General features: G+C 74.5%; 47 protein-coding genes and 1 pseudogene (1 of these 48 running past the window's edge). 21 read left to right on the forward strand and 27 right to left on the reverse strand.

Features of this window, described 5'->3' with window-relative positions:
- Positions 1–210: 210 nt before the first annotated feature.
- From ACJ6WD_RS25660 to ACJ6WD_RS25700, 9 genes are all read right to left on the reverse strand, one after another.
- A complete protein-coding gene (locus tag ACJ6WD_RS25660) occupies positions 211–834 on the reverse strand; it encodes a TetR/AcrR family transcriptional regulator (protein ID WP_016575243.1) in 624 nt (207 codons plus the stop codon).
- Positions 822–1,571 carry an enoyl-CoA hydratase family protein gene (locus ACJ6WD_RS25665; RefSeq protein ID WP_407616576.1) on the reverse strand — a complete coding sequence of 250 codons (750 nt, stop codon included), beginning with the start codon at positions 1,569–1,571 and terminating at the stop codon, positions 822–824. Before ACJ6WD_RS25665 ends, ACJ6WD_RS25660 begins: the two co-directional genes overlap by 13 nt.
- Positions 1,568–3,184 carry a 4-coumarate--CoA ligase family protein gene (locus ACJ6WD_RS25670; RefSeq protein WP_407616577.1) on the reverse strand — a complete coding sequence of 539 codons (1,617 nt, stop codon included), beginning with the start codon at positions 3,182–3,184 and terminating at the stop codon, positions 1,568–1,570. Before ACJ6WD_RS25670 ends, ACJ6WD_RS25665 begins: the two co-directional genes overlap by 4 nt.
- 116 nt (positions 3,185–3,300) lie before the next feature.
- Complete coding sequence (locus tag ACJ6WD_RS25675) at positions 3,301–4,476, reverse strand: acyl-CoA dehydrogenase family protein (protein WP_407616578.1); 1,176 nt, start codon at positions 4,474–4,476, stop codon at positions 3,301–3,303.
- A 116-nt stretch (positions 4,477–4,592) separates the two neighbouring features.
- A complete protein-coding gene (locus tag ACJ6WD_RS25680) occupies positions 4,593–6,533 on the reverse strand; it encodes a biotin carboxylase N-terminal domain-containing protein (RefSeq protein ID WP_331249239.1) in 1,941 nt (646 codons plus the stop codon).
- Between the two features lie 30 nt (positions 6,534–6,563).
- Positions 6,564–8,162 (reverse strand): acyl-CoA carboxylase subunit beta, encoded by a 1,599-nt coding sequence (locus ACJ6WD_RS25685; protein WP_407616579.1) that lies wholly within the window; start codon positions 8,160–8,162, stop codon positions 6,564–6,566.
- Positions 8,159–9,862 (reverse strand): acyclic terpene utilization AtuA family protein, encoded by a 1,704-nt coding sequence (locus ACJ6WD_RS25690; protein WP_407616580.1) that lies wholly within the window; start codon positions 9,860–9,862, stop codon positions 8,159–8,161. Before ACJ6WD_RS25690 ends, ACJ6WD_RS25685 begins: the two co-directional genes overlap by 4 nt.
- The gene (locus tag ACJ6WD_RS25695; protein ID WP_407616581.1) at positions 9,859–10,662 is read right to left on the reverse strand and encodes a TIGR03084 family metal-binding protein; all 804 of its coding nucleotides are present in this window, start codon (positions 10,660–10,662) and stop codon (positions 9,859–9,861) included. The genes ACJ6WD_RS25690 and ACJ6WD_RS25695 overlap by 4 nt, the downstream gene beginning before the upstream one ends.
- A 269-nt stretch (positions 10,663–10,931) precedes the next feature.
- The gene (locus tag ACJ6WD_RS25700; protein WP_407616582.1) at positions 10,932–11,849 is read right to left on the reverse strand and encodes an EamA family transporter; all 918 of its coding nucleotides are present in this window, start codon (positions 11,847–11,849) and stop codon (positions 10,932–10,934) included.
- Positions 11,850–12,106: 257 nt separating this feature from the next.
- Between ACJ6WD_RS25700 and ACJ6WD_RS25705 the strand changes: the two genes are divergently transcribed.
- Entirely contained in the window at positions 12,107–12,958 is an 852-nt protein-coding gene (locus tag ACJ6WD_RS25705) for a LysR family transcriptional regulator (protein ID WP_331249224.1), read from the forward strand.
- Positions 12,959–13,204: 246 nt separating this feature from the next.
- Entirely contained in the window at positions 13,205–14,983 is a 1,779-nt protein-coding gene (locus ACJ6WD_RS25710; RefSeq protein ID WP_407616583.1) for an FG-GAP repeat domain-containing protein, read from the forward strand.
- On the opposite strand, the gene ACJ6WD_RS25715 is transcribed toward ACJ6WD_RS25710, so the two are convergent.
- Both ACJ6WD_RS25715 and ACJ6WD_RS25720 read right to left on the reverse strand, forming a co-directional pair.
- On the reverse strand, positions 14,965–17,949 hold the full coding sequence (locus ACJ6WD_RS25715) for an FAD-binding and (Fe-S)-binding domain-containing protein (RefSeq protein WP_407616584.1): 2,985 nt from the start codon (positions 17,947–17,949) through the stop codon (positions 14,965–14,967). The genes ACJ6WD_RS25710 and ACJ6WD_RS25715 overlap by 19 nt on opposite strands.
- Positions 17,950–18,170: 221 nt before the next feature.
- The gene (locus tag ACJ6WD_RS25720) at positions 18,171–19,631 is read right to left on the reverse strand and encodes an FAD-binding oxidoreductase (protein ID WP_407616585.1); all 1,461 of its coding nucleotides are present in this window, start codon (positions 19,629–19,631) and stop codon (positions 18,171–18,173) included.
- A gap of 100 nt (positions 19,632–19,731) precedes the next feature.
- Between ACJ6WD_RS25720 and ACJ6WD_RS25725 the strand changes: the two genes are divergently transcribed.
- The gene (locus ACJ6WD_RS25725; RefSeq protein WP_331249228.1) at positions 19,732–20,820 is read left to right on the forward strand and encodes a WYL domain-containing protein; all 1,089 of its coding nucleotides are present in this window, start codon (positions 19,732–19,734) and stop codon (positions 20,818–20,820) included.
- A gap of 143 nt (positions 20,821–20,963) precedes the next feature.
- A complete protein-coding gene (serC, locus tag ACJ6WD_RS25730) occupies positions 20,964–22,082 on the forward strand; it encodes a phosphoserine transaminase (RefSeq protein WP_407616586.1) in 1,119 nt (372 codons plus the stop codon).
- A gap of 91 nt (positions 22,083–22,173) precedes the next feature.
- Here the strand turns inward: serC and ACJ6WD_RS25735 are convergent, their stop codons facing one another.
- On the reverse strand, positions 22,174–22,950 hold the full coding sequence (locus ACJ6WD_RS25735; protein ID WP_407616587.1) for a DUF6333 family protein: 777 nt from the start codon (positions 22,948–22,950) through the stop codon (positions 22,174–22,176).
- Between the two features lie 252 nt (positions 22,951–23,202).
- On the opposite strand from ACJ6WD_RS25735, the gene ACJ6WD_RS25740 reads away from it, so the two are divergent.
- Entirely contained in the window at positions 23,203–23,616 is a 414-nt protein-coding gene (locus tag ACJ6WD_RS25740) for a PPOX class F420-dependent oxidoreductase (protein ID WP_233658569.1), read from the forward strand.
- Positions 23,617–23,649: 33 nt separating this feature from the next.
- Here the strand turns inward: ACJ6WD_RS25740 and ACJ6WD_RS25745 are convergent, their stop codons facing one another.
- Positions 23,650–24,705, reverse strand: a complete 1,056-nt coding sequence (locus ACJ6WD_RS25745) for a hypothetical protein (RefSeq protein ID WP_376445077.1) — start codon at positions 24,703–24,705, stop codon at positions 23,650–23,652.
- A gap of 99 nt (positions 24,706–24,804) precedes the next feature.
- On the opposite strand from ACJ6WD_RS25745, the gene ACJ6WD_RS25750 reads away from it, so the two are divergent.
- On the forward strand, positions 24,805–25,476 hold the full coding sequence (locus ACJ6WD_RS25750) for a GDSL-type esterase/lipase family protein (RefSeq protein WP_233658673.1): 672 nt from the start codon (positions 24,805–24,807) through the stop codon (positions 25,474–25,476).
- 42 nt (positions 25,477–25,518) lie between these two features.
- On the forward strand, positions 25,519–26,547 hold the full coding sequence (locus ACJ6WD_RS25755; RefSeq protein ID WP_407616588.1) for an aldo/keto reductase: 1,029 nt from the start codon (positions 25,519–25,521) through the stop codon (positions 26,545–26,547).
- A gap of 208 nt (positions 26,548–26,755) precedes the next feature.
- Here ACJ6WD_RS25755 and thpR read toward each other — a convergent pair whose 3' ends face one another.
- The 3 genes from thpR to ACJ6WD_RS25770 are packed head-to-tail and all read right to left on the reverse strand — an operon-like array spanning position 26,756 to position 29,319.
- Positions 26,756–27,322: an RNA 2',3'-cyclic phosphodiesterase gene (gene thpR / locus ACJ6WD_RS25760; protein WP_331249231.1), complete on the reverse strand. Its 567-nt coding sequence runs from the start codon at positions 27,320–27,322 to the stop codon at positions 26,756–26,758.
- 44 nt (positions 27,323–27,366) lie between these two features.
- Entirely contained in the window at positions 27,367–28,854 is a 1,488-nt protein-coding gene (locus ACJ6WD_RS25765; RefSeq protein WP_331249232.1) for an MFS transporter, read from the reverse strand.
- A 27-nt stretch (positions 28,855–28,881) separates the two neighbouring features.
- Positions 28,882–29,319 carry a MarR family winged helix-turn-helix transcriptional regulator gene (locus ACJ6WD_RS25770; RefSeq protein WP_016572425.1) on the reverse strand — a complete coding sequence of 146 codons (438 nt, stop codon included), beginning with the start codon at positions 29,317–29,319 and terminating at the stop codon, positions 28,882–28,884.
- Positions 29,320–29,459: 140 nt separating this feature from the next.
- Here ACJ6WD_RS25770 and ACJ6WD_RS25775 point away from each other — a divergent pair, with 140 nt between their 5' ends.
- A complete protein-coding gene (locus ACJ6WD_RS25775) occupies positions 29,460–29,660 on the forward strand; it encodes a hypothetical protein (RefSeq protein WP_078487291.1) in 201 nt (66 codons plus the stop codon).
- A gap of 21 nt (positions 29,661–29,681) precedes the next feature.
- Here the strand turns inward: ACJ6WD_RS25775 and ACJ6WD_RS25780 are convergent, their stop codons facing one another.
- A complete protein-coding gene (locus tag ACJ6WD_RS25780; protein ID WP_233658573.1) occupies positions 29,682–31,154 on the reverse strand; it encodes an NCS2 family permease in 1,473 nt (490 codons plus the stop codon).
- A gap of 271 nt (positions 31,155–31,425) precedes the next feature.
- On the opposite strand from ACJ6WD_RS25780, the gene ACJ6WD_RS25785 reads away from it, so the two are divergent.
- From ACJ6WD_RS25785 to ACJ6WD_RS25795, 3 genes are all read left to right on the forward strand, one after another.
- Entirely contained in the window at positions 31,426–31,707 is a 282-nt protein-coding gene (locus ACJ6WD_RS25785) for a DUF2530 domain-containing protein (protein ID WP_016572422.1), read from the forward strand.
- 188 nt (positions 31,708–31,895) lie between these two features.
- Positions 31,896–34,319 (forward strand): HAD-IC family P-type ATPase, encoded by a 2,424-nt coding sequence (locus ACJ6WD_RS25790; protein ID WP_407616589.1) that lies wholly within the window; start codon positions 31,896–31,898, stop codon positions 34,317–34,319.
- Positions 34,320–34,564: 245 nt separating this feature from the next.
- Entirely contained in the window at positions 34,565–35,776 is a 1,212-nt protein-coding gene (locus tag ACJ6WD_RS25795; RefSeq protein ID WP_407616590.1) for a cytochrome P450, read from the forward strand.
- Positions 35,777–35,882: 106 nt separating this feature from the next.
- Here ACJ6WD_RS25795 and ACJ6WD_RS25800 read toward each other — a convergent pair whose 3' ends face one another.
- From ACJ6WD_RS25800 to ACJ6WD_RS25830, 7 genes are all read right to left on the reverse strand, one after another.
- Positions 35,883–37,181 (reverse strand): cytochrome P450, encoded by a 1,299-nt coding sequence (locus ACJ6WD_RS25800; protein ID WP_374206817.1) that lies wholly within the window; start codon positions 37,179–37,181, stop codon positions 35,883–35,885.
- Entirely contained in the window at positions 37,178–37,834 is a 657-nt protein-coding gene (locus tag ACJ6WD_RS25805) for an ATP/GTP-binding protein (protein WP_233658576.1), read from the reverse strand. Before ACJ6WD_RS25805 ends, ACJ6WD_RS25800 begins: the two co-directional genes overlap by 4 nt.
- Positions 37,815–38,171, reverse strand: a complete 357-nt coding sequence (locus ACJ6WD_RS25810; protein WP_038521057.1) for a DUF742 domain-containing protein — start codon at positions 38,169–38,171, stop codon at positions 37,815–37,817. Before ACJ6WD_RS25810 ends, ACJ6WD_RS25805 begins: the two co-directional genes overlap by 20 nt.
- Positions 38,168–38,581 carry a roadblock/LC7 domain-containing protein gene (locus tag ACJ6WD_RS25815; RefSeq protein ID WP_016572416.1) on the reverse strand — a complete coding sequence of 138 codons (414 nt, stop codon included), beginning with the start codon at positions 38,579–38,581 and terminating at the stop codon, positions 38,168–38,170. Before ACJ6WD_RS25815 ends, ACJ6WD_RS25810 begins: the two co-directional genes overlap by 4 nt.
- Complete coding sequence (locus tag ACJ6WD_RS25820) at positions 38,578–40,170, reverse strand: ATP-binding protein (RefSeq protein WP_233658578.1); 1,593 nt, start codon at positions 40,168–40,170, stop codon at positions 38,578–38,580. The genes ACJ6WD_RS25815 and ACJ6WD_RS25820 overlap by 4 nt, the downstream gene beginning before the upstream one ends.
- A gap of 385 nt (positions 40,171–40,555) precedes the next feature.
- Positions 40,556–43,795: a sacsin N-terminal ATP-binding-like domain-containing protein gene (locus tag ACJ6WD_RS25825; RefSeq protein ID WP_407616630.1), complete on the reverse strand. Its 3,240-nt coding sequence runs from the start codon at positions 43,793–43,795 to the stop codon at positions 40,556–40,558.
- 528 nt (positions 43,796–44,323) lie between these two features.
- Positions 44,324–45,229, reverse strand: coding sequence for a DUF3027 domain-containing protein (locus ACJ6WD_RS25830; RefSeq protein WP_233658579.1), 906 nt, complete (start codon positions 45,227–45,229; stop codon positions 44,324–44,326).
- Between the two features lie 403 nt (positions 45,230–45,632).
- Here ACJ6WD_RS25830 and ACJ6WD_RS25835 point away from each other — a divergent pair, with 403 nt between their 5' ends.
- The 4 genes and pseudogenes from ACJ6WD_RS25835 (at position 45,633) to ACJ6WD_RS25850 (ending at position 49,296) form a co-directional block, all read left to right on the forward strand.
- The gene (locus ACJ6WD_RS25835; RefSeq protein WP_376557827.1) at positions 45,633–47,003 is read left to right on the forward strand and encodes an MFS transporter; all 1,371 of its coding nucleotides are present in this window, start codon (positions 45,633–45,635) and stop codon (positions 47,001–47,003) included.
- Positions 47,004–47,096: 93 nt separating this feature from the next.
- Positions 47,097–47,606 carry a hypothetical protein gene (locus ACJ6WD_RS25840; protein ID WP_016572561.1) on the forward strand — a complete coding sequence of 170 codons (510 nt, stop codon included), beginning with the start codon at positions 47,097–47,099 and terminating at the stop codon, positions 47,604–47,606.
- Positions 47,607–47,658: 52 nt separating this feature from the next.
- A pseudogene (locus tag ACJ6WD_RS25845) lies at positions 47,659–48,366 on the forward strand (futalosine hydrolase); the annotation flags it as partial.
- Between the two features lie 78 nt (positions 48,367–48,444).
- The gene (locus tag ACJ6WD_RS25850; RefSeq protein ID WP_233658582.1) at positions 48,445–49,296 is read left to right on the forward strand and encodes a 1,4-dihydroxy-6-naphthoate synthase; all 852 of its coding nucleotides are present in this window, start codon (positions 48,445–48,447) and stop codon (positions 49,294–49,296) included.
- 10 nt (positions 49,297–49,306) lie between these two features.
- Here ACJ6WD_RS25850 and ACJ6WD_RS25855 read toward each other — a convergent pair whose 3' ends face one another.
- Positions 49,307–49,690 (reverse strand): cold-shock protein, encoded by a 384-nt coding sequence (locus ACJ6WD_RS25855; RefSeq protein ID WP_016575638.1) that lies wholly within the window; start codon positions 49,688–49,690, stop codon positions 49,307–49,309.
- Between the two features lie 205 nt (positions 49,691–49,895).
- Here ACJ6WD_RS25855 and ACJ6WD_RS25860 point away from each other — a divergent pair, with 205 nt between their 5' ends.
- Positions 49,896–50,162 (forward strand): hypothetical protein, encoded by a 267-nt coding sequence (locus ACJ6WD_RS25860; protein WP_331249237.1) that lies wholly within the window; start codon positions 49,896–49,898, stop codon positions 50,160–50,162.
- On the opposite strand, the gene ACJ6WD_RS25865 is transcribed toward ACJ6WD_RS25860, so the two are convergent.
- Positions 50,111–50,785, reverse strand: a complete 675-nt coding sequence (locus ACJ6WD_RS25865; protein WP_331249238.1) for a haloacid dehalogenase-like hydrolase — start codon at positions 50,783–50,785, stop codon at positions 50,111–50,113. The genes ACJ6WD_RS25860 and ACJ6WD_RS25865 overlap by 52 nt on opposite strands.
- Before the next feature lie 148 nt (positions 50,786–50,933).
- On the opposite strand from ACJ6WD_RS25865, the gene ACJ6WD_RS25870 reads away from it, so the two are divergent.
- From ACJ6WD_RS25870 to ACJ6WD_RS25885, 4 genes are all read left to right on the forward strand, one after another.
- Positions 50,934–51,944: an iron ABC transporter permease gene (locus ACJ6WD_RS25870; RefSeq protein WP_016575641.1), complete on the forward strand. Its 1,011-nt coding sequence runs from the start codon at positions 50,934–50,936 to the stop codon at positions 51,942–51,944.
- Positions 51,941–53,038, forward strand: a complete 1,098-nt coding sequence (locus tag ACJ6WD_RS25875) for a FecCD family ABC transporter permease (protein WP_407616591.1) — start codon at positions 51,941–51,943, stop codon at positions 53,036–53,038. The genes ACJ6WD_RS25870 and ACJ6WD_RS25875 overlap by 4 nt, the downstream gene beginning before the upstream one ends.
- Positions 53,039–53,118: 80 nt before the next feature.
- The gene (locus tag ACJ6WD_RS25880; RefSeq protein ID WP_331249243.1) at positions 53,119–53,910 is read left to right on the forward strand and encodes an ABC transporter ATP-binding protein; all 792 of its coding nucleotides are present in this window, start codon (positions 53,119–53,121) and stop codon (positions 53,908–53,910) included.
- Between the two features lie 61 nt (positions 53,911–53,971).
- Complete coding sequence (locus tag ACJ6WD_RS25885; protein WP_407616592.1) at positions 53,972–55,087, forward strand: ABC transporter substrate-binding protein; 1,116 nt, start codon at positions 53,972–53,974, stop codon at positions 55,085–55,087.
- 67 nt (positions 55,088–55,154) lie between these two features.
- Here the strand turns inward: ACJ6WD_RS25885 and ACJ6WD_RS25890 are convergent, their stop codons facing one another.
- Complete coding sequence (locus tag ACJ6WD_RS25890) at positions 55,155–56,351, reverse strand: hypothetical protein (RefSeq protein ID WP_407616593.1); 1,197 nt, start codon at positions 56,349–56,351, stop codon at positions 55,155–55,157.
- A 268-nt stretch (positions 56,352–56,619) separates the two neighbouring features.
- On the opposite strand from ACJ6WD_RS25890, the gene ACJ6WD_RS25895 reads away from it, so the two are divergent.
- Positions 56,620–57,047 carry the start of a helicase-associated domain-containing protein gene (locus tag ACJ6WD_RS25895; RefSeq protein WP_407616594.1) on the forward strand. 2,134 nt of this gene lie beyond the right edge of the window, so 428 of the gene's 2,562 nt are visible here — the first part of the coding sequence; it begins with the start codon at positions 56,620–56,622; its stop codon lies beyond the right edge, outside the window.

A 57,047-nucleotide genomic window follows, 5' to 3' on the forward strand; every position in this document is an offset into this window, starting at 1 on the left:
AGCAGGTGAATCCACCCACGGAGCCGCAGCAACCCACCAACACAAGCCCCCACCACCCGCCAACCCGGCACCGCACCCAACCAGCCCCGCGCAGCGGACAACGCCCCGCGCAGCGGCCCCGCGCCGCAGGCGCACACAGAAACCCCCACGGCGGGACAGCCGACAACGTGGGACGAAGCCCGCCGCAGGCGACAACGTGGGAAGCCGAATTCACCGGCTGAGGAGGGAATCCAAGATCTTCGCCCATTGGGCGACGACGCGGTCCCGGCGTGGGGTGTCGTCGGTCAGGAGGTTGGCGAGGCCGAGGCCGCGGGCCATGTCGAGGAGGCCCTGGACCGTTTCGCGGACGCCGGGGACGGACTCGTCGGCGTCGAGCAGGGCGACTGCGGTGCGGTGGGCCTCGCGGCCCACTCTGGCTTCGAGGGCGGTGACGCGGTCGCGGAGTTGTTCCTCGTCGGAGGCGGCCACCCACAGGTGTAGGGCGGCGCGGAACAGCGGGCCGGTGTAGAGGGCGACGACCTCCTCGACGATGCGCCAGGTGCGGGCGAGGGAGCCGGCCGGCGGCAGGTCGTGTGCCAGTGCCTTGAGCGCGCTCCGGCGTTTCTCGGCGACGTGCTCGACGGCGGCGGTGAACAGGTCTTCGCGGGTGCGGAAGTGGTGTTGGGCGGCGCCTCGGGAGACGCCGGCGCGTTCGGCGACGACGGAGACCGTGCTGCCGCTCCAGCCGCGTTCGGCGAGGCAGGCGACGGCGGCTTCCAGGAGTTTGAGCCGGGTGGCGCGGCTGCGTTCCTGTTGGGGCTCTTTGGGGCGGCGGGCGGGGGTCAGCGCACCCATTCCGGGTCCCGTCGTTCGAGGAAGGCGGTCATGCCTTCGCGGGCTTCGGCGGAGCCGAAGAGGCGGGCGGAGCGTTCGGCGAGTGCGTCGGTGTCGCGGTCGAAGGCGGCCAGGACGGGGGCGGTGACGAGTTTCTTGGATTCGGCGAGGCCCTGGGGGGAGCCCTTGCGCAGTCCGTCCAGGAGGGGTGTCAGGCCGGCGTCGACGTCGTCGGCGGCGAGGGTGACGAGGCCGATCCGGGCTGCTTCGGTGGGGCCGAACTTCTCGCCGGTCAGGTAGTAGCGGGCGGCGGCGCGGGCGTCGAGCCGGGGCAGCAGCGGCAGGGAGATCACGGCGGGGGCGAGGCCGAGCCGTGCCTCGGTGAAGGCGAAGGTGGACTGCGGGCCGGCGACGGCGAGGTCGCAGGCGCCGAGCAGTCCGAGCCCGCCGGCGCGGACGTGGCCGGTGACCCGGGCGACGACGGGTTTGGGCAGTGCGACGAGGGTGCGCAGCAGCCGGGCGAGGGCCAGTGGGCCGTCCTTGGCGTCGCCGGCGGTGGCTTCGGCCAGGTCCGCGCCGGCGCAGAAGGTGCCGCCGGTGTGGGTGAGCACCAGGGCGCGGGCGTCGTCGTCGGCGGCGTCGGCGAGGGCCTGGTGCAGTTCGGTGACCAGGCGGGTGGAGAGCGCGTTGCGGTTGTGGGGGGAGTTGAGGGTGAGGGTGGTGATGCCGCGCTCGTGGGCGCGCTCCACGTACGTCATCGGGGCGTCGAGCTCCTTTCCCTGGCGCGGAGTTCGCGCCGGAGGATCTTTCCGGTGGTGGCGCGCGGCACGCTGTCCAGGAACTCCACGCGGCGCACCTTCTTGTACGGGGCAACTCGCTCAGCAACGTAGGCGATGACCTCGTCCGCGGTGAGCGCGGCCCCTGGTTGGCGGACCACGAACGCCTTGGGGATCTCGTTGCCGTCCGCGTCGGGGACGCCGATGACGGCCGCGTCGGCGACGGCTTCGTGGGCGAGCAGCAGCGCTTCCAGGTCGGCGGGGGCCACCTGGTAGCCCTTGTATTTGATCAACTCCTTGACGCGGTCGACGACGTGGAGCCAGCCGTCGGCGTCGGTGCGGCCGACGTCGCCGGTGTGCAGCCAGCCGTCGGGGTCGATCATCGCGTCGGTGTCGGCGGGGCGTCCCAGGTAGCCGCGCATCACCTGCGGGCCGCGGATGACGATCTCGCCGCTCTGCCCGGGGCCGAGGTCGCGCCCGGTTTCCAGGGAGACGATCCGCAGTTCCGTACTGGGCAGGAGGGTGCCGACCGCTCCCGGTGGCGGGGCGTCCGCGTCGGGCGGTACGACGTGGGTGGCCGGGGAGAGTTCGGTCATGCCGTACGCCTGGAGGACGGTGGGCAGGCCCAGGCGGCGGGCGCAGGCGGCGGCGAGTTCGGCGTCCAGGGGCGCGGCGGCGCAGAGCACGCGCCGCAGGGAGGTCAGGTCGAAGTCGTCGACCATCGGGTGCTTGGCGAGCGCCAGCACGATGGGGGGCGCGGTGTAGACCTCGGTGATGCGGTGCTGCTCGATGGCGGTGAGGAACTGGCGCAGGTCGAAGCGGGGCAGTACGACGACGGTGGCGCCGTTGCGCAGGGGGGCGTTCATCAGGGCGGTGAGCCCGTAGATGTGGAAGAAGGGCAGGACGGCCAGGACGCGGTCCTCGGGGCCGTTGGCCATCACGGGGGCCAGTTGGGCGAGGTTGGTGGCGATGCTGCGGTGGGTGAGCATCACGCCCTTGGGGGCGCCGGTGGTTCCGGAGGAGTACGGGAGCGCGGCCAGGTCGGTGGCGGGGTCGATCTGCGGGGCGGGTTCCGGGTGGTCCTCGGTGGTCAGGTCGAGGATGGAGCGGTGGCCGTCGGCGCGGTCGCAGAGGAGGATCTCGGTGAGGCCGCCGGCCCGTTGGGCGGCGGCCCGGGCGGTGTCCAGCAGGGCCGCCACGGTGACGATCCGGGACGCCCGGGAGTCGGTCAGCTGGCGGGCGAACTCGGCTTCGGTGGCCAGCGGGTGGACGGTGGTGACCGCCGCCCCGCAGCGCGACGCGGCGTAGAACACGACGGGGAAGAGGATCGAGTTGGGGCTGTGCAGGGCCAGTACGTCGCCCTTGCCCAGGCCGGAGGCGGCGAGGGCGGCGGCCAGGCGGCGGCTGAGGTGGTCGAGGGCGGCGTAGTCGAGGGTGTCGCCGGTGAGCGCGTCGACCAGGGCGGGGCGGGCGCCGTGTGCGGCGGCCCCGCCCAGGACGGCGTCGTGGATCGGCACCTCCAGGGGCGCGACGTCGGGGTGTGCGCTGCGGAAGACGTGGGTGGGGTGGGGCGTCTGGGGTGCCTTGCGTGCCATGGGAGGGACCTTCCCTGGGGCGGCGGTGGACGGCGGGGCCGGGCCTTCCTTCCCGTGTGCCGGGCCGGTGGGCGCCGCGCCCGGTGGTCGGGGCCCGGCGCGCACCGTCCGTTCGCTCAGTACGACTTGGGCAGTCCCAGGGACTGGTGCGAGATGAAGTTGAGGATCATCTCCCGGCTGACCGGGGCGATCCGCGCCACCCGGGCGGCGGTGATCAGCGACGCCAGGCCGTACTCCTGGGTGAGGCCGTTGCCGCCGAGGGTGTGCACGGCCTGGTCGACGGTGTGCACCGCGGCTTCGGCGGCCGCGTACTTGGCCATGTTGGCGGCCTCCCCGGCGGCCATGTCGTCGCCCGCGTCGTAGAGCAGGGCCGCCTTGCGCATCATCAGTGCGGCCAGTTCCAGTTCGACGTGGCACTGGGCGAGCGGGTGGGCGAGGGCCTGGTGGGCGCCGATGGGCTCCTTCCAGACCTGGCGGGTGCGGGCGTAGTCGACGGCCTGGGCGAGCGCGTAGCGGCCCATGCCGAGGGCGAACGCGGCGGTCATGATGCGTTCCGGGTTGAGGCCGGCGAACAGTTGCAGCAGGCCGGCGTCCTCGTCGCCCACCAGGGCTTCGGCGGGCAGCCGCACGTCGTCCAGGGTCAGCTCGAACTGCTTCTCGGGCGCGGCGAGTTCCATCGGCACCGGGCTGCGGCCAAAGCCGGGGGCCTCGCGCGGGACGATGAACAGGCAGGGCTTGAGCTTGCCGGTGCGGGCGTCCTCGGTGCGGCCGACGATCAGCGTGGCCTCGGCGATGTCGACGCCGGAGACGAAGATCTTCCGCCCGTTGAGGATCCAGTCGGTGCCGTCCCTGCGGGCGGTGGTGGTGATCCGGTGGGAGTTGGATCCGGCGTCCGGTTCGGTGATGCCGAAGGCCATCTTGCGGCTGCCGTCGGCGAGTCCGGGCAGCCAGCTGCGCTTCTGCTCCTCGGTGCCGAAGCGGGCGATGACCGTGCCGCAGATCGCCGGGGAGACCACCAGCATCAGCAGGGGGCAGCCGGCTGCCCCCAACTCCTCCAGTACGAGGGCGAGTTCGGTGATGCCGGCGCCTCCGCCGCCGTACTCCTCGGGCAGGTTCACCCCGAGGTAGCCGGCCTTGGCGGCGTCCTGCCACAGTTCGTCGGTGTGCTTGCCCGCCGCGACGACGGCGGTGAAGTACTCCCGGCCGTAGCGCTTGGCGAGCGCGGCGACGGCGGCGCGCAGGGCGCGGTGTTCCTCGGACTCGATCACGGAGTTGCTCAGGGCGGTGCGCATGACGGCTCCTGGGGCGGTGTGTGAGTGCCTGCGGTACGGGGTGTGAGTGCCTGCGGTACGGGGTGTGAGTGCCTGCGGTAAGGGGTGCGGTGCGGGCGCCGGTCGTGGGGCCGGCGTCAGTCGGTGACGACGGCGAGCAGGGTGCCGACCTCGACCTGCTGGCCGGTGCGGGCCGGCAGCGCGGTCACGGTGCCGGCCGCCGGTGCGGTGATCTTGTGTTCCATCTTCATGGCCTCCAGCCACAGCAGCGGCTGGCCGGCCGCCACCCGGTCGCCCTCGGCCAGCCCGTCCGCGATCCGCACGACCGTGCCGGGCATCGGGGCGAGCAGCGATCCGGGCTCCGTGCGGGCCGTGGGGTCGGGGAAGCGGGGCAGTGCGGTGAGGGCGCGGGCGCCCAGCGGGGAGTCGACGTGGATCCGGTCGCCGTAGCGGGCGAGGGCGAACGCCCGCCGCACCCCGTCGACCTCCAGCACCACCTCGTCGGCGGCCAGGGCGAGCAGCCGCACGCCCGGGAAGCCCTCGGCGGCGAGCCCGGCGCGGCCGAGCCGGTAGCGGACCCGGTGGGTGCGGTCCCCGCGGGCGTACTCCTTGGTCTGGGGGCCGGCGGGGACGTTGCGGAAGCCCCCGAAGCGGGAGCGGCCGTGCGCGTCGGCGAGCGCGGCGGCCAGCGCGCACAGCCCGTCGTGGGCCGCGTCGTCCGCGCCGGTGGTGGTGAGGGCGTCGAGGTGGCGGTCGTAGAAGCCGGTGTCGAGCCCGGTGGCGGTGGCGAACGCGGGGTGCCGTAGCGAGCGGACCAGCAGGTCGCGGTTGGTGACCGGGCCGTGGATGCGGGCCCGTTCCAGGGCGCCGGCCAGTTTGCGGACCGCCTCGGCGCGGGTGGGCGCCCAGGCGACGACCTTGGCCAGCATCGGGTCGTAGTGGACGCTGACGGTGTCGCCGTCGGTCAGGCCGGAGTCCAGGCGGACGCCGTCCGGTACGCCGATGCGGTGCACGGTGCCGGTCTGCGGCTGCCAGTCGGCCGCCGGGTCCTCCGCGTAGAGCCGGGCCTCGACGGCGTGGCCGTGCGGTGCGGGCAGCGCGGCGGGCAGCGGCTGGCCCTCGGCGACGGCGATCTGGAGGGCGACGAGGTCGAGCCGGTAGATCTCCTCGGTGACCGGGTGTTCCACCTGGAGGCGGGTGTTCATCTCCAGGAAGTGGGCCCGGCCGTCGGCGGCCACCAGGAACTCGACGGTGCCGGCGCCCCGGTAGTCGATGGTCCGGGCGGCCTGGGCGGCGGCCCGGTGCAGGGCGTCGCGGAGCGCGTCGGGCAGTCCGGGGGCCGGCGCCTCCTCGATGACCTTCTGGTGGCGGCGTTGGAGCGAGCAGTCGCGGGTGCCGAGCGTCCAGACGGTGCCGTGCGCGTCGGCGAGCACCTGCACCTCGACGTGCCGCCCGCCCTCGACGTAGGGCTCGACGAACACCTCGCCGTCGCCGAAAGCGGCCGCCGCCTCGGCCCGCGCCGATGCCAACGCCGGTGCCAGCGCGTCGAGTTCCCGCACGATCCGCATGCCGCGCCCGCCGCCGCCGGCCGCCGCCTTCACCAGCAGCGGCAGGTCGGCGGCGGTGGCGGCGGCCGGGTCGAGGGGCGCCAGCAGCGGCACGCCGGCCGCGGCCATCAGTTCCTTGGCGCGGGTCTTGGAGGCCATCGCCTCGATGGCGGCGGGCGGCGGCCCGATCCACACCAGCCCCGCGTCGGTGACCGCGGCGGCGAACGCGGCGCTCTCGGAGAGGAACCCGTACCCGGGGTGGACGGCGTCCGCGCCGGCCGCCAGTGCCGCCTTCACGATCAGCTCGCCGCGCAGGTAGGTGTCAGCGGGCGCCTCGCCGGGCAGCCGGACGGCGGCGTCCGCCTCCCGCACGTGCGCGGCGTCGGCGTCCGCGTCGGAGTGCACGGCGACGGTGGCGACGCCCAGGTCACGGCAGGTGCGGAAGATCCGGCGGGCGATCTCGCCGCGGTTGGCGACGAGGACCGAACGGATCTCGGTGCGGCCGGACTCCCGGGCGTCGCCCCCGGGCACGGTCACGGAATCGTTGCTGGTCACGGAACCTCACATCCGGAAGACGCCGAAGCCGCCCCGCGCGCCCTCGACCGGCGCGGTGTGGACGGCGGACAGGCACAGGCCGAGGACGGTGCGGGTGTCGCGCGGGTCGATGACGCCGTCGTCGTACAGCCGCCCGGACAGGAACATCGGCAGCGATTCGGCTTCGATCTGCTGCTCCACCATGGCGCGCAGCGCCGCGTCGCCGTCGTCGTCGTAGGGCTGGCCCTTCGCGGCGGCGGAGGCCCGCGCCACGATGGAGAGCACCCCGGCGAGCTGTTGCGGGCCCATCACCGCCGATTTGGCGCTCGGCCAGGCGAACAGGAACCGCGGGTCGTACGCCGGCCCGCACATCCCGTAGTGCCCGGCCCCGTACGACGCGCCCATCAGGACCGACAGGTGCGGTACCCGCGAGTTCGACACCGCGTTGATCATCATCGCGCCGTGCTTGATGATGCCGCCCTGCTCGTACTCCTTGCCGACCATGTAGCCGGTGGTGTTGTGCAGGAAGAGCAACGGGACGTCCCGCTGGTTGGCCAACTGGATGAACTGCGCGGCCTTCTGGCTCTCCGCGCTGAACAGCACCCCCTGCGCGTTGGCGAGGATCCCCACCGGGTAGCCGTGCAGCCGTGCCCAGCCGGTGGTCAGGCTCGTCCCGTACAGCGGCTTGAACTCGTCGAAGTCCGAGCCGTCCACGATCCGGGCGATCACCTCGCGCGGGTCGAACGGTGCCTTGAGGTCGCCCGGGACGATCCCCAGCAGCTCCTCCTCGTCGTACTTCGGCGGCTCGGCCGGGCCCGGATCGGCGTGCGCCTTGCGCCAGTTGAGTCGGGCCACCACTCGGCGGGCCTGCCGCAGCGCATCGGGCTCGTCCAGCGCGAAGTGGTCCGCCAGTCCCGACGTGCGGGCGTGCATCTCCGCGCCGCCCAGCGACTCGTCGTCGCTCTCCTCGCCGGTGGCCATCTTCACCAGCGGCGGCCCGCCGAGGAAGACCTTGGCCCGCTCCTTGACCATGATCACGTGGTCCGACATGCCGGGGACGTACGCGCCGCCGGCCGTCGAATTGCCGAAGACCACCGCCACCGTCGGGATGCCGGCCGCGGACAGCCGCGTCAGGTCCTTGAAGAGCGCCCCGCCCGGGATGAAGATCTCCTTCTGGCTCGGCAGGTCGGCCCCGCCGGACTCCACCAGGCTGACCACCGGCAGCCGGTTGGCGCTGGCGACCTCGTTGGCCCGCAGCGCCTTCTTGAGCGTCCACGGGTTGCTCGCCCCGCCGCGCACCGTCGGGTCGTTGGCGGTGATCAGGCACTCCACGCCCTCGATCACGCCGATCCCGGTGACCAGCGACGCGCCCACCGCGTAGTCGCTGCCCCAGCCGGCGAGCGGCGACAGTTCCAAAAAGGGCGTGTCCGGGTCCACCAGCAGCTCGATCCGCTCGCGGGCCAGCAGCTTGCCGCGCGCGCGGTGCCGGGCGACGTACTTCTCGCCGCCGCCGGCGAGCGCCTTGTCGTGCTCCCCGGCCACCTCGTCCAGCTTCCCCAGCATCGCCGCCCGCCGCTCGGCGTACTCCGCGCCGGCGGTGTCGAGCGCGGTCCTCAGGACGGTCACAGCAGAACCTCCGGTATCCGAACGTGACGGGAGCGCAGCCACTCCCCCAGCGCCTTGGCCTGCGGGTCGAACCGGGCCTGCGACGCGACGCCGTCCCCCAGCAGCCCCTCGACGGTGAAGTTCAGCGCCCGCAGTCGCGGCAGCACCTCCCGCCGCACCTCCAACTCGCCGATTTCCGGGAGGAGTTCACGCAGTCGTCGCACGGTCAGTTCGTGCGCCAGCCACCGCCATCCGTCGTCCGTGCGGGCCCACACCCCGACGTTGGCCGATCCGCCCTTGTCGCCGCTGCGGGCCCCGGCGACGCGCCCCAGCGGAGCCTTCCGGGTCGGGCCCGCGGGCAGCGGCTCGGGGAGTTCCTCCGGCACGGCGGCCGGCTCCGCGGCCCGCGCCGGTGCGGGCGCCACCGCCACCCGCTCCCCGTCCGGCAACACCGCCACCTGCGCCACGTCCGCTGCCGCCACGTACGCGGCCTCGAACACGCCGTACGGGGCGCCCTTCCCCGGCGGCGCCGTCACATGGAAACCGGGGTAGCTGGCGAGCGCCAGCTCGATCGCCGCCCCGCTCACGGCCCGCCCGACGGCCTCCGCGTCCGGGTCCCGCACCACCAGCCGCAGCAGCGCGCTGGCCTCCTCCTGGACGGCCGCGTCGGCGTGATCGGTCCGGGCCAGCGACCAGCTGACCTCCCGCGGCCGGCGGCCGGCACGGTCCAACGCCGCCTCCAGCTGGCCCCGTACCAGCGCCGCCTTGGCCTCCACGTCGAGGCCGGTGAGCACGAACACCACCTCGTTGCGCCAGCCGCCCAGCCGGGTCAGCCCGACCTTCAGCGTCGCCGGCGGCGCCTCGCCCCGCACCCCGCCGATCCGCACCCGGTCCGGCCCGTCCGCCGTCAGCCGCACGGTGTCCAGCCGCGCCGTCACGTCCGGCCCCAAGTAGCGGACGCCCGCCGTCTCATAGAGCAGCTGGGCGGTCACCGTGCCCGTGGTGACCGCGCCGCCGGTCCCCGGGTGCTTGGTGATCACGGCACTGCCGTCGGCGTGGATCTCGGCCAGCGGGAAGCCGGGCCGCCGCAGGTCCCCCAGCTCCTCGAAGAACGCGTAGTTGCCGCCCGTCGCCTGCGTCCCGCACTCCAGCACATGCCCCGCGACGACCGCGCCCGCCAGCCGGTCGTGGTCGTCCGCCGCCCAGCCGAAGTGCGCCGCGGCCGGCCCGCTGACCAGCGCCGCGTCCGTCACCCGGCCGGTGACGACGACGTCCGCGCCGCCCCGCAGGCACGCCGCGATGCCCGCCCCGCCCAGGTAGGCGTTGGCGGTGAGCACGCCCTCGCCCCACCCCCGCCCCAGGAGGTCGTCGCCCTCGACGTGCGCGACCCGCACCGGGACGCCGACCCGCGCACTCAACTCCCGCACGGCCTGGGCGAGTCCGGCCGGATTCAGCCCGCCGGCGTTCGTCACGATCCGCACGCCGCGCTCGACGGCGAGCCCCAGCCCCTCCTCCAACTGCCGCAGGAAGGTCTTGGCGTACCCCAGCCGCGGGTCCTTCAGCCGGTCCCGGCCCAGGATCAGCATCGTCAGCTCGGCCAGATAGTCCCCGGTCAGCACGTCCAGCCGCCCGCCGGTCAGCATCTCCCGCACGGCCTCGAACCGGTCGCCGTAGAACCCCGACGCGTTCCCGATCCGCAGCGGCTCCGCGCCCGCCGTCACCGCCGTACCCCGCCCGGCGCCCGTCCCGGTCCGGCCGGCCCGGCGAAGGACTGCGCGATGCCCAACCACCGTTCGGCGTCCGGCCCCACCGCCACCAGCGAGACGTCGTCGCGGTGCACCCGCTGCGTCACCAGCAGGCAGAACTCCAGCGCCGTCCCACTCACCCGCTGGGCGGCCCCCGGCGGCCCGAACGTCCACTCCTCGCCACCGGGCCCGACCAGCTCGACCCGGAACTCCTCGGCCGGCGGCGTCAGCCCGTGCACCGCGTACGCGTAGCCGCGGGCCCGTACCCCGATCCGGGCGACGTGCCGCAGCCGCGCGGTCGGCACCCGCCGCACCCCCAGCGCATCGGCCACGTCCTGTCCGTGCGCCCAGGTCTCCATCAACCGCCCGGTCGCCACCGACGCCACGCTCATCGGCGGCCCGTACCAGGGCAGCTTGGCGCCCGCCGGCTGCGCCGCCAGCACCGCCAGCAGCTCCGTCCGGCTCGCCCGCCAGCGTGCCAGCAGCTCGGCGGGCGCCAGCCGGGCGCCGCGTTCGGCCGCCTCGTCCACGAACGTCTCCGGCGACGCCATCGCCGCCGCCACCTCGCGCCCGAACGCCTCGGGGTCCACCGCCGACTGCACGGCCCGCTCGTCCGTCCACAGCAGGTGCGCGATCTGGTGGGCGATGCTCCACCCGGCGGCCGGGGTCGCCCGCCCCCACTGGGCCGGCGGCAGCTCCGCCACCAGCCCGTCCACTTCCTCGCCCTCGGCCCGCAGGTCCGCCAGGACCTCCCGAACCTCCCGCGGATCGGCCATCGCGCGCTCTCCTCATCCACGCCGGTCGCCCATGTCCCTTACGGGCAGGGCGGGTTGACAGCTGCGGTGATGCGAGAACCGAGCGTGGCAGCGCGACCAGAAACAATCAAGCACGCATGCATGATTTTCTGCCACGTCACGCCGACGCACCCGTGCCACGCCGACGCCCCGCGCGCACCGCGTCCACCGCGCTGCCGCCCGACGACCCCCGGGCGAACCGGCCGACGACCCCGCCGACACCCCTGAGGCCGGCTACGCGACCGGCGCCCTCACCGCCGTGCCCCGCTCAACACCGCCCCCGCACTGGCCACCACGACCAGGCCGATGGCCAGCAACTCCACCCACCCCAACGCCTGGCCCAGCACCAGGAACCCGGCCGTGGCGGCCGCCGCCGGCTCCAGGCTCATCATCACCGCGAAGCCCGACGCCGGCAGCTTCCGCAGCGCCAGCAGCTCCAGGGTGTACGGCAGCACCGACGACATCAGCGCCACGGCCGCCCCCAGGCCCACCGTCACCGGGTTCAGCAGCGCGCCGCCCGCGCTGGCCACCCCGAGCGGCAGGCTCAGCACCGCCGCGACCGTCATCGCCAGCGCCAACCCGTCCGCCTGCGGGAACCGCTGCCCGGTCCGCGCCGACAGCAGGATGTACGCGGCCCACAGCCCACCGGCCGCCAGCGCGCACCCGGCACCGACCAGGTTCAGCCCGTCGAAACCCGCCCGGCCCAGCAACACCACGCCGCCCAGCGCCAGCGTCGCCCACAGCACGCTCAGCAAACGCCGCGACGTCGCCACCGACAGGATCAGCGGGCCCAGGAATTCCAGGGTGACCGCGGCGCCCAGCGGAATCCGGTCGATCGCCTGGTAGAAGAGCGAGTTCATGCCGGCCAGCGCGACACCGAAGGCGACGATCGTCGCCCAGTCGCCCCGCCCGTAGCCCCGCACCTTCGGCCGGCACGCGACCAGCAGCACCAGCGCCGCCACCACCAGCCGCAGCGTGACCACGCCCAGCGCCCCGGCCCGCGGGAACAGCAGCACCGCCACCGACGACCCGAACTGCAGCGAGACGATGCCGCCGATGACCAGCCCCACCGACACCAGCCGGCTGCGGGCCCGCGCCGCGCCCGGCCCGGCCGCACCGCGCGCCGCGGCCGCCGCCTCGGCCGACAGCACCTCCGGCGAGGGCGGCACGGGCCGGGGTATCCCCCCGCCCGACGCCTCGACGGCGGAGCCGACGGGCGAGGCGGGGGCCGGGCGGGAGCCGTCGGAACCGGCGGAACCAGCGGAACCAGCGGAACCAGCGGAACCAGCGGAACCAGCGGACGAGGGCAAGCCGTCGAAGTCGCCGGAGCCGGCGGGCGACGCGGGAGAAGCATTCACCCTCCCACGCTACGACCCGCGTTCGCGCACGTGAAATGCGATTTCGCCGGTTGTTATGCTCCGCACGCATGAGCATCGAGCTGCGTCATTTCCGCTGCTTCCTCGCCGTCGCCGACACCCTCAGCGTGACCCGCGCCGCCGAACGCCTCCACCTCACCCAACCCGCCGCCTCCCGCACCCTGCGCCAGTTGGAGGACGCGCTCGGCGTCCGCCTCGTCGACCGCTCCACCCACCACGTGGCGCTCACCCCGGACGGCGTCGCCTTCCGCGACCAGGCCGCCCTCGCGGTCGCCGCCTTCGACCGCGCCCTGACCTACGGGCACCACGCCGGCTGGCCGCTCCGCCTGGGCCACGCCTGGTCGGCGGCCGGGGCGGACACCACCGCGCTGCTGCGCCGCTGGCACGAGGAGCACCCGGACACCCCGCTCCAGCTCCTGCGCATCGACGACCGCACGGCCGGCCTCGCCCGCGGCGACGTCGACGTGGCCCTCCTGCGGGGCGAGGTGCGCACCCCCGGCCTGGTCACCGAGCAGCTGACGACCGAGCCCCGGGTGGCCGGCCTGCCCGCCGACGACCCGCTGGCCGACCGCCCCGCCCTCTCCCTCGCCGACCTCGCGCCGCGCACCCTCGCCGTGAACACCGTCTCCGGCACCACCACCCTCGACCTCTGGCCGCCCGAGGCCCGCCCCTCCTCGACGCTCACCATCGGCAACACCGACGACTGGATCGCCGCCATCACCGGCGCCCGCGCGGTCGGCGTCACCACCTCCGCCACCGCCGGCATGCACCCCCACCCGGCGATGGCCTACGTCCCCCTGACCGACGCCCCGCCCGTCCCCGTCGTCATCGCCTGGCGCGACGCCCCGGGCCACCCCCGCATCCCGGACCTGGTGGCGTTGGCCCGTGAGGTGATGGGCTAGGCGGGGCCGAGCGGCGTTCGCGACCGGACGACCCTCCAACTCCCCACCTCACAGCGTCATTTCGCAGCGCAACCGAAATCGACTTCACCATTCCGTCACTGCTTGTACACTCCTTCCACCCGGGCACCTTCACCCTCCGTGCGCCCCCTCGGGGGCACTGCCCCCAGCGGGCCCGCGTGAGCCGTGCACTCCTGCACCCACCCCGTGAACCGCCCGGTCCTGTCGCTGCTTCCTGTGGGGGGAACCTTGACTTCCGCTGCACCCGTCCGCATCGGCGGGGCGCGCTCCCGGCGCGCCCGGCACCTCGCGGCCTGCACCACGCTCGTCCTCTGCGCCGGCACCCTGCTGTCCGCGCCGGCGTCGGCCGAGGACCGACCGACCGCACCGAACCGGCAGACCACGGCGCACCGCCCGGTCGACGACCGGCAGCCGACCCTGCTGCGCCCGCCACGCACCGGGGAGCGGCGGGGCGTCGCGGGCGAGGGGAGGGCCGTGGCCACCGCCAAGGCCCCGCCGCGCTTCGACCTCAACGGGGACGGAGCGAGCGAAGTCCTCTACCGGGCACAGGACGGTGGAGTGCGCGTCGTCCTGTCCGACGGGTCAGCGGTCGGCGGGTTCAACCTCGGCGGATCCGCGGGCGAGATGTTCAAGGACCTCGTCCCCGTCGGCGACCAAGACGGTAACGGGACCATGGAGATCCTCACCCTGTCGTCCGACGGAACCCTCGCCATCCGCAGCAGCTACGCCACGTCCGACGCGACGGAGCCGCACTGGTCGGGGAAGGGGTGGAACGAGTACAACAAGATCCTGGCCCCCGGCGACCTGACCGGCGACCACAAAACCGATCTGCTGGCCCGGGCACCCTCCGGCGAGCTGTACCTCTACCGGTCCAACGGCCGTCTGGTCGCCCCGTTCGCCGCCCGCGTCAAGGTCGGCGGCGGTTGGCAGGTCTACGACCAGATCGTCGGCGTCAACGACGCGAACGGCGACGGATACGGGGACCTCTACGCACGCACCCCGGGCGGCGACCTCTACTTCTACGCGGGCACCGGCGACGCCGCGGTCCCGTTCAAGGACCGGGTCAAAGTCGGCTACGGCTTCGGGATCTACAACCAACTCCTCAGCGTCGACGATTACGACGGCGACGGATACGGGGACCTCCTCGCACGCAGCACGGCGGGCGAGTTGTTCCGCTACCGCTCCGGCGGCGCCGGGCAACTGCTCGCTCGCGACCGACTGGGGTCGGGCTGGGGGGTGGCGTCACTCTTCGCCGGTGCGGGCAGCAACCCGTACCTGGGCAAGTCCGAACTGCTGGGACTCGACACCCGCGGCTCCCTCTTCTACTACCACGCGCTGAATAACGGCATGCTGAGTGCCCGTCAGCCGATGAGCAGGGAAGGGGAATTCACCGGGGCGCGGCTCTTCTTCGCCTCCTCGCTGGACGGGAACGGCCGGGGCGACGTCTTCCAGATCCATGACGGCGGCCTGTACAACTACGAGCACCCCTCGGGCACCGGCCCCGCCTACCTGGGCCCCGGCTGGGACATCTACTCGACCGTGTTCGGCCCCGGCGACCTCGACGGCGACGGCAAGGGCGACCTGCTGGCGCGCGACCGTGCGGGCGTCCTCTACCTCTACCCGGGCGACGGCACCGGCTACCGGGTCGGCGGCCGGATCAGGATCGGGGCCGGTTGGAACGCCTACGACGCGCTGGTCGGCGCGGGTGACTTCACGGGTGACGGCCGGTCGGACCTCGTCGCCCGGACTCCCGGCGGCGCGCTCTCCCTCTACGCGGGCACCGGCGTGGCCGGCGCCCCGTTCAAGGCGCCGGTGAACCTCGGCGGCGGCTGGAACGCGTACGTCCGGCTGGCCGCCCCGGGTGACATCGACGGGGACGGCCGCGCGGACCTGCTCGCCGTCGACTCCCGCGGCGACCTCTACCGCTACCTCGCCGACGGCACCGGTCGGTTGACGCCCCGGGTGAAGATCGGCAACGGCTGGAACACCTACAGCGGCCTGTTCTGATCCCGCTCCGCCTCTCCTCCCGCGTCCAGTGCCTCCGCCAGGACCTCCGCCAGGTGGCGGCCCGGGCGTGCGCCGAGTTGGGCGAGTTGGGTGCGGCAGGAGAAGCCGTCGGCGAGGATCTCGGCGTCCGGGGCGGCCTCCCGTACGGCGGGCAGGAGTTGGTCCTCGGCGCAGGCGACGGAGACGTCGTAGTGGCCGCGTTCGAAGCCGAAGTTGCCGGCCAGTCCGCAGCAGCCGCCGCTCAACGCGCCGGTCAGTCCGGCGCGTTCGCGCAGTCGGCGGTCGGCGGCGTCGCCGAGGACCGCGTGCTGGTGGCAGTGGGTCTGGCCGGCGACCGTGCGGTCGAGGCGGGGCGGGGTCCAGTCGGGGGCCAGTTCTTCCAGCGTCTCGGCGAAGGTGCGGACGGAACCGGCGAGCCGGGCCGCCCGGGGGTCGTCGGCGAGCAGTTCCGGCAGGTCGGTGCGGAGCGCCGCGGCGCAGCTCGGTTCCAGGACGACCAGGGGGCGGCCGGGCTGTACGAGGGGGTCGAGGACCTCCACGGTGCGGCGCATGACGGCCCGGGCCCGGGTGAGTTGGCCGGTGGAGACGTAGGTCAGGCCGCAGCAGAGGCCGGGGCGGGGCAGCGGGCGCACCGGGCGGTCTGCCAGGGGGGCGGTGGGGGGAAGCAGGGGGCGGAGGCCGGCGGCTTCCAGGACGCGGACGGCCGCCCGCCCCACCTCCGGGGAGAGGTGGTTGGTGAAGGTGTCGGGCCACAGGACGACGGTCCGGCCGCCCGTGGGCGCGGCGTGCCGGCGCCACCACCAGCGGCGGAACGTCTCCCGCGCCAGCTGGGGGATCTCCCGCTCGGGGGCGATTCCGGCGAGCCGCTTGGCGACGGTGGCGAGCGGGGTGCGGGCGAGGGCGTTGAGGGCCGGCGCCACGGGGGCGGCGGCGTGCAGCCACTGGGGCAGCCGGCCCATGGCGTAGTGGGCGGCGGGGCGGAGCCGGCCCGCGTAGTGGTGGTGCAGGAACTCCGCCTTGTAGGTGGCCATGTCGACGCCCACCGGGCAGTCGCTGCGGCAGCCCTTGCAGGACAGGCAGAGGTCGAGGGCGTCGCGCACCTCCGGGGAGCGCCAGCCGTCGGTGATCACCTCGCCGGCCAGCATCTCGTGCAGCAGCCGGGCGCGCCCGCGAGTGGAGTGCTGCTCGTCGCCGGTGGCGCGGTACGACGGGCACATGACGTCGGACGATCCCGAACCGAGCTGCTCCGTACGGCACTTGGCGACGCCGACGCAGCGGCGGACGGCGGCGGTGAAGTCGCCGTCGTCGTGCGGGTAGCCGAACTCCACCGGGACCGGGCCGGGCGGCAGCGGGGCGAAGCGCAGGTTGGCGTCGAGGGGGGCGGGGCGGACCAGCATGCCGGGGTTGAGGCCCGCGGCCGGGTCCCACAGGTCCTTGAACCGGCCGAAGACGCCGACCAGTTCGTCGCCGTACATCGCGGGGAGCAGTTCGGCGCGGGCCTGGCCGTCGCCGTGCTCCCCGGAGAGGGAACCGCCGTGCGCCACCACCAGGGCGGCCAGGTCGGTGGAGAACTCCCGGAAGCGGCGGATGCCGGGCGGGGTGAGCAGGTCGAAGTCGATCCGGACGTGGATGCAGCCGTCGCCGAAGTGGCCGTAGGGGGTGCCGCGCAGCCCGTGCTGGGCGAGCAGGGACCGGAAGTCCCTGAGATAGGGGCCCAGTTGGGCGGGTGGGACGGCGCAGTCCTCCCAGCCGGGCCACGCCTCGCTGCCGTCGGGCATGCGGGTCGCCGTGCCGGAGGCGTCCTCGCGGATCCGCCACAGGGCACGCTGGCCGGCCGGGTCGGTGACGAGGGCGTGGCCGGTCGCGCCGTCCGCCCGCGCCGCGCGGCACAGCGCCTCGGCCCGGGCGGCGGCCTCCGCGGGGCTCGCCCCGCCCGTCTCGGCGAACAGCCAGGCGCCGCCGTCGGGCAGGCCGTCGGCGCCCTTGCCGACCAGGTCGGCGGCCATGCCCTCGACGGTCAGCGGCCCGTGCGGCAGGAGGGTGTGCGCGGCCTCGGCGGCGGCGCCCTCGTCGGGGTAGGCCAGGACAGCCAGCGCGCGGGCCGCGGGCGTCGCCACGAGCCGGACGGTGGCCTCGGTGAGCACGCCGAGGGTGCCCTCGCTGCCGGTGAGGGCCCGGGCCAGGTCGGTGCCGGCCTCGGGCAGCAGGGCGTCCAGGGCGTAGCCGGAGATCCGGCGCGGCAGTCCGGTCGGGTAGCCGGTGCGCAGCAGCGCCAACTCGCGCTCGACCAGCGCGTGGACGCCGTCGCGCAGGCGCGGCGGGAGGCCGGTGGGGCGGCCTTCGGCGTCGGTGCCGCGGCCGGCCCGGACGGCCTCCCCGCCGTAGGTGAGCAGTTCCAGGGCGTGGATGTTGTCGGCGGTGGTGCCCCAGGCCACCGAGTGCGAGCCGCAGGAGTTGTTGCCGATCATGCCGCCGAGGGTGCAGCGGCTGTGGGTGGAGGGGTCGGGGCCGAAGGTCAGGCCGTGCGGGGCGGCCGCGGCCCGCAGGTCGTCGAGGACGACGCCCGGCTGGACCACGGCGGTGCCGGCCTCGGGGTCCAGTGCGACGATCCGCCGCAGGTGGCGGGTGAAGTCCAGGACGACGCCGGTGCCGGTGGCCTGGCCGGCGATGCTGGTGCCGCCGCCGCGCGGCACCACCGGGACGCCGTGGTCGCGGCAGACCCGCAGCGCCGCGGCGACGTCCTCGGCGTCCCGGGGCGCGACCACCGCGTCCGGGACCCGCCGGTAGTTGGACGCGTCCATCGTCATCAGGGCCCGGTCGGCGGCGGTGGCCGAGACCTCGCCCCGCACCGCCGCGGCCAGGTCGCGGGCCAGCTCCCGGCGGGCGGCGGCCGCCCGCTCGGTCGCCCGCCCGCCGGTGCCCGGTCCGCCGCCGTTCCGCTTGTCCGTCTCCGTGCGCTCAGCCATGCCTCCAGACTGCCCACGGAGGGCGGGGGCGGATCAAGGGCCGCGGACGAAGTCGACGAGAGTGTCGCCCCCAGCATGGAACACATGAGCGACGACGCCTCCGGGGGTAGCCCGCACGACACCAAGGGTGTCCGCCGCGTTGGTCGGGTCCGGTCCGGACGGCGGACGCGCGGCAGGCGAACGGACGGCAGGCGTACGGGGACGCGCGCCTCGTAGGGGGCTCACCCGGCGTACGGGTGGAAGTGGAAGACGTTCTCCGGGTCGTGCGCGGCCCTCAGCTCCGCCAGTCGGGCCCGGGTCGCGCTCCCGTGGGTGCTGCCGGCCACCGCCGCCGCGTCCGCCCGTCCCCGGTGCTCACCGAGGAGGAAGTTGACGCTCCGTCCGATCCGCCAGGGCGCGACCGCCGCCAGCGCCGCCGCGTGCACCTCCCGTACGGTCGCCAGGTCGCCCGCGGGGTCGGCGTCGCCCAGCGGCGACAGCACCCGCAGCGCGAACCGCGCGGCGCGGTGGCCCACCGCGCCGGCCCCCGCGCCCCCGGTGGGGCCGGTCGCCAACGCCCCGCCCAGGTGGTTGAGCTGGACCACCACCATCACCGGTGCGGCCGGCCCGGTCAGCGCCGCCACCCGTTGCAGCGCCGCCGCGTCCAGGCCGTCGAGGAGGGCGTTGTCACCGTTGTAGGCGTGCGGGTCACTGGGGTCGCGGTGGATGGTGTGGGACTCCTCGTAGGGCATGTCGCGCAGGTCGTCGGCGACCGCGGGGCCGATCGCGCGCAGCGGGGCCACCAGGCGTTCGCCCTCCTCGGCGGGGCCGGTGAAGGCGATCCGGATCTGGAGGAGGTGGCGGCCGCGCAGCGTCGGCGGCAGCTGCGGCAGGTCCGGGTAGACGACCAGCGCCAGTGAGGAGGTCAGGGTGTCCGGGACGGTCTCGGTCCACCGCAGGTACGCGGCGAGCGCGGCGTCGATCCGCTCGGCGCCGAAGACGAGTTGGCCGCCGTAGAGCCGGGCGACCGGCAGCAGGGCGAACTCCATGCCGGTGACCACCCCGAGGCCGTGCCCGCCGCCGAGCAGCCCCCAGAAGAGGTCGGGGTCGGTGTCGGGGGTGACCCGGACCCGGCGGGCGTCGGCGGTGACCAGTCCGACGGCCCGCACGTGGTCGGCGGCGAACCCGTAGGTGCGGGCCAGCACGCCGACCCCGCCCCCGAGGGTGTACGAGACCACGCCGACGCCGGGCGAGGAGCCGTTGAGCGGGGCGAGCCCGTGCGGGGCGGCCGCCGCGACGACCTGTCCCCAGACGGCGCCGGCGGCGACCCGCGCGGTGCGCGTCGCGGGGTCCACGGTGACGTCGGTCATCCGTCGGGTGCTGATCAGCAGGCCGCCGTCGGTGGCGCTCGACAGGCCGTGTCCGGTGGCCTGGACGGCGACCGGCAGGTGCCGGGCGCGGGCGAAGGCGACCGCGGCGGCCACGTCGGCGGCGTCCGTCGCGCCGACGACGACCGCGGGGCGGTGCCGGTGGCCGGCCTGGAAACCGGACCGCTCGGCGTCGTAGCCCTCGTCCCCGGGGCGGAACACCGGCCCGCCGACCTGCCGGGCGAGCTCCGCCACGGCGGCGGGGGCGGGTGCGGTGGCGACCGGGCGGGGAACGGCGGGGCGGGGCGTGCGGGCGGGTGCTTCGGGCGTCGTCATGGCCCGCACTCTCCGGCAAAAACTTGACACCTGCCGTCATGTTTGGAACGGCTTCCGGAGCGGGCTGCGGGGCGGCGCGCAGGGGGGATATAAACCGGGGGTGAAGGCCGACCGTCTGCTCTCGATCCTGCTGCTCCTCCAGACCCGGGGCCGGGTGCCGGCCGGCGAACTCGCCGCGCGCCTGGAGGTCTCCACCCGCACCGTCTACCGCGACGTCGAGGCGCTGTCGGCGTCCGGGGTGCCGGTCTACGCCGAGCGCGGCCGGCACGGCGGGATCGCGCTGCTGCCCGGTTTCCGGACCGACGTCACGGGACTGACCAGCGACGAGGCGCGGGCGCTGTTCATCCTGGCCGCACCGGGCGCGCACCGCGCGCTGGGCCTGGACGACGCGCTGGGCTCGGCGCTGCGCAAGGTGATGGCGGCGCTGCCGGCCCCGCACCGCCCGGCCGCCGAACTGGCCGGCCGCCGCGTCCTGGTGGACCCGGACCGCTGGCTGGGCGGCCCCCGCCCGGCGGTGGACCTGGACGAGTTGCAAAGGGCCGTCTTCACCGACCGGCGGCTGCGGATCCGCTACCGGCACGGCGGCGAGACGCGGCTGCGCACCTACACCGTCGACCCCTACGGCCTGGTCGCCAAGGCCGGGACCTGGTACCTGGCCGCCGACCGGCGCGGCCGACCGCAGCTGTTCCGGGCCGACCGGGTGGCGTCGGCGGCCGTCACCGACGCCCCGGTGCGGCGGCGGGCGGGCGTGGAGCTGGCGGAGGTCTGGGCGCAGTTGCGGCGGCAGGTGGAGGAGCGGCCGGCGCCGGTGCGGGTGACCGCCCGGATCCGCCGGGAGCGGCTGGACCTGGCGGTGCGGATCCTGGGCGGCGCGCTGACCGCTCCCCCGCGGATCGTGGAGCCGGCGGAGGCGGAGCGGCACACGGACGGGACGGGTGAGGCGAACGGGACGAATGGGTCCGACGCGACGGGCACGTCGGACGGGGCGGACAGGACGGACTGGGCGACGGGTGGCTGGGCGGTGCTGGAGCTCGGCTACCCGGTGCTGTCCGCCGTCCGCCAGCTGCTCCAGTTCGGCGACTCCCTGGAGGTGCTGGACCCCCCGGAGGCCCGCCGGGTGCTGGCCGACGCCGCGGCGGCGCTCACCACCCTCTACGCGGCGGACCGCACCCCGCACCGGTCCGAGTGATCGCGCAGGTCAGGGCCGTCGCAGGACGGGGCATCCGCAACCTGTGAGGCGCCTGTGACGGCCCGTGTCCACACTCCGACCGCCCGTCATCTCACCGGCTGGACGCTCCGCCCTGCCCCCGTTCGACCCTCTAGGCTTCCTCTGTGGCTGATATCCAGATCCCCGCTGACATCAAGCCCGCCGACGGACGCTTCGGCGCGGGCCCCTCCAAGGTGCGTACGGAGGCGCTCGACGCGCTGGCCGCCACCGGCACCTCACTGCTCGGCACCTCCCACCGCCAGGCCCCGGTCAAGAACCTGGTCGGCTCGGTGCGGCAGGGCGTGCGCGACCTCTTCCAGCTCCCCGAGGGCTACGAGGTCGTCCTCGGCAACGGCGGTTCCACCGCGTTCTGGGACGTCGCGACGCACGGCCTGATCGAGAACAAGTCGCAGCACCTGTCGTTCGGCGAGTTCTCCTCGAAGTTCGCCAAGGCCGCCAAGCTGGCGCCGTGGCTGGCCGAGCCCACCGTCCTCTCCGCCGACCCGGGCACCCACCCGGAGCCGGTCGCCGAGGCGGGCGTGGACGTCTACGCCTTCACCCACAACGAGACCTCGACCGGTGTCGCGGCCCCGATCCGGCGGGTGGCCGGCGCCGACGACGGCGCCCTGGTGCTGGTCGACGCGACCTCCGGCGCCGGTGGCCTCCCGGTGGACATCGCCCAGACCGACGTCTACTACTTCGCGCCCCAGAAGTCCTTCGCCTCCGACGGCGGGCTCTGGCTCGGCGTCTTCTCCCCGGCCGCCCTGGAGCGCGCCCGCGCCGTGCACGCCTCCGGCCGGCACGTCCCGGAGTTCTTCTCGCTGCCCACCGCGATCGACAACTCCCTGAAGAACCAGACGTACAACACCCCGTCCCTCGCCACCCTCTTCCTGCTCAACGAGCAGCTGGAATGGATCAACGGCCAGGGCGGTCTGGACTGGGCGGTCGGCCGCACCGCCGCCTCCTCGCATGCCCTCTACGGCTGGGCCGAGGACTCCAAGTACGCCACCCCGTTCGTCACCGACCCGGCGAAGCGCTCGCAGGTCATCGGCACGATCGACTTCAGCGACGACATCGACGCGGCGGCCATCGCCAAGGCGCTGCGCGCCAACGGCATCGTCGACACCGAGCCCTACCGCAAGCTCGGCCGCAACCAGCTGCGGATCGCGATGTTCCCGGCGATCGACCCGGCGGACGTCACGGCGCTGACCGCCTGCATCGACTACGTGGTCGGCCAGCTCTGACGGCACCGACGCACCGACGCGGACGGGCCCCGGCACGGCGCACCGCGCCCCGCCGGGGCCCGTCCGCGTGCCAGGGTGCCGCCCGGGTCGGCTAGGACCGCGCGAACCACACGTCGGCGAGGTTCGCGGCGCCCCTCTGCGACCGCCGGACGCGGAAGTACGAGACGTGCCGCTCCTCGACGCCACCGGCGGGGCGGCGGTGCAGCCCGAGGGCCAGCACGCCCAGGTCGGACCAGGCGCGCTCGCACGGCGCGTCGTCGAGGTCGAAACCCACCTCCGCCGCCGTCTCCCGGTCGACGCCTATCGCCCGCAGCACCTCCTGCGGGTCCCCGGCGAAGGTCCAGCCGTCCTCGTCGTCGCAGTCCCAGCCGCCGGCGAACACCTCCGGGCCGCTCGGCAAGAGCACCTGCTCCTCCAGGTAGCAGTTGCCGTAGTCGAGTGCGACCGAGCCGACGATGCGGGCCTCGGGGTGCCGGGCGCGCTGCCGCGCGACCTCCGCGGTCATCGCCTCGCGGAGCAGGTCGCTGCCGAGCGCCGGCTCGAAGACCATGACGACGCCGCCCCAGCAGCCGACCGCGACGAAGTCCAGGTCGGCGCGGACCTCAGGCCAGGCCAGGTCGGCGACGGGGCGCTCCGGCAGCTGTTCCAGGACCTCGGCGACGGTGCCGAGCTCCTCGACGACCCGGCGGGCGCGCACCGGGTCGTGCGCCGGCAGCGGCTCCGGCTCGGTGACGTCCGGGTCGGGGAAGGGCGGGAAGAGCAGGGTCAGGGTGACCTCGCCGTGCCGCCGGAGCTGCACCTCCTCGTCCGGATCGTGCTCCGCCTCGTCGTCGTGCACCGGGCCCCCGTGAACATCCGCATCGCTCATGCCGCCAACGTAACTCCCGCCACTGACAACCCAGTTGGGGGCCGGCGGCCATCGGGGAGCGGGAGGTCGGCGGCTCGGACGCCGGGAGCGGCGCACCGCCCGTGCCCCGTCCGAGTCCCCCGGCGGTCGTCGCCGACCGCGCGCCCCACGGCGGCGGACGCGCCCCCGAACGGACGCACCACGCCCGGCCGCCACACCGGACGCACCGCGACGAGACGTGACGAAACAGTCCGAATATGCCTCCATGGAGGGATGCGGACCCCTCCCAGCCCCGGCCTCGCCCCCTTCGAGCGCCAGGGAACGATCCTGCTGACCACCTACAAGAGGGACGGCACCGGCGTCGGCACCCCGGTCAACCTCGCGGTGGACGGCGACCACGCCTACTTCCGCACCTTCGGCAGCGCCTGGAAGGTCAAGCGGATGCGCAACTTCCCCGAGGTGGAGTTCTGCGCCTCGACCTGGCGCGGCAAGCCCACCGGGCCCACCGTCCGCGCCCGGGTCCGGCTGCTGGACCCGGCCACCCGCGAGTACCGGCGCGCCGAGCGGTCGTTGACCCGCAAGTACCCGCTGATCCACGGGCTGGTGGCGCCGCTCGTGCACCGGCTGCGGCGGCAGCCCACGCTCCACTACGAGCTGCGGCTGATCGAGGACGGCCCCCGGGCGTAGCGGGGACGGCCCGGACCGGGCCGTCCGCGACCGCTACCGGCGGCCCCGCCGCAGCAGGCTCCGGACCCCCAGCACCAGCGCCGTCGCGCCCGCCAGCACCAGCGCCCCCTTGCCGTAGCTGGGCGCCCCGCCGGACGACTCCCCCGGCCGGCCGGCCGCCGCGCCGCCGCCCGACCTCCCGCCGTCCGCCGCGTCGTCGTCCCGCCGCGCCGCGTCCGGGAGCTGGTCCCCGCTGAGCGCCACCGGCTCGACCTGGCTGCCGCGCCCCTCCGACCCATACATCAGCGTGCGGCCGTCGGGGGTGAAGCTGACCGACTCGCCCTGCCGTTGGAGCGGCACCGCCACCGGACCGAGGGACTCGGGGCGGCCGTCGCGCCAGCGGTACGCCTGCGCCCCGAAGTAGCCGCGCAGCACCAACCGGCTGCCGTCCGGGGAGAACGCGCCGTCGGTCACCCACAGGTCGATCGGGGCGACCTTGCGGAAGGTGTTGCTCCCGGAGGCGGACAGCCGGGCCGGGCCCTCGTAGAGCGCGGCCCCGCCGCCCTGCTTCTTGCTCGCGAGGTAGACCCGGCCGGTCTTCGGGTGCACCATCAACGCCTCGGCGTCCCGCGGCCCGTCGGCGTAGCGGACGGTGAACTGCTCGGCGGTGACGGTGGTGTCGCGCAGCTGCGCGGGCTCGGGGAAGCGGTAGATCCAGACGTGGTCCCAGCTGCCGCCGAGGTTGTCGCCGATGTCGCCGACGTAGATCCGCCCGTCCGGGCCGACCGATATCGCCTCGACGTCGCGCGGCGCCCCGATGCCGCGCAGCGTGACGGTGGCGACCGTGCGGCCGGTGGCCGCGTCGACGGCGTAGACGTAGGGACCGTCGTCGCTGTCGTTGTGGGTCCAGTAGACGCCGGGGTGGGCGCGGCTGGCGGCCAGGCCGCTGGACTCGGTGATCCGGGGGTCGGTGAGGGTGAAGGCGTCCGGCTCCGCGGCGGCGGCCGGGCCGCCGGCCGCGGCCAGCAGGGCGAGCGCCCCGGCCGCCACCCCCGTCGCGTACGGGAGCGGACGGCGGGGGCCCCTGGGACGACGCACGGCGGCACACATGGGGCACAGCCTGCCACGGCGCCGGCCCGCCCGGGGCCGCGTGGCCAGCGTCACGTACCCGCAAGTAGCGCCGTCGGTCATCATGGCCGGATGAGGATCATGTGCGTCGGGGACTCCATGACGATCGGCAGCTCCGGCGACCACACGTGGCGCTACCGGATGTGGCAGCACCTCAACGCGACGTACCCCGGCCCGTACCGCATCGTGGGCCCGCGCCGCACGCTCCACGACCCGGCCACCGGCGAGGCGGACTCCTACGCCTACGCCGACCCGGCGTTCCCCGAGAAGGCCCGCAACCACCTCGCCGGCTGGGGCGAGGGCTGGCTGCACATGGCGCCGCTGATCGAGGACGCGGTGCGGGAGCACCGGGCCGACACCCTGCTGGTCTCGCTGGGCCTGATCGACCTCGGCTTCTACACCGACCCCGAGCAGACCGCGCAGAACATGCGGCTCTTCGTGGACCGGGCGCGGGCCGCCCGGCCGCACGTCCGGGCGGTGGTGATGCCGGTGATACCCAACGTGCGGGCGCTGGTGGACCCGGACTTCGGCGCCCAGTGCACGCGCTTCAACGAACTGCTGGCGAAGGCGGTGGCCGACCTGTCCACCCCCGGCTCGCCCCTGCTGCTGGCCTCCGTACCGGAGCGCTGGGACGTCGACCGGTCCACCTACGACGGCACCCATCCGTCCGAGCTGGGTGAGCACCTGCTGGCCGGCGCGTTCGCCGACGCGATGCACCAGGCGTGGGACGTCGGCGGCCCCTACACCGCCTGACCCCTTGCTTCGAGCGGGCTCCAAGGGCTTGGCTGGACGACCATGGAGTACACGCAGCTGGGACGCACCGGACTCAAGGTCAGCCGCATCGTCCTCGGGACGATGAACTTCGGGCCGCAGACCGACGAGGCGGACAGCCACCGCATCATGGACGCCGCGCTGGACGCGGGCGTCAACTTCTTCGACACCGCCAACGCCTACGGCTGGGGCGCGAACAAGGGCCGCACCGAGGAGATCATCGGCTCGTGGTTCGCCCGCGGCGGCGACCGGCGGGACAAGACCGTGCTGGCCACCAAGGCGTACGCCAACATGGGCCCGGACGGCGAGCCGGTCTGGCCCAACCACGACAAGCTCTCCGCGCTCAACATCCGACGGTCGGTGGACGCCAGCCTCGCGCGCCTGCGCACCGACCACATCGACCTTTTCCAGTTCCACCACGTCGACCGGGCCACGCCCTGGGACGAGATCTGGCAGGCCGTCGACGTCCTGGTCCAACAGGGCAAGATCCTCTACGTCGGCTCCTCCAACCACGCCGGCTGGCACCTCGCCCGGGCGAACGAGACCGCCGCCCGCCGGGGCTCGCTGGGCCTGGTCAGCGAGCAGTGCCTGTACAACCTCGCGGAGCGGCGCGCCGAGATGGAGGTCATCCCGGCGGCCCGCGGGTACGGCATGGGCGTCATCCCCTGGTCACCGCTGCACGGCGGACTGCTCGGCGGGGTGCTGCGCAAGATGGGGGGACCTCCCGGCGGTAGCCGGGGGAGGGAAGGCACCGGCGCGGCCCGCTCGACCTCCGGCCGCTCAGCCGACTCCCTGACCAACTCGACGATCCGGGCACAGATCCAGTCCTACGAGGACCTCATCGACGCGCACGGCCTGGCGCCGGGCGAGGTGGCACTGGCGTGGCTGCTCAGCCGGCCGGGGGTGACCGGCCCGATCGTCGGTCCGCGCACCGCCGACCAGCTCGCCTCGGCGCTGCGCGCGGTGGAGCTGGAGCTGTCCGCGGAGCTGCTGGCGGGCCTGGACGAGGTCTTCCCGGGGCCGGGGCCGTCGCCGGAGGCGTTCGCCTGGTGAGCCGGCCGTCCGGGCCGGCGGCGCGCCGCGGCGGGCGGCGCGGCGGGGTCAGCGCAGCGCCGCCGCCACGATGACGACGATCAGCAGCACGGCGAGCAGACCGGACATGATCCGGTTACGGGTCTTGGGATCCACCCTTTGAGCGTAACCGGGGCGGAACCGCGCCCTGCGCCGACCCGGTCCGTTCGCCGTCCGGGCCGCTCCCGGCTCAGCCGCCCAGCGGCCAGCGCGCCACCGGCTCGTAGTGCGGCTGACTGCCGGGGACGCCGGGCGCCGGCGGGTGGCTGCGCATCAGGGCGATCTCCTCGACCCTCCAGACGCCGCTCGCGAAGTCGGCCAGGGCCGCGGTGTACGGGACGAGGTCGAGGCGGCCGGAGCGGTTCCGGGCGAGGGTGAGGTGCGGGGTGTACGGGCGGTGCTCGCCCATCCGCAGGCCCGCCCGGCGGCCGGCCGCCTCGACCGCGTCCGCGAGGTGGCGCATGGCGGGCCGGTCGCCGTCCGCGCCGGCCCACACCACCCGGTCCCCGAACCGGCCGCCGCCGGCGATCCGCAGCTCGTAGGGGGCGTGCCGGCGGGCGGCGCGGCCGAGGCGTTCGTGCAGTTCGTCGAGGACGTCCGCGGGCACCTCGCCGTAGAAGGCGAGGGTGAAGTGCCAGCCGTCGTGGCCGGTCCAGCGCAGCCGTTCGGCGTCCGGCAGCTGCTTCAACCGGCCCACTTCCGCGGCCAGTTGGCCGAGGGGGTGGGCCGGCGGCAGCACGGCGGCGAAGAGTCTCATGGGGTCAGTGTTGCCCCGTGTGGGCCGCCGTGCCCGCCGAACGGCTACGCCGCCGGCGCCAGCTCCTTCTCCGTCGCCTCACCGGACGCCGCGGCGGCGCCCCGGCGCGGGACGAACGCCACGTGCGGGTGTCCGCGCCGCAGGTCGACCTTGAGGCGGAGCCCGCCGGAGCGGGCCAGGACCAGACCGACCAGGGCCGCGGCCGCCATGGAGATCGCCCCGCCGGCGAGGAAGCCGATCCGCGGGCCGTAGGTGTCGGTGACCCAGCCGAGCAGCGGCGCGCCCAGCGGTGTGCCGCCCATGAAGACCATCATGAACAGGCTCATCACCCGGCCGCGCATCGCCGGGTCGGTGGCCATCTGGACGCTGGAGTTGGCCGTGACGTTGATCGTCAGGCCGACCATGCCGATCGGGGCGAGCAGCGCCGCGAAGACCCAGAACCCGGGCGACAGGGCCGCGACGCACTCCAGCAGGCCGAAGACCAGCGCCGCCCCGACGAGCATCCGCAGCCGGGATCCGGACCGGCGGGCCGCGAGCAGCGCACCGATCAGCGAGCCGGCCGCCATCAGGCCGTTGAACAGCGCGTACGTGCCGGCCCCGGCGTGGAAGACCTTGTAGGTGAAGGCGGTCAGCCAGATCGGGAAGTTGAACCCGAAGGTGCCGATGAAGCCGACCAGGACGATGGGCCAGATCAGTTCGGGGTGCTGGCGGACGTAGGCCAGGCCCTCCCGCAGCTGACCCTTGCTCCGCGGGACCCGGTCGACCTTGTGGAGTTCGGCGGTCCGCATCATCAACAGACCGGTGAGCGGGGCGAGGAACGACAGGCCGTTGAAGAGGAACGCCCAGCCGCTGCCGAAAGCGGTGATCAGGACGCCGGCGACGGCCGGGCCGATCAGCCGGGCGGACTGGAAGTTGGCGGAGTTCAGGCTGACCGCGTTGCGCAGGTCGCGCTGGCCGACCATTTCGGAGACGAACGCCTGCCGGGCCGGGTTGTCGACGACCGTCACCAGGCCGAGGAGGAAGGCGCCCGCGTAGACGTGCCAGACCTGGACCTGGCCGCTGAGTGTGAGGCCGGCCAGCGCCAGGCCGGTCAGGCCCATCGCGGACTGGGTGCACAGCAGCAGCTTGCGCTTGGCGAAGCGGTCGGTGAGGACACCGCCGTAGAGGCCGAAGAGCAGCATCGGCAGGAACTGCAGCGCGGTGGTGATGCCGACCGCACCGGACGAGCCGGTGAGGCTGAGCACCAGCCAGTCCTGGGCGATGCGCTGCATCCAGGTGCCGGTGTTGGAGACCACCTGACCGGTGGCGAAGAGACGGTAGTTGCGGATGCGGAGGGAGCTGAACATGCCCGTGCGCGGTGTGGCGGCGGGGCCGGGGGTCGTGCCGGCCGTGGCAGTCCCGTTGGGGTTCGGGGCTGCGGCGTCACCGGGGGCCTCGGTGGGGCCCGGGGTGGTCGCGTTCGCGTCGTCGGTAACCGTGTCGTGGTGGGAGTTCGGTGCGGGGGCGGAGTGTGCTCCGGGTCCCGTACTCAAAGTGGGTTCGCCTCCTCGGGCCAGGGTCTACAGCTGTGCGAGCTTCTCCAGGACGGGAGCTGCGTCCCGCACCTTGGCCCACTCGTCGTCGTCCAGCCCGGCGGCCAGTTCGGCGAGCCAGGCGTTGCGCTTGCGGCGGCTCTCCTCCAGCATCGCCTCGGCCTGTTCGGTCTGGGTGACCACCTTCTGGCGGCGGTCGTCGGGGTGTGCCTCCAGCCGGACCAGCCCCTTGGCCTCCAGCATCGCGACGATGCGGGTCATCGACGGGGGCTGCACGTGCTCCTTGCGGGCCAGCTCGCCGGGCGTGGCCCGGCCGCACCGGGCGAGGGTGCCGAGCACCGACATCTCGGTGGGGCTGAGCGACTCGTCGACGCGCTGGTGCTTCAGGCGGCGCGAGAGGCGCATCACGGCCGACCGCAGGGAATTCACGGCGTCAGCGTCGACGCCGTTGGACAGTTCCGGCATGGTCTTTAGCATAGCTCATTAGCCTTTCTAAGGAAAGCGGGGGTCGGGGCCCACGACGGGACACCGCGGGATCACCCATATGAGTGAGGACGTCGCGGAAAGCGACACACCTGACCACACCGTGCGGGGACCGTGTCGGTATGGGATCGAGAGTGCTCAGCCTGCGCGTCGACGGGGAGCTGCTGGAGCGCCTTGGGCAGCATGCCGCAAAACGCGGAATGAGCGTCCAGGACTACGTGGTCCGGACGCTCATCCGCGAGGACTTCGATGAACGGTTGTCGAGCTCGGTCGACGCGACCGAGCGGCTGCACTGCTGGGGACCGGCGGCCCGCCCGTCGTGACGGGGCCCGCCGGAGCACCGCCTACCTGACCCCGAGCACCTGCTCGATCGGGTTGAGCAGGAAGTAGACGAGGAAGCAGACCCCGACCGCGTTCAGCAGCCACGGGACCTCCTTGAAGCGGCCGGTCGCCGTCCGCAGCAGGATGAAGGCGAGCACGCCGATGCCGATGCCGTTGGTGATGCTGTAGGTGAACGGCATCGAGATCACGGTCAGGAACGCCGGGATCGCGACGGTGAAGTCGCTCCAGTCGATGTCCCGGACGTTCGAGGCCATGATCAGGAAGCCGACGACCAGCAGGGCGGGCGTGGCGGCCTGCGAGGGGACGACGGTGGCCAGCGGCGTGAAGATCAGCGACAGCAGGAACAGCCCGCCGGTGACCAGGTTGGCCAGGCCGGTGCGGGCACCCTCGCCGACGCCGGCGGTGGACTCCACGAAGCAGGTGTTGGCGGAGGCCGAGCCGAAGCCGCCGGCGGCGACCGCGATGCCGTCCACCATCAGGATCCGCCCCATGTTGGGCAGGTTGCCGGTCTCGTTGTCCAGCAGCTCGGCCTCCTCGCCGACGCCGATGATGGTGCCCATCGCGTCGAAGAAGCCGGACAGCAGGACGGTGAAGACGAACAGGCAGCCGGTCAGCACGCCGACTTCCTTGAAGCCGCCGAAGAGACTGATCTGCCCGATGAGTCCGAAGTCGGGCGCACCGACGATCTTGTCCGGGACGTTCGGGACGGCCAGCCCCCAGGACGCATCCGGAATGGTCGCCACCGCGTTGATGACGATCGCGACGACGGCCATGGTGACCATCCCGATCAGGATCGCGCCCTTGGTCTTGCGGACGGTCAGCACGAACATCAGCGCCAGGCCGAGCACGAACACCAGCACCGGCCAGCCCTTGAGCTGACCGCCCTGGCCGAGACTGAGCGGCACGGTGGTGTGCGCGGCGTCCGGGTTGCGGCTGACGAAGCCCGCGTCGACCAGGCCGACCAGCGAGATGAACAGGCCGATGCCGATCGCGATGGCCCGCCGCAGCCCGTTGGGGATGGCGTCCATCACCCGCTGCCGCAGCCCGGAGGCGACCAGGATCATCAGCACCAGGCCGGCGAGCACCACCATGCCCATCGCGTCCGGCCAGCTCATCTTGGGCGCGAGCTGGAGCGAGACCACCGCGTTGATGCCCAGGCCGGCCGCGATGGCGATCGGGACGTTGCCCATCACGCCCATCAGGACGGTGCCCAGACCGGCCATCAGGGCGGTGGCGGTGACCAGCTGCCCGTTGTCGAGGTGGTGGCCGTATTTGTCGACGCCGGCGCCGAGGATGATCGGGTTCAGCACGATGATGTAGGCCATCGCGAAGAACGTGGCGAGTCCGCCGCGCAGCTCGCGGCTGACGGTCGAACCCCGCTCGGAGATCTTGAAGAAGCGGTCGAGTCCGTTCCTGGGCGGCTGGGGGCCAGGACTCTTCAGGGCGTCGACCGGCGTGGGGGTCGAGGGCGACATGCAGGACCTCAGTCGTACGGGCCGGAGCGGGCGGGAGGGCCCGAGGGCCGGACCACGCACGGACGGCGGGACAGCAACCAATGAACTGGAACAGTGTGGAGGGATCAGATTGGAGGAATCAACGATCCGAACCAGTCAGTTCCGGAAAGGTTCAGTATGAATAAACAATTCGTTGATCGCTATCTCCGCGCGTAGACCCGTGAACCGCTCCTCGCCCGCCGCCGTAAAGGGCCCGGACCGCCACCCCGGCCGGCCCCGTAAGCTGAGCCCCATGTGGAAGAAGTCCGAACTGCGCGCGGCCCCGGCGCCCCTCGAAGGTCCCGTCGTCGGCACGATCACCGGCGGCACCGTCATCTGGTTCGTGCTCTTCCTCGCCCAGCTGCCCTTCTACGGCTGGTACGCCGACCACGGCCACGCCTGGTTCGTGTGGACCTGCCTGGCCGGCGGCGGGCTCGGCCTGCTGGGCGTCTGGTACGTGCGCAAGCGGGACGCCGCGATCAAGCGGGACGCCGCGGCCCGGCAGACGGCGACCGCCGCCGCGGACGGCGCCTGAGCGCGGACCGCCCCGCCGGTCACCCCTCTTCGGGCGCCCACCCCTCGGGCCGCCACCGATCCCCGACCCCCCGTCACCGGACGCCGTCCGCGCGCCCGGGGTTGCCGCGTAACCGGACAGAACCCCGCACAGCACTTCTGTCGACCGCCAGCGGGTGAGACCGACATTCCCCCCGTAACGTCGAGGGCATGACGGACCCGGCGCAGACCGAAGTCGAGGAACCGGAGCCCGGCGGCGGCCGGCCCGCCGGCGGAAACGGCCGGGAGGTGGCCCGGCGCGGGCTGACCACCGCCGAGGTCGCCGGACGCGTGGCCCGGGGCGAGGTCAACGACGTCCCGGTGCGGTCCTCGCGCTCCACGGCGGACATCGTCCGCAGCAACGTCTTCACCCGGTTCAACGCCATCATCGGCGTGCTCTTCGTGATCATCCTGATCGTCGGTCCGATCCAGGACGGCCTGTTCGGCTTCGTCATCCTCGCCAACACCGGCATCGGCATCTTCCAGGAGCTGCGCGCCAAGAAGACCCTGGACAGCCTGGCCCTGATCGGCGAGACCCGGCCGACCGTCCGCCGCGACGGGGCCGCGGTCCAGGTCCCCACCTCCGAGGTGGTCCTCGACGACGTCCTCGAACTCGGCCCCGGCGACAAGGCCATCGTCGACGGCGAGGTGCTGGAGAGCGACGGCCTGGAGATCGACGAGTCGCTGCTGACCGGCGAGGCGGACCCGGTCGTGAAGAAGCCCGGCGACCCGGTGATGTCGGGCAGTTTCGTGGTCGCCGGCAACGGCGCGTTCACCGCGACCAAGGTGGGCCGGGCCGCGTACGCGGCGCAGCTCGCCGAGGAGGCCAGCCGGTTCACCCTGGTCCACTCCGAACTGCGCACCGGCATCAGCCAGATCCTCAAGTACGTGACCTGGATGATGATCCCGACCGCGCTGGGGCTGATCCTGAGCCACCTGCTGACGCTGGGCCTGCCGGCCGACGCCGCGATCCGGCGGATGGTCGCCGGGATCGTGCCGATGATCCCCGAGGGGCTGGTGCTGCTGACGTCGGTCGCGTTCGCCATCGGCGTCGTCCGGCTCGGCCGGAAGCAGTGCCTGGTGCAGGAGTTGCCGGCCATCGAGGGGCTGGCCCGGGTCGACGTGGTCTGCCTGGACAAGACCGGCACCCTCACCGAGGGCGGCATGGACGTCACCGCACTGCGCCCGCTGGCCGACCAGGACCCGGCCCGCGTCCGGCAGGTGCTCGGCGCCTTCGGCGCCTCCGACCCGCGCCCCAACGCCTCCCTGGCGGCCGTCGTCGACGCCTACCCGGCCCCCGACTCCTGGCGGTGCACCGGCACCCTGCCGTTCTCCTCCGCCCGCAAGTACAGCGGCGCGGCCTTCGACGAGCCCGACGGATCGGCCTCCGCCTGGCTGCTCGGCGCACCGGACGTGCTGCTGCCCGACGACGACCCGCTGCTGCCGGAGATCGACCGGCTCAACGCCGAGGGCCTGCGGGTGCTGCTGCTGGCCCGCGCCACCCGGCCGCTGGACCACCCCGACGTCGCGCACGAGGGGCAGCCGGCGGCGCTGGTCGTCCTGGAGCAGCGGCTGCGCCAGGACGCCCCCGACACCCTGCGCTACTTCGCCGAGCAGGGCGTCCAGGCCAAGGTGATCTCCGGTGACAACGCGGTGTCGGTGGGCGCGGTCGCCGGCAAGCTGGGGCTGGCCGGCGCGGACTCCCCCGTGGACGCCCGGCGGCTGCCGCACGACGACCCCGAGGCGCTGGCCCGGGCCCTGGAGGACGGCGCCGTCTTCGGCCGGGTCACGCCCCAGCAGAAGCGGGACATGGTCGGTGCGCTCCAGGCCCGCGGCCACCACGTCGCGATGACCGGTGACGGCGTCAACGACGTGCTGGCCCTCAAGGACGCCGACATCGGCGTCGCCATGGGCTCCGGCTCCGAGGCGACCCGGGCGGTGGCCCAGATCGTGCTGCTCAACAACAGCTTCGCGACGCTGCCGTCGGTGGTGGCCGAGGGCCGCCGGGTGATCGGCAACATCACCCGGGTCGCCACCCTCTTCCTCACCAAGACCGTCTACTCGGTGCTGCTGGCCGTCCTGGTGGCCTGCTGCCAGATCCCGTACCCGTACCTGCCCCGGCACCTGACGCTGCTGTCCACGCTGACCATCGGCGTGCCCGCCTTCTTCCTGGCGCTGGCGCCCAACAAGGAACGTGCGCGCCCCCACTTCGTACGGCGGGTGATGCGCTACGCCGTGCCCTCCGGCGTGATCACCGGTCTCGCGGCGTTCGCCACCTATCTGCTGGCCCGCGCCTACTACACCGGCCCGGACGCCCTGAGCGCGCAGACCAGCGCCGCCACCCTGACGCTCTTCCTCACCGCCCTGTACGTCCTCGCGATCATCGCCCGCCCGTACACCTGGTGGCGGATCGGGCTGGTCCTGCTCATGGGGTTGGGCTTCCTGATCGTGCTGGTGACGCCGTGGCTCCAACGCTTCTTCGACCTGCGGCTGGTGGGGACGACGATGCCGTGGACGGCGGTGGCCATCGCGGCGGTGGCGGCGGTGCTGCTGGAGGTGGCCTGGCGGTGGGTGGGGCGCCGGTTCCCGGCGTGAGCGGCACCGGCCGGACCGACGGGGCCGGTGGGCGGCGCCACGGCGCGGCGCGCGGATCGTCGTGGACCGGGTCCCGCTCCACCCCGCCCGTTCTCCCGACGGCTCCTGCCCGTTCTCCCGGCGTCGTCGAACCGTAGCGTCGGCGGTCTTGATAACGGCCCGCTCCAGCAACGATCTTGGGAGGGACGGACGGCCCGCGCTCGCCGCGGCCCCGTACCGCATCCCGACCGAGGAGAGCAGTGCCCGTGAATCGAGAAGCACCGGACATCCTGTCGCCCGAATTCGCCGCGGATCCGTATTCCGCCTACCGCGTGCTGCGTGACGACTTCCCCCTGCTGCATCACGAGGCCACCCGGAGCTACGTCATCTCGCGGCACGAGGACGTCGAACGGGCCTTCAAGGACCCGGTGTTCACCACGGACAACTACGACTGGCAGCTGGAGCCGGTGCACGGCCGGACCATCTTGCAGATGAGCGGCCGGGAGCACGCGGTGCGGCGGGCCCTGGTCGCCCCGGCCTTCCGCGGCAACACCCTGGAGCAGTCCTTCCTCCCCGTGATCGAGCGCAACGCCCGGGAGTTGATCGACGCGTTCCGCGGGACCGGCAGCGCGGACCTGGTGGCCGACTTCGCCACCCGCTTCCCGGTCAACGTCATCGCCGACATGCTGGGTCTGGACCGGGCCGACCACGACCGCTTCCACCGCTGGTACACCGCGATCATCGGCTTCCTCGGCAACCTCGCCCAGGACCCCGACGTCACCGAGGCCGGGCTGCGCACCCGCGACGAATTCGCCGCCTACCTGCTGCCGATCATCCGCGAACGCCGCACCGCACCCGGCGACGACCTGCTCTCCACGCTCTGCGCCGCGGAGATCGACGGCACCCGGATGAGCGACGAGGACATCAAGGCGTTCTGCAGCCTGCTGCTGACGGCCGGCGGCGAGACCACCGACAAGGCCATCTCCAGCCTGGTGCACAACCTGCTGCGACACCCGGAGCAGTTGGCCGCGGTCCGTGCGGACCACGCGCTGATCCCGCGGGCGTTCGCGGAGACGCTGCGCCACAGCCCACCGGTGCACATGATCATGCGGCAGGCCGCCGAGGACGTCACCATCGGCGGCGGCCTGGTGCCCAAGGGCGCCACCCTCACCTGCCTGATCGGGGCGGCCGGCCGCGACGAACGGCGCTACGCCGACCCGGACGTGTTCGACATCCACCGCACCGACCTGTCCACCACCACGGCGTTCTCGGCCGCCGCGGACCATCTCGCGTTCGCCCTCGGGCGGCACTTCTGCGTCGGCGCGCTGCTGGCCAAGGCCGAAGTGGAGGTGGGCGTGGGCCAGTTGCTGGACGCCCTGCCGGACCTGACGCTGGCACCGGACGCGCACCCCCGGGAGCAGGGGGTCTACACCCGTGGCCTGGCCGCGCTGCCGGTGCGGTTCACCCCGGCCGGTTAGCGGCGCGCGTGCGGCGGGTCGCGTTTCACGTGAAACGTGACCCGCCGCACGGGAGTTGCCGACGCCTCACACCAACCAGGCCGCAACACAGCGGGGTTGTGGGCCGTCAGCTGCGCCGTGCGGGTGCCGTCCCCATCGCGGGAATCGGGGTGTAGGCGGGCGTGAACTCCACCGGCAGGCTGACCAGTCCGCGCATCCACAGCGACGGGTGCCACACCAGGTCCTCGGTCGGCACCGCCAGCATCACGTCCGGCAGCCGGTCGAGCAGTACCTCCACCGCGGCCTTGGCGATCACCTCGGCGATCTCCGGGGCGGGGTAGGGGCAGGAGTGCTCGCCGTGGCTGAAGGACATGTGGGCCTGGTTGCCGTCGGAGCCGGCGTCGCTGAAGTCCGGCCGCACCTGCGGGTCGGTGTTGGCGGCGGCCAGGCCGAGGATCACCAGGTCCCCGGTGCGGATCCGGCGCCCGCCGAGCTGGGTGTCGCGGACCGCCCAGCGCCCGATGAAGTTCTGCGTCGGGGTGTCGTGCCAGAGCACCTCGTTGAGCGCCTGGCCGACGCTGCGCCGGCCGCCGGAGAGGCTGAGCGCGAACCGGTCGTCGGTCAGCATCAGCCGCAGGGTGTTGCCGATCCAGTTGGCGGTCGGCTGCTGGGCGGCGGCCATCACCACCAGCAGGTCGATCACCACCTCCCCCTCGGCCAACCCGGCCGGATGCGCCAGCAGACGGGACGGCACGTCGGCGCCGGGCGCGGACCGCTTGGCCTTGACCAGGCGCTGCATCCGCTCGGCGACCCGCTGGTGCGCGGCGATCGCGCCCTCGTCCTCGTTGAGCGACGCGGCGATGTCCGCGGCGAGTTCGGGCACCTCGGTGTGCGGGAAGCCGAACAGCTCGGCGATGACCAGCAGCGGCAGCCGGGCGGCGTAACGGGCCATCAGGTCCGCCTCGCCGGAGCCGGCGAACGCGTCGATCAGCCCGTCCGCCAGCCGCTCGCAGATCTGCCGCAGCTCGAACTGGTCGATCGCGGTGAGCGCGTCGCTGATCGCCCCCGCCCGGCGGCGGTGCTCGGGGCCCTCGGCGAACATCACCGACGGCTGGTGGCCGACGAACGGCAGCAGCGGCCAGTCCGCGGGGATCTGGTCCCAGGCGTGCCAGCGGCGGGAGTCCCGGGCGAACAGCTCCGGGTTGCTGGTGACCTGGTGCAGCTCGCGGTAGCCGAGCACGAACCAGCCCGGGACGTCGCCGTCCAGGAGGATCGGCGCGACCGTCCCGTGCCGGGCGCGCATCTCGCGGTAGAGCCGCGCCGGGTCGCCGCTGAGGCCGGCGCCGTAGAGCGGCACGGCGTCCGTGCCGGAGGCGCCGGCGCCCAGCGGGCAGCCGCCGGTGGTGGAGTGCTGCGGGTCGTTCACGGTGCGGTCTCCGCGGGTTCCTGAACGGGTACGGGGTCCCGGGTGGACAGGGCGTAGAGGTGGTCGACCAGCGCGATCAGCACGGCCTTGCTGGACTCCCGGTCGCGGGCGTCGCAGGCGATCAGCGGCACCTCCTCGGAGAGGTCCAGCGCGTCGCGGATCTGCTGGAGGGTGTGCCGGTCCCCGCCGAAGTCGTTGTGCGCGACGATGAACGGCATCCCGTGCGCCTCCAGCCGGTCGATGGCGTACCAGGAGTCGTCCAGCCGGCGGGTGTCGACGAGCACCACCGCGCCCAGCGTGCCGGAGAACAGCCGGTCCCACAGGAACCAGAAGCGTTCCTGCCCGGGCGCGCCGAACAGGTACAGCACCGCGCTGTCGTTGACGGTGATCCGGCCGAAGTCGAAGGCGACGGTGGTGGTCGTCTTGCCCTCGACTCCGCGCGGGTCGTCGACGCCGACCCCCGCCCGGGTCATCGTCTCCTCGGTGTTCAGCGGTCGGATCTCGCTCACCGAGCGGACCATGGTGGTCTTGCCGACGCCGAAGCCACCGACGACGACGATCTTCAGGCCGTTGTCGGCGGTGGCGCGCAGCGGCACGCGGTCGGTGTCGGTCGCTCCGTCCGGGTGCACGGGCTCAGAGGCGGTGGAGTGCATCGAGCACCTCCTTCAGCAGGTCGGCATCGGGTAGTTGGGCGGTCGCGGGGACCCGCGGGTGCCGGGCGGTGACCTGGCCGCGGTCCAGCAGGTCGGACAGCAGGATCCGGACCACGCTGACCGGCATCCGCAGCTCCGCCGAGATCTCGACCACGGCCGTCGGGCGGCGGCACGTGGTCAGGATCCGGGCGTGCTCGGACTGCATGCCCGCGCTCGGGTCGGACTCGCTGACGATGAGGGTGACCAGGTCGAGCGCGTGGTCGTCGGCGGACCGGCTGCGGCCGCCGGTCACGGTGTAGAGCCGGTCCGGATCGTCGTCAGGACCGAGCCGCTTCATGCCGTCGGCCCGCCCTCGCCGCGCGGGGCGGCCTGGAGGTACTCGCCGATCTGCTCCACCAGTTCGTTCATGTTGAAGCCGATCAGGCCGACGTCGGCGTCCTCGACGGCGATCAGGGCCAGGTGGGCGCCGTTGCCGGCCTCGACGATGAACAGCAGCCCGCCGTGGAACTCCGTCATCGCCTGCCGCACGCCGCCGGTGCCGTCCCCGAACTCCACGGACGCGCCGTGCGACAGGCTCTGGATCCCGGAGGCGATCGCGGCGAGCTGGTCGGCCTGGTCGACGGTCAGGTCCTTGGAGTGGCAGAGCTTGAGCCCGTCCCGCGACAGGACCAGGGCGTGCCGGGCTCCCGGGGTCTTCTGGAGGAGGTTCTCCAGCATCCAGTCGAGGCTGTGGTCAGTGGTGTTCATCGGGTCTCGTCCTCCGGGCGTGCTGGCGAGGGGGCTGGGGGTGACGCGGGCGTGCCGCTCGTTCGGGGGCCGTCGGCACCGTCCGGGGCGGGCTTGCCCTGGACGGCGTGACGGAAGGCGCGGAACCGGGCCGCCGACTCCGCACGGGAACGCGCGGGCCGCGCGTCGTCGCGCACCGGTTCCGTCCCCATGGGGGCGGCGGCCAGGGTCTGGCCACGACGGCGCTTGGGGAGCCCGCTCTCGCCGAACTCGGGCGCCGGGGCGGCGTCCGCTCCGGTCCCGCCGCCGCTGCGGGCGGTGCGTCGCGGCAGCGGCGCCGGGGCGTCGGCCGGCGTCCCGGACCGGTCCGCCGCCCGCGGCGTCTCCCGGGGCGTCTGCCGCGGCTGCGGACGGGCCGCGGGCAGTCCCTCGGGCGCGGCTTCGGGGGTGCGTCGGGGGGCCGGTACGACGGGCCGCGGCGCGCCCGCGATCGGGGCGGCGACCGGCTGTTCGGCCGCCGACCGGGTCTCGGTGACCAGCTGCTGCGGGATGAGGACGACCACGCCCGTGCCGCCGCGCGCCGACGGCCGGAAGGAGACGTTCAGCCCGTGCTTGCGGGCCAGGCAGCCGACCACGGCGAGCCCCAGTCGCGTCCCGGACAGCGACATCAGGTCCAGGGTGTCCGCGGACACCGTCTCCTGGGCGCGCTGCAACGCGGCCTCGCCCATCACCAGCCCGCTGTCCTCGACGCTCACCACCACGCCGGCCTGCGCCTCCTCGACGTAGACGTGGACCGGCGAGGACGGCGGGGAGAACGAGGCGGCGTTGTCCATGATCTCGGCGAGCGCGTGCATGATGCCCTCGGCCGCGTGGCCGGCGATCGCGACGTCGCTGCTGCTGTGCAGCTGGATCCGCCGGTAGGCGCTGATCCGCCCCATGGCGCCGCGCAGGATGCTCTCCATGGCGATCGGCTTGTTCCACCGGCGGCCGGAGCGGGCACCGGTCAGCACCGCGATGCTGTCCGCCAGCCGCCCGGCCTGCGCCGTCGTGTGGTCCAGCTTCAGCAGGTCGCCCAGCACCTCCTCGCCGTGCCGGTTCTCCATCTCGCGCAGGTCGGCGAGCATCCCGGTGGCGAGCGCCTGCACCCGGCCGGCGGCGTTGGCGCACGCGGACATCGCCGCGGCCCGCATCCGTTCGCCGCGCCCGACCTCCTCGGCCAGCGTGCGCACGATCCGCTGGTGCGCGGCGATCGCCGGCAGGTCGGTGCGGCCCAGCGCGGTGTCCACCGAGGCCCCGTCGCGCAGCTGCGCGACCAGTGCCGGCATCGTGACGTTCGCCAGCCGCTCGGCCTCGGCCTTGATGGTGGCGATCCGCTCCCGGTAGTGCCGGGCCAGCCGTTCCTGGTAGACCGCGGTCGCCACGGCGGCGCTCAGCAGCACCGCGCAGGTCCCCCCGGACCAGGCGAGCGGCGTGCGCACGGACTCCGGGACGAGCAGGACCGCCCCGAGGCACAGCGCGCCGGTCACCACGAGGACGACCGCCAGCGTGCGCAGTGCGGCGCCCAGCGGCGTGGGCGCTGCCCCGGGGCGGGAGGGTATCCGTGCTGGCATCAAACAGGTCCTCGTGAGCGGCGGGACGGCGGGCGGGACGGATGGGCGATCGGCAGGAACGGGGCCCGGGAATCGGGATGCCGATCCGCGGCGGGCACCGACCCATGACGGGTCTCGGTGTGCGACGAGAGAATGATCGAAGATCGCCCTGGCACTCTAGCCTGTTGGCGGCGTCCGGCAAGTTCCGCATCGAGCTCCGTTGTTGACGACCCGTGCGTCCCGCGGACCCCACCGTCGCGGAAATCGCGCGGGCCCTGGGGCGGGACGCCGGAAGGACCGGAAACCAGGCCGCGACCCGCCGGAAGAACGACGGCGGTCGCCGGACCCGTACGTCCGCCGACCGCCGTCGAATTCGCTTCCGGTCACGCCCCGCGGCGCACCGCGCTCAGTCGAACCACCGGGCCCGGGCCAGCTCCTCGACCCGCTCCGGGTCCTCCAGCAGCGCCGCGACCTCGAACCGGCGCGGCCACTGCCCGCTGGCCCAGGCCAGACCGGCCGCCACGCCCTCCAGGGTCGCGGCGTGCAGGGTGCCGTCCGGGGCCCACCGCCAGTCCAGCTCCACGTCCCCGTCGGGGCCCTCGACCAGCAGTTCCTCGTGCTCGACGTACGCCTCGGGGGTGGCCGGGCCGAGCAGGGCGCGGACCGCCTCCGGCACGTCGTGCGTCGCCCCGTCGGAGCGGACCTCGGCGACGACCGCCTCGCTCAGCCGCCGCACCTGGAAGAGTTCGGCCAACTCCGTGGCGCGGGCCGGCCGCACCGGCAGCAGCGCGCGGTCGCCGGCCAGCGGCATCAGGTCCGGCGCGTCGGCGACCAGCGCGTCGGCGGCGTCCACCACCCGCACCGTCCCGTCGACGACCGCCCGCAGGTCCTCGGGCAGCGTCACCTGGTCCGGGTCGAGGTCGGCCAACATGCCGTACAGGGAGTGCAGTTGCCCGGCGCCCGCCCGGAGGTCCGGATCGGCGAGCCGGCCCAGGAGTTCGGCCGCGCCGCCCGGTTCGTCGAGCAGCGCACCGACCGAGGTGCGGACCCCGAGGGCGCGCAGCACCTGGGCGTCGACCTGCCCCGCGTCGGCCGCCTCGTACAGTCCGGCCAGCAGCGGATCGCCGCCGGCGGCGCGCAGTCCGGCCGGCCGACGGCCGTCCAGCACCGGGTGGCCGCGCAGCCACCAGGCGGTGTAGGGCCGCACCGACTCCGTGGTGCCGTCCGGCAGCAGCACCCGCACCGGCGTGGTCAGGGCGTCCCGCAGCGGCGGCTGGGAGAGCATCTCCAGGACCCGCGGCCAGGCGTCGTCGGCGACCAGGTCGAGGTCGCGGACCGCGACCAGTTCGGTGACGACCGGGGGGACCGGCGCCTCCGGCAGCGTGTCGAGGACGTCCTCGCACCACACGTCGACGGCGTCCAGCAGTCCGGCGTCGTCCGGCTCGGGGAACTCGCTGTCCCGCGGCTCCAGTTCGTCCGGGTCGAGCACCACGTCGGTGGCCCGGACCAGCGCGAAGGTGGCCAGCACCCCCACCGCGGTGAGCGGCTGCACACCCCACCGCTCCGCCAACTCGGCCTCGCATGCGGCGAGTTCACCTTCCCTGATGACCTGCTCGAAGTCGCTCCCGGGAAAGACCAGTTCGCCCGCCGGCGCCAGTTCGCCGTCCTCGTCGGGCAGGGCCAGCGCGGCCAGCCACGGCTCGTCCCCGGGCGCCAGGTTGGCGTCCCGGACCAGCCCGAGGACCGCCTCGGCCAGCTCCTCCGCCCCCAGCGGCACCCCGGCGCCCGGCGCCAGCTCGTCCTCGAAGACGTCGTAGGCGTCCTCGTCGGCGTCCAACGAGTGCGCGACCGCCGCCCGCACCTGAGGGGTCGTCAGTACGGCGCGGGGTGCGGCGGGAGTGGCCCCGAGCTTCTCCAGGAGCGGGTGGACCGCGTCCGGGTGGGCGACCTTGAGCCCCAGCCGGGCCAGGGTGCGGTGCCGGTCGGCGGCCTCGCCCTCGACGTCCGGGCCGCCGTCGGGCAGCGGCAGCAGCACCTGGCGCGGCCCGATGGCGGTCCGCCCGGCGCCCGCCAGCGGCACCGGCAGCCCGCTGAGCCGGTCCGGGTCGGTGCCGGCCAGCGCGTCGTAGAGCCGCCACCACCACTGCGGCGACCGGTCCACGCCGGCCAGCCGGTCGATCATCTCGGTGAGCGGGACCCGTGCCACGCCCAGCGCCCGCAGCTCCGGGCGCCGTTCGAGGCCGGCCGGCAGCAGGCTGGGGAACAGTTCCGCCAGCACCCCGACGGTCGCCGCACCGGCGCCCTCCACCAACTCCGCGTCCACCGGCCGCAGCACGTACCGCTCCGCGTCCTCGGCGTCCTCGGCGTCCTCGTCCCCCGCGGCGGCCCGCTCCGCCCCGGCCGCCGCCGCGCTCGGCAGGAACCGCACCCGCGGCAGCGACTCCACGATCTGCCGACGGAGTTCACCGTCCAACCAGCCCTTGCCCAACGGTCCCGGTACGAGGTCCAGGGTGCCGGCCGACACCGGCTGCCAGTCGCCGAGCAGCCCCGCGTACGCGGTGGCCGCCCGGCCCACCAGGAAGTCGGCGAGCGGGCCCGGGGCGACGTGCCGCCGGGTCGGCTCCAACGGGAACGAGGCGATGAGCAGCGCGGGCAGGCCCAGGGGCTCGTCGGTCGGGGTCGGCGCGTGCAACACCGGTGCGGTGCCCGGCCGCACCGGCGCACCCGTCTCGTCCACCGGCACCGCCCAGGTCACCGACCAGGACGGCCGCAGCCGCTCCTCCACCGGGCGGTCCGCCAACAGCGCCGCGTCCAACGCACCGCCGTCGCCGGTCACCCGCCACCGGGTCGCCCCCCGCTCGCTGTCCTCGATGCGGACGTACCGCTCGTCCTGACAGCGGGTCAACGTCCGCACGCCCTCCGGCGTCTCCACCACGACCTCGGCCAGCCCGGGCAGGGTCAGCAGCAGCGCCGCGTCGATCCCGGCCACCAGCCGCTCGGCGAGGTCCTGCGCCGCCCCGTCGCGCAGCGGCAGCACCACCGAGGTGTCGTACCCCTCGGGCGCGGTGCCCTCCGCGGGCAACGGCAGCCGCAGCAGCGGTACGTGGCCCTCACGCCGACGGAGTTCGCCGCCCAGGCCGGGGCTGTGCGCGGCCACCGCCTCGGCCAGCTCCCGGGCCTCGGCGAGCGACCAGCGGACGCCGCCGGTGCGGCCCACCAGCGCCGGTTCGTCGCTGACCGCCAGCACCGCGGCGAACCCCACGCCGAACCGGCCGACCGCGCCGACCGCCACGCTGCTCTCCCGCTTCGCGGAGGCGCGCAACGTGGAGAGCGATTCGACGCCGGTGGCGTCCAGCGGGGCACCGGTGTTGGAGGCGACGAGCACCGCGGGCGCGTCACCGTCGGCGGGGTGCAGGGTCAGCCGCAGCCGGCCGGGGACACCGGCCCGGCCCGCCGCGTCCGCCGCGTTCTGCGCCAGCTCCACGGCGAGCCGGTCGCGGTAGCCGCCGAGCGCAAGGTCCTCCTCGGCGTTGGCGTCCTCCCGGAACCGGGCCGGCGAGGCGGCCCAGGCATCCAGCACGCCGCGCCGCAACCGGGCCGTACCGAACGGGTCGGCGCCGTCGTCCGCGCCCCGCACCCACGGCATACCTGCCACGTTTCTCGTCTCCCTCGTCAGACCGTTCTGTCCCGACGGTACTCCCACGTTGTCGGCTTTCCCGCCGTACGGCGTCCGCGCTGCGGGCGGGGGGCCGCCGTGCGTCGCCGGCTGCTCCACCGCGGGGGTGCCCGCCTTCGGCGGAGGGGGTGTTGGGGCGGGGGCGCCAGGTGGGAGCTGGGTGACGGCTGTGGGGTCGGTGGGGTGGGGGTCGTCCACGCCCAACCCGCGCTTCTGGTCCGTGGGCCACCACGACGGCCCCGTACGCCTCACCCACCGGGCGGGGGGGGGCCGCACGACTACGCGAGGGGGTGGGCCGGGGGTGCCTGTGTTGAGGACGTAAAGCGCAGCAGTCCTCAACACAGGCACCCCCGGCCCACCCCCGACACCCACCACGAAGAGAAGGCGACGCACCCGCCCAACACACCCCACCGCTCCCGCCGAAGGCGGGCAAAGACCCACGGGCACCCCCACGGCGGGACAGCCGGCAACGTGGGCCGCCCACCCCGCGGCAAGGGCTCAGCTGTGGCCGAGCTCCTCCGCCGGCCCACCGTCCTCGACGGACCCGCCGTTGACCGCCGGCCGGATGGACACCGGCTCGACCACGGTCTCGTCCAGCACCGGCTCCGCCGGCCGCGGCGGCTTCGGCATGACGGCGGCTTCCGAGTGCGCCCCGCACCCGTAGGACAGCGAGACGACGCGGCCGTCGGCCGGCGAGAACTCGTTGGCGCAGACGCCGAACGCCTGCCGCAGGGAGCCGGCGATCGGGGTCAGGAAGCCGCAGCTCATGCAGGTGGCGGGGGCCGCCTGGGCCATCGGGGTCTTGGGGCCGAAGGTCTCTTCCCAGCGGTCGGCGGCGGCGTGCAGGCCGTAGCGCGACAGGACCCGGGCGCGGGCCATGCCCAGTTCCTCGGCGACCGCGCCGACGCTGCCGCGGCCGGGCACCGGCTGGATCGCGGGCGAGCCGGGGACGACGACCGCTTCCTCGGTGTCGGCGACGTCGGCGGCCATGCCCTCGGCTACCGGTGAGTTCGGCGGCGGCGCGTCCTCGCCGCTGAAGCCGGGCTCCAGGCGCAGGTCGTCAGACTCGGTGGGCAGCAGGTCGCCGGGGCCCATGTCGCCGGGGCGCAGCCGCTCGCTCCACGGCACCCACTCGGGGGCCAGCAGCGCGTCGGGGCCGGGCAGGAGGACCGACTCGTCGAGGGTGACGATCTTCGCGCGGGAGGCGCGGGTGACGGTGACGGCCCAGCGCCAGCCGCGGTAGCCGGGCTGCGTGCAGTCGAAGAGATGGGTGACGACGCGGTCCGCCTCGGCGACGGCGTCGACGTGCTCGCCGACCGTGCCGGGCGTGGCGGTCTCCTCGGCCGCCTTGCGGGCAAGGTCGACCGCCTCGGCGCACAGCCGGTCAGGGGTACGGCTTCGCATCGCAGCACTCACAAGAATCGATTCTCTCTTCCACGCCGTCTCACGAGCGCGCCAGCCGGGGCTGTCCTGGTCCTGTCCGGACGACCGGCGGTACCGGGGCGGGCGGAGCGGACCGGGGGACCGCGTCGACGTCCGCGCCCGGTTGGATCGTTCGGTCGAGCGCACCTCTTACGTCCTATTCTGCGGGATCGCAGGGAAATGAGGTACGCGGCCGGAACGGACCGCCGGTGGCGCTCTGGACACGCTACCCCTTCAACGCTGCACGACCCCTCGGCGGGAGCAGCAAATATCTCCGACCGTAACCGGCCAGTCGGGCCACGAGTGCGGCCGGTCGGCCGGTGCGCCCCGCCGGAGCGGGGGGATAAATCGCCCCCTCTGGGGCGAGTTGGGGCAGTATGACCAGGTGGCTGGCGTCGGGGCGACGAGGGGGTCGAAAGCCCGCCGGGCGGGCCGCGCGATCGGACGCGCACTGCACCGGCCGCTGCGCGGCGCGGCCCGGCAACTACGGCGCGCCACCCATGCGCAGGGCGCCGGGGAATCGGGCCTGGCACAGCTGATCGAGCTGCACGCGGTGAACGCCGCCGGCGACATGATGATCACGATCGCGCTGGCCTCGACCGTGTTCTTCTCGGTGCCCACCCACGAGGCACGGGGCCGGGTGGCGCTGTACCTGCTGGTCACCATGGCGCCGTTCGCGCTGCTGGCGCCGGTGGTGGGCCCGCTGCTGGACCGGGTGCCGCACGGCCGCCGGGCCGCGATGGCCGGCGCGATGCTGGCCCGGGCGCTGCTGGCGCTGTCGATGTCCCGGGCGGTGGCCGACGGCGGGCTGGCGCTGTATCCGGCGGCGCTGGGGGTGCTGGTGGCGTCGAAGGCGTACGGGGTGGTGCGCAGCGCGGTGGTGCCGCGGCTCCTGCCGCCGCGGATCTCACTGGTGAAGGCCAATTCCCGGGTGACGCTGGCGGGGCTGCTGGCGACCGGGGCGGCGGCGCCGGTGGGCGCCGGACTGCACCTGATCGGGCCGGCCTGGCCGCTGTACGGGGCGTGCGTGGTGTTCCTGGCCGGCACGTTCCTGTCGTTCTCGCTGCCGCACGCGGTCGATTCGGGCAAGGGCGAGGCCCGGGCCCGGCTGGCGGCCGGCGACGGCGCGGGGGCGCAGGGCCGGCGGCCGGGGCTGCGGACGGTCGGCCCGGCCGTGCTGCACGGCCTGCGCGCGAACGCGTCGCTGCGGGCGCTCTCCGGCTTCCTCACCTTCTTCCTGGCCTTCCTGCTGCGCGAGCACCCCCTGGGCGGGTTGGGCGCGGCGGCGTCGCTGGGCCTGGTCGCGGTGGCGGCCGGGGCGGGGAACGCGCTGGGCACGGCGGTCGGCGCCTGGCTCAGGGCGCGCGGCCCGGAGCCGATCATCGCGGCGGTGCTGGGGCTGGCGCTGTCCGCCACGGTGCTGGCGGCGCTCTGCTACGAGGTACTGGCGGTCGTGGTGGTGCCCGTGGCGGCGGCCGCGGCGGGGCTGTCCCAGGCGCTGGCGAAGCTGTCCCTGGACGCGATGATCCAGCGCGATGTGCCGGAGGCGGTGCGGACCTCGGCGTTCGCCCGGTCCGAGACGGTGCTCCAGTTGGCGTGGGTGGTGGGCGGCGCCCTCGGGATCGCGCTGCCGCTCATCGGCCCGCTGGGTCTGGCGGTGGCCGCGGCCCTGGTGGCGGCGGGCGCCGCGGTGGCCGTGCGGGGGCTGCTGGGCGCGGCGCGCCACAGCGGTCGGCCGGCCGCCCGGGTGGGGTGACGCGGGGTCCGGGGCGCCCCGTGCGGCGGCCCGTGGTGCGGCGCGCCGCACCCGCGCGTGGCGAGCGCCGGGACGCCCGATAGCCTGCCCCGTATGACCGCTGCGTTGATCTCCCGGGGCAAGGGCCGCCGCGCCGCCGCTGCCCTCGGTGCCGTGACCCTGGGCCTGCTCACTCTCTCCGCCTGCCAGCAGCCGACCTCGTTGGCGACGGTGACCGTCGGCACGCAGACGGTGACGGCGGAGGTGACCCCCGGCTGCGACGGCGACGGCAAGTCCCTCGACAAGCAGGCCGTGCAGAGCTGCATCGCCAAGAAGGGCGAGGGGACCATCACCGTGCGCCCGGGCGAGCGGGTCCGCGTGGGCGTCGACCCGAAGGTCGCCAAGGTCGGCTGGTTCGTCGTCGGCGGCGGACCGGTGATGGCGGCGCCCAGCACCGACACGTACCGCACCTTCAGCACCGACGAGTTGTTCAAGGCCATGAACCCGGCGACCGGTCAGTCCGAGTCGCTGCGCGAGGTGACCCTGATGGTCGCCGAGGCCGGCAAGGCCCAGGGCTCGGGCCCGATGGCGCTGTGGCACTTCAACCTGAAGCTGAAGGACTGAGCGCACTGAGCGCGGGGGCCGGGGACCGGCGGCACGCGGCGGGCGGCGTCTGATGCGGACGCTGGTCGTCACCGCGGTGGCCGCGGAACGCGACGCGGTGTGCGCCGCGCTGGACGCCGAGGTTGCCGAGGACGCCCCCGGCGGCCACCGGCCCGCGGCGCTGCCCGGCGGCTACGCGCTGCACCGCGCGCCCACCGGACCGGACGGGGCGCCCGTTGCCCCGGACGTGCTGGCCGCCGGTGTCGGCCCGGCCGCGGCGGCCGCCGGCACCGCCACCGCGCTGACCGCGGCCGCCCTGGCCGGGGCCCCTTACGACCTGGTGGTCTCGGCCGGCATCGGCGGCGGTTTCGCCCCCGCCGCGCCGCTGGGCGCGGTGGTCGTCGCGGACGCGATCGTCGCCGCCGACCTGGGCGCCGAGACGCCCGACGGTTTCGTCCCGGTCACCGAACTCGGCTTCGGGACCGCGGTGCACCGGCCCGACGCGGCGCTGGTCGCGGCGGTCGCGGCGGCGACCGGCGGGACGGCCGGCCCGGTGGTCACGGTCTCCACCGTCACCGGCAGCGCCGCCCGCGCCGCCGAGCTGGCGGCCCGTCACCCGGGTGTGCTGGTCGAGGCGATGGAGGGGTTCGGCGTCGCCGAGGCGGCCGCCGCGCACGGCCTGCCGGTGCTGGAACTGCGCACGGTCTCCAACGCGGTCGGTCCCCGGGACCGCGCCGCCTGGCGGATCGGCCCCGCCCTCGCCGCGCTGACCGGCGCCTTCCGCACGTTCACCGGAGCCCTGGCGGGCGTTCCCGCGGCGGCTCCGGCGCCCCCCGCCCCCCACCCCCCGGAGGACCTCGTGACCCGGCCGCTGTCCATCGCCTACTCCCCGTGCCCGAACGACACCTTCGTCTTCGACGCCCTGGCGCACGGCCGGGTCCCGGGCGGACCGGAGCTGGCGGTCACCTTCGCCGACATCGACGTCACCAACGGCCTGGCCGAGCGCGGCGAACTGGACGTGCTGAAGGTGTCGTACGCGGTGCTGCCGTGGGTGCTGGAGGAGTACGCGCTGCTGCCCTGCGGCGGGGCGCTGGGGCGCGGCTGCGGCCCGCTGGTGCTGACCCGGGAGCCGGGCGGCGCGGCGGACCTGGCGGGCAAGACGGTGGCGGTGCCCAGCGAGCGGTCGACCGCGTACCTGCTGTTCCGGCTGTGGGTGGCGGCCGAGGTGCCGGGCGGCGTCGGCGAGGTCGTGGTGCTGCCGTTCCACGAGATCATGCCGGCCGTGCGGGACGGCAAGGTCGACGCCGGCCTGGTGATCCACGAGGCCCGCTTCACGTACCAGGACTACGGGCTGCACTGCCTTGCGGACATGGGCGAGCACTGGGAGCTGGCCACCGGTCTGCCGATCCCGCTGGGGGCGATCATCGCCAAGCGGTCGCTGGGCGAGCCGGTGCTTCGCCAGTTGGCGGAGGCGATCCGCACGTCGGTCCGGATGGCCTGGGACGACCCGGAGGCGTCCCGGCCGTACGTCCTGGAGCACGCGCAGGAGATGGACCCGAAGGTGACGGACCAGCACATCGGGCTGTACGTCAACGAATTCACCGCCGACCTCGGCGAGGACGGTTACGCCGCGGTGCGCGGGCTGCTCACCCGCGCCGCGGCCGAGGGGCTCGTGCCGCCCCTCGGCCCCGCCGCGCTGACGTTCGTCTGAGCGGTGCGGCTCAGACGTCGAGTTGGTCGGCGACCGCGCGCAACATCCCGGCGATCTTGGCGCCGTGCACCTTGTCGGGGTAGCGCCCGCGCTCCAGTTGCTGGGTGACGTTCTCCAGCAGGGTGGTGAGGTCCTGGACGATCGAGGCGAGTTCGTCGGGCTTGCGGCGCTGGGCCGCGGCGACCGAAGGGGTCGGGTCGAGGAGCACGACGCTCAGTGCCTGGTCACCGCGCTGGCCCGCGACGACACCGAATTCGACGCGCTGGCCGGGCTTGAGCATGTCCACGCCGTCAGGCAGCACCGACGAATGTACGAAGACGTCACCGCCGTCGTCGCGGGAGAGAAAGCCGAAGCCCTTCTCGCTGTTGAACCACTTGACCTTGCCGGTAGGCACGTCTGTCCTCGTCCTCGTACTCGTCGGAAAATGCGGGCTCTTCGCCGCGGGCACGTGGGGTGCCGCGGCGTGGGAAAAATGGTCTGGATAACAGTGCAGCGGGCCACCGAAGCCCGCCTCCCCCAAGGCTAATGGTCCGGGGCCCGGTGACAAGACGTCGCCAGGGGGATCCTCGGCGCCCCCGGCCCGGACTTACCCTGGTCAGGTGTCTGATGAAACGCCCCAGGCCGGGGATCTACTGGTCCGAATCGGCGCGATCGTGTTCCTAGTTGGCGCACTGGCCACTCTCGCCACGGTGCTCCCGCTGTTCCTCGGAACGCACCCGCTGCCGTGGGAGTTCTACTGGATGTCCATGCTGATGGGCGCCGGTTTCCTGATCGCGGGCAGCGGAGTGGTGCGCTCCGTGCTCGCCCAGCGCCGTCAGTCGGAGGCGGTGGCCGCCCCGTCGCCGTCGGCGCCGCCCGCCGGGTAGCGCGCGGGATCCGCCGCGTAACGATCCAGCCACGCCGGGAAGGCCGTCAGGTCGTCGAGCACCACGTGGGCACCGGCCGCGCGCAGTTCGTCGGCGGCGCACGGCCCGGTGGCGACCGCGACCGACAGGGCACCGGCGGTCCGTGCGCCGCGCACGTCGCCGGTGTGGTCGCCGACGTAGAGCCGCGCGCCGTGCTCGCGCAGCGCCGTCGCCTTGGCCTCGGCCCACAGCGAGCCGACGACCGCGTCCGCTGCGATGCCCAGGTGGGTCAGGTGCAGCTTGGCGTTGGGCTCGTACTTGGCGGTGACGACGACGGCTCGGCCGCCGGCCGCGCGCACCGCGTCGACCGCCTCCCGCGCGCCCGGCATCGCCAGGGTGCCGGTGATCGCGTGCGTCGGGTACAGCTCGCGGTAGAGGTCGCTGATCTCCGCCACCCGCTCCGCCGGGAACCAGCGGCGGATCTCCTGCTCCAGCGGCGGCCCGAGCCGGGTGACCGCGGCGGCGGCGTCGATGTGCGTCCCGGTGCGCTCGGCCAGCGCCTCGTAGGCGGCCTTGATGCCGGGGCGGGAGTCGATCAGCGTCATGTCGAGGTCGAACCCGACGGTCAGGGGATGCGCAGCCATGCCTGCCATTGTGCCTGTGCCCCTGCGGAGCAAACCGGCCAGGACGTACCGTTAGCCTTGCCTTACCTAACCCGCGGCCGCCGTCCGGTGACCGCGGGTCCGCAACCACAGCTCCAGACCGCGCGGAGGGACCCGACGCCGTGATGCCATGCCCGTGACGCACCGGAAGCGGAGCCGCCGGCTCGGCCTGACCGCGCTGGCCGTGCTGGCGCTGTTGCTGGCCGTGGTGTTCTCCCTCGCCGTCGGCAGCCGCGCGTTCGCCCCGTCGGCGGTCCTCGACGCCCTCGTCCACGGCGGCTCCGACGACGCCGCGCAGGTCGTGCGGTACCTGCGGCTGCCGCGCACCCTGATCGGCCTGATGGTCGGCGCCGCGCTGGCGATGGCCGGCACGGTCATGCAGGGCATCACCCGCAACCCGATCGCCGACCCCGGCATCCTCGGCATCAGCCAGGGCGCCGCGGCCGCCGTGGTGGCCGCCATCGCCTTCGCCGGGGTGCACACCCTGAGCGGCTACGTGTGGTTCGCGTTCGCCGGGGCGGGGATCGCCGCCGTGGTCGTCTACGGCATCGCCGCCCGCGGCCGGGGCGGCGCCACCCCGGTCAAACTGGCGCTCTCCGGCGCCGCCATCAACGCACTGCTGGTGTCGGCGTCGATGGCGATCTTGACCACCAAGGCCGCGGCACTGGACGAGTTCCGCTTCTGGCAGGTGGGTTCGCTCACCGGCCGGGACGCCGCGGTGGCCGCCCAGATCTGGCCGTTCCTGCTGGTCGGCACGGTACTGGTGCTGTCGGTGGCGCGCGGACTGGACGCCCTGGCGCTCGGCGAGGACGTCGCCCGGGGGCTGGGCCAGAAGGTCGCCACGGTGCGGATCGTGGGCGGGCTCGGCGCGACCGTGCTGACCGGCGCGGGCGTGGCGGCCGCCGGCCCGATCGCCTTCGTCGGCCTCGCCGTGCCGCACCTGGCCCGCGCCCTGGTGGGCGGCGAACACCGCTGGACGCTGCCGATGGCCGCGCTGCTCGGCCCGGTCGTGGTGCTGGTCTCGGACACCGTCGGGCGGGTGCTGTTCCCGCCGTCGGAGGTCCCGGCCGGCGTGATGACCGCCCTCATCGGCGTGCCGTTCCTGGTCACCCTGGTCCGGCGACGGGCGGTGGCGGCATGACGGCCACCGACACCTCCCCCGCCGCCCGCCCGCGCGCGGTCCGCCCCGCCGGGTACGCGCTGGTCCGGGCCGGCCGCGGCTCCTTCCTGCTGCACCGCCGCGCCACCGTGGTCGCCGTCGCGCTGGCCGCCGCGCTGGCCGTGGTGTGCGTGGCGTACCTGTGCGCCGGCGAGAGCTGGGTGGCGCCCACCGACGTGCTCAAGGTCCTCGCCGGCGAACCATCCCCCCAGGAACTGGTCGTCGGCACGCTGCGGCTGCCGCGGATGGTGGTCGGGCTGCTGGTCGGCGCGGCCTTCGGCGTGGCCGGCGGGCTGATCCAGACGGTGGCCCGCAATCCGCTCGCCAGCCCCGACATCATCGGCGTGACCCAGGGCGCCGGGGCGGTGACCGTCGGGGCGATGACCTTCGGCGTCACCTCGTTCGCGGTGCTGCCCTACGTCTCGGTGGCCGGCGGGCTGCTGGCGGCGCTGCTGGTCTACGTCTTCGCGTGGCGCGGCGGACTGCACGCCACCCGCTTCGTGCTGATCGGTATCGGCTTCGCCGTCGCGCTGCGCTCGGTCACCCAACTGTTCCTCACCAAGGGCGACTACCTCGTCGCCCAGCAGGCCCAGGTGTGGATGACCGGCTCGCTCAACGGACGCGGCTGGGCGGAGGCCGCCCCGCTGGGCTGGGCGCTGCTGGTGTCGCTGCCCGCCGTCCTGTGGGCGGCGCGCGCCCAGCGGACCGTCTCCCTCGACGACGACACCGCCACCGCGCTGGGCATCCGGCTCAACCGCACCCGGCTGGGGCTGGTGACGGTCGGCGTGGTGCTGGCGTCGATGGCGACCGGAGCGGCCGGGCCGGTCGACTTCGTGGCGCTGCTCGCCCCGCAGATCGCCCGCCGGCTGACCCGGACCGCGCAGATCCCAATGCTCTGCTCGGCGCTGCTGGGCTCCGTCATCGTCGTCCTCGGCGACCTGCTCGCCCGCAAGCTGCTCGCACCCACCGAGCTGCCGGTGGGCGTGCTGACCGCCGCGGTCGGCGCCCCGTATCTGATCTGGCTGATCGTCAGGGGCCACCGGGCCCGTGGCCGGGCCACAGGAGGACAAGCGTGACCGGTACCGGCACCCCGCGGCCGGCGGCCGGGGCGGACACCACGGCCCAGGAGCCCGCCGCCCACGAACCCGCCGCCCGTCTGACGGCCCGCGGCCTGACCCTCTCCTACGAGGAACGCACCGTCGTCGAGGGCCTCGACCTGGACGTGCCGGACGGCGCCGTCACCGTCGTCGTCGGCCCCAACGCGTGCGGCAAGTCGACGCTGCTGCGCGCCCTGGGACGGCTGCTGCGACCGCGCCGCGGCGCGGTCCTGCTGGACGGCACGGACCTCGCCCAGATCCCCACCCGGAAGATCGCCCAGTCCCTCGGACTGCTGCCGCAGACCCCCGTCGCCCCCGAGGCGATCACCGTCGGCGACCTCGTCGCCCGCGGCCGGCAACCGCACCAGCGCTGGTGGCAGCAGTGGTCGGCCGAGGACGAACGGGCGGTCGTGGAGGCCATGGCGCGCACCGACGTGGCCACACTGGCGGACCGCCCCGTCGACGAGCTCTCCGGCGGCCAGCGCCAACGGGTCTGGATCGCCATGGCACTGGCCCAGGAGACCGACCTGCTGCTCCTGGACGAACCCACCACCTACCTGGACATCGCCCACCAGGTGGAGGTCCTCGACCTGGTGCGCCAGCTCAACCACGAGCGCGACCGGACCGTCGTCGCCGTCCTGCACGACCTCAACCAGGCCGCCCGCTACGCCGACCACCTGGTGGCCATGAAGGCGGGCCGGATCGTCGCCCAGGGCCGGCCCGGGGACGTGGTCACCGCCGACCTCGTCCGCGCGGTGTTCGGCCTGGACTCGGTGGTCGTCCCGGACCCGGTGACCGGCTCCCCGTTGGTGGTGCCGGGCCGTCCCTGGGAAGGGGACACCCGGCAGTGACGTCTCCTCGCCGGGGCACCCGCCCCGGCGACCTCCCCGCCGCCGAGCCGAAAGGGCTGCGATGACCCACCCAACCCACCCGGCTGTCCCCCACCCAACCCGCCCGACCCGCCCGGCCGTCTGCACCCCGCCCCCGCACCGCCGCCCCGCCACCGCCCGGGCCGCCGCGACCGCCGTCGCCGCCGGCGCACTGCTGCTCACCGGCTGCGGCAGCGGCCAGGACTCCGGCGCCTCCGCCGCCGGCCCCAACGGCACCTTCAAGGCCGCGGAATGCCCCGCGCAGCCCACCACCACCTGGCCCGCGCCGGCCCCCGCGGGCGGCGGCAGCCACCCGGTCCGCACCGCGACGGGCGAGGTGACCGTCCCCGACGCCCCGCACCGCGTCGTGGTGCTGGACACCGCCGAACTCGACTCCGCGCTCACCCTCGGCGTCACCCCGGTCGGCGCCACCCGCTCCGACGTCGCCTCCGGCTTCCTCGACTACCTCCCCCAGGACAAGCTCGCCGGCATCAAGGACGTCGGCAAGATCGGCGCCCCCAACCTGGAAGCCATCGCCGCCCTCAAGCCCGACCTGATCCTCACCAACAAGGTCCGCGACGGCCAGCGCTACGCCGACCTCAGCAAGATCGCACCGACCGTCATGACCGACTCCACCGGCTACCCGTGGAAGCAGAACTTCGCCGTCCACGCCGCCGCCCTGAACAAGATCCCCGAAGCCAAACGCACCGTCGCCGCCTACCGCGCGCACGCCGAACGCGTCACCACGGCCCTCGGCGGCCCGGCCAAGGCCCGCGCCCTGCGCACCAACGTCGTCCGCTTCGTCGAAGGCGCCGACACCCGCATCTACGGCTGCCAGAGCTACATCGGCACCGTCCTCGACGACCTCGGCACCGGCCCCACCGCGGTCGTCGACGGCGCCCGCGACGGCCTGATGGTCGAGGTCAGCCCCGAGCAGATCACCAAGGCCGACGCCGACGCGGTCTTCTACGCCACCTACGGCAGCCCCGAGAAGTCCAAGGAGGCCCAGATCACCACCGGCCCCCTGTGGAAGAACCTCCGGGCCGTCAAGAACGGCAAGTCCCTCCGCGTCGACGACCAACTGTGGATCCAGGGCATCGGCTACACCGCGGCCGACAAGATCCTCGACGAGATCCAGCAGCGGCTCGCCAAGAAGTAGCGGCCCGCGAAGGAGCGCGGCGGCGCGGGCGACGCTCCGCCGCCCGCCCCTCTGCCGCGCCCGCGCCTCACGGCGCCGCCCGGCGCATCCGCCAGAGCAGGAACAGCGCCGAGACGACCGCGGCCACCCGCACCACGCCGGGCAGCCCCGCGAGGAGTTCCTGGCCCAGCTGCCCGGGGGCGATCGGCGCGCCCCAACGGCCTTGGCTGCGGCCCCAGATCCACACCAGCAGACCGCAGACGACGATCCCGGGCACGCCCAGCGCCGCGAACTTCGTCTCCGTACGGCTCAGCCGGCGCGACACGTACGCCAGCCCCCAACCACCGGCCAGCGCCAACCAGGAGCCGACCACCGCACCGGCCACCAGCAGCAGCACCGCCAGCGTCAACACCGGGCTGAGCCAGGCCCGCAGGGGCAACCGCGCCGGCTCCTCGGCACCCTCCGCGGCGTCCGCCGGGCCCGCGGGTTCCGCCCCGGCCACCGGCTCCTGGACGGGCGGCCGGCCCAACGTCTTCCGCAGCAGCGCCGGCAGGGCCCGCCCGCGCCGCCCGCCGTCGCCCTGCCCCGCCCCCTTGCCGCCCTTACCGCCCTTACCGCCCTTGCCGCCCTTACCGTCGGCGTCCTCGTCCTCCTCGGGCCGCTCCCAGACCTCCGAGAGTTCGATGCCGCCGACGAAACCGGGCACGAAGTCCGCCGCGGCCTCCGCGTCGGCCCCCGCGCCGTCCACCCGCCACCAGTCCGGCGGGTCCTCCGCGTCGCCCAGTTCGTCGGCGCCGGCCAAGTGGGGCGGCGCGGCGGCCGGCGGGGCCTGGGGGCCGGACGGCGCGGGACGCTTCTTGAGGAAGTTCGGCCGCCGGCCGCCGTCGTCCGCCCCGTCCCCGTCGCGCGGCGCCGGCACCTTGCCGATCAACCCGCCGAGCCGCTCCCGCGCACCGGACCACTGGGCGGGCCGGACCGGCTCCGCGGGCCCGGCCACCGGGGGCGGCGCCGCCCTCGTCCCGGCCCCGCCGGCGCCCTGCGCACCGGACCCGCCGGCCCCGTCGGCCGCGGCCTTCACCACGGCCTCCGGCGTGCCCAGCCGGGCCAGCAGCCGCTTCACCCCGGGCACCGAATCGGCCTTCTGGTCGGCCTTCTGCGCGTCGATCTCGGCCCGTAGCGAGGCCACCAGCCGCATCCGGGTGCCGGACGGCAGCCCGTGCTGCTGGGCCAGGTCGCCCACCCGGCTCAGATAGTCAAAGACGAGCTGCTCGCTCTCGATCCCCACGAAATCCCCTGCGGCGTGCGCTGGTTGCTGCCCCGACGGTACCCCGTGGCCCCGGCCCGGCACCGCCGGCCGCCCGCCGCACGGCACCGACGACGGCGCGCGGCACCACGGCCGGGCGCGCGGCACCCGCGCACCGCGCCGTGCACGACGCCGCCCCGCAGTACGGCGCGCGGCCCCGTGCACCGCGCGCCGGCCCCCGGCCCCGCCCCGCCGATCCGCGCCCGCCGCCTGCTCCCGTCGTCTCCCCCGCCCGGCTAACGTAGGACGAATGACCACCGCTACCCCCCGCACCCTCGCCGAGGAGCTCAGGACCCGCTCGGACCGCGGGCTCGCCGGCCTGCTGCGGGCCCGGCCCGACCTGCTCAACCCGGTGCCGGGCGATCTGACCCAGCTCGCCACCCGGGCCGGGACCCGGGCGTCGGTGGTCCGCGCGGTGGAGCGACTGGACACCTTCGCCCTTCAGACCGCCGAGGCGCTGGCCGTCGCCCCGGACCCCTGCCCGTACGGGACGCTGGCGGCGCTGATGGCCGGGGACGCCGGGGACGAGGCGGTCACCGCCGCCCTGCCGGGGGCCCTGGCGGCCCTGCGCGCCCAGGCCCTGGTGTGGGGCCCGGACGACCGGCTGCGCCTGGTGCGCACCGCCCGGGAACTACTCGCCCCGAACCCCACCCGCCCCTCGCCGACCGGTCTGGGCCC

Origin of the sequence: Streptomyces sp. VTCC 41912, from assembly GCF_045799175.1 — a bacterium.
Lineage (GTDB): Bacteria > Actinomycetota > Actinomycetes > Streptomycetales > Streptomycetaceae > Streptomyces > Streptomyces albulus_C.

Coding starts and splice junctions, on each gene's coding strand:
- ACJ6WD_RS25745 (WP_376445077.1), bottom strand. CDS start 24,705: ATGTGTGCCGCCGTGCGTCGTCCCAGGGGCCCCCGCCGTCCGCTCCCG.
- ACJ6WD_RS25870 (WP_016575641.1), top strand. CDS start 50,934: ATGCCCGTGACGCACCGGAAGCGGAGCCGCCGGCTCGGCCTGACCGCG.
- ACJ6WD_RS25755 (WP_407616588.1), top strand. CDS start 25,519: ATGGAGTACACGCAGCTGGGACGCACCGGACTCAAGGTCAGCCGCATC.
- ACJ6WD_RS25840 (WP_016572561.1), top strand. CDS start 47,097: ATGACCGCTGCGTTGATCTCCCGGGGCAAGGGCCGCCGCGCCGCCGCT.
- ACJ6WD_RS25675 (WP_407616578.1), bottom strand. CDS start 4,476: ATGCGCACCGCCCTGAGCAACTCCGTGATCGAGTCCGAGGAACACCGC.
- ACJ6WD_RS25660 (WP_016575243.1), bottom strand. CDS start 834: ATGGGTGCGCTGACCCCCGCCCGCCGCCCCAAAGAGCCCCAACAGGAA.
- ACJ6WD_RS25715 (WP_407616584.1), bottom strand. CDS start 17,949: ATGGCTGAGCGCACGGAGACGGACAAGCGGAACGGCGGCGGACCGGGC.
- ACJ6WD_RS25750 (WP_233658673.1), top strand. CDS start 24,805: ATGTGCGTCGGGGACTCCATGACGATCGGCAGCTCCGGCGACCACACG.
- ACJ6WD_RS25790 (WP_407616589.1), top strand. CDS start 31,896: ATGACGGACCCGGCGCAGACCGAAGTCGAGGAACCGGAGCCCGGCGGC.
- ACJ6WD_RS25720 (WP_407616585.1), bottom strand. CDS start 19,631: ATGACGACGCCCGAAGCACCCGCCCGCACGCCCCGCCCCGCCGTTCCC.
- ACJ6WD_RS25780 (WP_233658573.1), bottom strand. CDS start 31,154: ATGTCGCCCTCGACCCCCACGCCGGTCGACGCCCTGAAGAGTCCTGGC.
- ACJ6WD_RS25820 (WP_233658578.1), bottom strand. CDS start 40,170: ATGCCAGCACGGATACCCTCCCGCCCCGGGGCAGCGCCCACGCCGCTG.
- ACJ6WD_RS25670 (WP_407616577.1), bottom strand. CDS start 3,184: ATGGCACGCAAGGCACCCCAGACGCCCCACCCCACCCACGTCTTCCGC.
- ACJ6WD_RS25865 (WP_331249238.1), bottom strand. CDS start 50,785: ATGGCTGCGCATCCCCTGACCGTCGGGTTCGACCTCGACATGACGCTG.
- ACJ6WD_RS25770 (WP_016572425.1), bottom strand. CDS start 29,319: ATGCCGGAACTGTCCAACGGCGTCGACGCTGACGCCGTGAATTCCCTG.
- ACJ6WD_RS25875 (WP_407616591.1), top strand. CDS start 51,941: ATGACGGCCACCGACACCTCCCCCGCCGCCCGCCCGCGCGCGGTCCGC.
- ACJ6WD_RS25830 (WP_233658579.1), bottom strand. CDS start 45,229: ATGCGAAGCCGTACCCCTGACCGGCTGTGCGCCGAGGCGGTCGACCTT.
- ACJ6WD_RS25785 (WP_016572422.1), top strand. CDS start 31,426: ATGTGGAAGAAGTCCGAACTGCGCGCGGCCCCGGCGCCCCTCGAAGGT.
- thpR (WP_331249231.1), bottom strand. CDS start 27,322: ATGAGACTCTTCGCCGCCGTGCTGCCGCCGGCCCACCCCCTCGGCCAA.
- ACJ6WD_RS25665 (WP_407616576.1), bottom strand. CDS start 1,571: ATGACGTACGTGGAGCGCGCCCACGAGCGCGGCATCACCACCCTCACC.
- ACJ6WD_RS25740 (WP_233658569.1), top strand. CDS start 23,203: ATGCGGACCCCTCCCAGCCCCGGCCTCGCCCCCTTCGAGCGCCAGGGA.
- ACJ6WD_RS25810 (WP_038521057.1), bottom strand. CDS start 38,171: ATGAAGCGGCTCGGTCCTGACGACGATCCGGACCGGCTCTACACCGTG.
- ACJ6WD_RS25805 (WP_233658576.1), bottom strand. CDS start 37,834: ATGCACTCCACCGCCTCTGAGCCCGTGCACCCGGACGGAGCGACCGAC.
- ACJ6WD_RS25885 (WP_407616592.1), top strand. CDS start 53,972: ATGACCCACCCAACCCACCCGGCTGTCCCCCACCCAACCCGCCCGACC.
- ACJ6WD_RS25695 (WP_407616581.1), bottom strand. CDS start 10,662: ATGGCCGATCCGCGGGAGGTTCGGGAGGTCCTGGCGGACCTGCGGGCC.
- ACJ6WD_RS25735 (WP_407616587.1), bottom strand. CDS start 22,950: ATGAGCGATGCGGATGTTCACGGGGGCCCGGTGCACGACGACGAGGCG.
- ACJ6WD_RS25825 (WP_407616630.1), bottom strand. CDS start 43,795: ATGCCGTGGGTGCGGGGCGCGGACGACGGCGCCGACCCGTTCGGTACG.
- ACJ6WD_RS25775 (WP_078487291.1), top strand. CDS start 29,460: ATGGGATCGAGAGTGCTCAGCCTGCGCGTCGACGGGGAGCTGCTGGAG.
- ACJ6WD_RS25815 (WP_016572416.1), bottom strand. CDS start 38,581: ATGAACACCACTGACCACAGCCTCGACTGGATGCTGGAGAACCTCCTC.
- ACJ6WD_RS25705 (WP_331249224.1), top strand. CDS start 12,107: ATGAGCATCGAGCTGCGTCATTTCCGCTGCTTCCTCGCCGTCGCCGAC.